This window comes from Caballeronia sp. dw_276 (genome assembly GCF_018449635.1).
Lineage (GTDB): Bacteria > Pseudomonadota > Gammaproteobacteria > Burkholderiales > Burkholderiaceae > Caballeronia.
This window is the reverse complement of record NZ_JAAVUV010000009.1, coordinates 1-57,671: the sequence shown is the minus strand read 5'-3', so window position 1 is coordinate 57,671 and position 57,671 is coordinate 1. Positions and strand designations below refer to the sequence as shown.

45 protein-coding genes and 1 pseudogene (1 of these 46 running past the window's edge) are annotated in these 57,671 nt (G+C 56.3%); 27 read left to right on the top strand and 19 right to left on the bottom strand.

From position 1 onward, the window contains the following. Positions 1-1,305, top strand: partial view of a chaperonin GroEL gene (groL, locus tag HB633_RS19530; RefSeq protein ID WP_213779839.1) — the 3' portion only. Its footprint begins 339 nt before the window's first position; 1,305 of the gene's 1,644 nt are visible here — the last part of the coding sequence; its start codon lies off the left edge, out of view; its stop codon occupies positions 1,303-1,305. 121 nt (positions 1,306-1,426) lie between these two features. Here groL and HB633_RS19525 read toward each other — a convergent pair whose 3' ends face one another. The 4 genes from HB633_RS19525 to HB633_RS19510 form a co-directional block, all read right to left on the bottom strand. Beyond that, positions 1,427-1,786 (bottom strand): hypothetical protein, encoded by a 360-nt coding sequence (locus HB633_RS19525; protein WP_255581034.1) that lies wholly within the window; start codon positions 1,784-1,786, stop codon positions 1,427-1,429. 55 nt (positions 1,787-1,841) lie between these two features. Then, entirely contained in the window at positions 1,842-2,663 is an 822-nt protein-coding gene (locus HB633_RS19520; protein WP_213779837.1) for a DUF72 domain-containing protein, read from the bottom strand. 25 nt (positions 2,664-2,688) lie between these two features. Then, positions 2,689-3,558: a hydroxymethylpyrimidine/phosphomethylpyrimidine kinase gene (locus tag HB633_RS19515; protein ID WP_213779836.1), complete on the bottom strand. Its 870-nt coding sequence runs from the start codon at positions 3,556-3,558 to the stop codon at positions 2,689-2,691. A gap of 133 nt (positions 3,559-3,691) precedes the next feature. Continuing rightward, positions 3,692-3,844 (bottom strand): hypothetical protein, encoded by a 153-nt coding sequence (locus HB633_RS19510; RefSeq protein WP_213779835.1) that lies wholly within the window; start codon positions 3,842-3,844, stop codon positions 3,692-3,694. 71 nt (positions 3,845-3,915) lie between these two features. Here HB633_RS19510 and HB633_RS19505 point away from each other — a divergent pair, with 71 nt between their 5' ends. Further along, on the top strand, positions 3,916-4,086 hold the full coding sequence (locus HB633_RS19505; RefSeq protein WP_025527884.1) for a rubredoxin: 171 nt from the start codon (positions 3,916-3,918) through the stop codon (positions 4,084-4,086). 358 nt (positions 4,087-4,444) lie between these two features. Next, on the top strand, positions 4,445-5,803 hold the full coding sequence (locus HB633_RS19500; protein ID WP_213779834.1) for a hypothetical protein: 1,359 nt from the start codon (positions 4,445-4,447) through the stop codon (positions 5,801-5,803). Between the two features lie 3 nt (positions 5,804-5,806). Here the strand turns inward: HB633_RS19500 and HB633_RS19495 are convergent, their stop codons facing one another. Further along, entirely contained in the window at positions 5,807-7,291 is a 1,485-nt protein-coding gene (locus HB633_RS19495; RefSeq protein WP_213779833.1) for a deoxyribodipyrimidine photo-lyase, read from the bottom strand. Between the two features lie 29 nt (positions 7,292-7,320). Between HB633_RS19495 and HB633_RS19490 the strand changes: the two genes are divergently transcribed. Genes HB633_RS19490 through HB633_RS19465 form a run of 6 tightly spaced genes read left to right on the top strand, consistent with a single transcriptional unit; the run spans position 7,321 to position 12,078 of the window. Then, positions 7,321-7,899, top strand: a complete 579-nt coding sequence (locus tag HB633_RS19490) for a YqgE/AlgH family protein (RefSeq protein ID WP_062167622.1) — start codon at positions 7,321-7,323, stop codon at positions 7,897-7,899. After that, positions 7,896-8,360: a Holliday junction resolvase RuvX gene (gene ruvX, locus HB633_RS19485; protein ID WP_213779832.1), complete on the top strand. Its 465-nt coding sequence runs from the start codon at positions 7,896-7,898 to the stop codon at positions 8,358-8,360. The genes HB633_RS19490 and ruvX overlap by 4 nt, the downstream gene beginning before the upstream one ends. Next, positions 8,357-8,872 (top strand): bifunctional pyr operon transcriptional regulator/uracil phosphoribosyltransferase PyrR, encoded by a 516-nt coding sequence (gene pyrR / locus HB633_RS19480; protein ID WP_213779831.1) that lies wholly within the window; start codon positions 8,357-8,359, stop codon positions 8,870-8,872. The genes ruvX and pyrR overlap by 4 nt, the downstream gene beginning before the upstream one ends. A gap of 54 nt (positions 8,873-8,926) precedes the next feature. Next, positions 8,927-9,958, top strand: coding sequence for an aspartate carbamoyltransferase catalytic subunit (locus HB633_RS19475; protein WP_213779830.1), 1,032 nt, complete (start codon positions 8,927-8,929; stop codon positions 9,956-9,958). 4 nt (positions 9,959-9,962) lie between these two features. Continuing rightward, on the top strand, positions 9,963-11,246 hold the full coding sequence (locus tag HB633_RS19470) for a dihydroorotase (protein WP_213779829.1): 1,284 nt from the start codon (positions 9,963-9,965) through the stop codon (positions 11,244-11,246). Between the two features lie 13 nt (positions 11,247-11,259). Then, on the top strand, positions 11,260-12,078 hold the full coding sequence (locus tag HB633_RS19465; protein WP_213779828.1) for a lysophospholipid acyltransferase family protein: 819 nt from the start codon (positions 11,260-11,262) through the stop codon (positions 12,076-12,078). 7 nt (positions 12,079-12,085) lie between these two features. Here HB633_RS19465 and HB633_RS19460 read toward each other — a convergent pair whose 3' ends face one another. Next, a complete protein-coding gene (locus HB633_RS19460) occupies positions 12,086-12,940 on the bottom strand; it encodes a symmetrical bis(5'-nucleosyl)-tetraphosphatase (RefSeq protein WP_213779827.1) in 855 nt (284 codons plus the stop codon). Between the two features lie 367 nt (positions 12,941-13,307). Here HB633_RS19460 and rfbB point away from each other — a divergent pair, with 367 nt between their 5' ends. The 4 genes from rfbB to rfbD are packed head-to-tail and all read left to right on the top strand — an operon-like array spanning position 13,308 to position 16,757. Beyond that, entirely contained in the window at positions 13,308-14,396 is a 1,089-nt protein-coding gene (gene rfbB, locus HB633_RS19455) for a dTDP-glucose 4,6-dehydratase (protein ID WP_213780016.1), read from the top strand. Then, positions 14,386-15,279 carry a glucose-1-phosphate thymidylyltransferase RfbA gene (gene rfbA, locus HB633_RS19450; RefSeq protein WP_213779826.1) on the top strand — a complete coding sequence of 298 codons (894 nt, stop codon included), beginning with the start codon at positions 14,386-14,388 and terminating at the stop codon, positions 15,277-15,279. The genes rfbB and rfbA overlap by 11 nt, the downstream gene beginning before the upstream one ends. Beyond that, positions 15,264-15,815: a dTDP-4-dehydrorhamnose 3,5-epimerase gene (gene rfbC, locus HB633_RS19445; protein WP_213779825.1), complete on the top strand. Its 552-nt coding sequence runs from the start codon at positions 15,264-15,266 to the stop codon at positions 15,813-15,815. The genes rfbA and rfbC overlap by 16 nt, the downstream gene beginning before the upstream one ends. 12 nt (positions 15,816-15,827) lie before the next feature. Next, positions 15,828-16,757, top strand: coding sequence for a dTDP-4-dehydrorhamnose reductase (rfbD, locus tag HB633_RS19440; RefSeq protein WP_213779824.1), 930 nt, complete (start codon positions 15,828-15,830; stop codon positions 16,755-16,757). 14 nt (positions 16,758-16,771) lie between these two features. Here the strand turns inward: rfbD and cysC are convergent, their stop codons facing one another. Next, positions 16,772-17,467: an adenylyl-sulfate kinase gene (gene cysC / locus HB633_RS19435; RefSeq protein WP_213779823.1), complete on the bottom strand. Its 696-nt coding sequence runs from the start codon at positions 17,465-17,467 to the stop codon at positions 16,772-16,774. Positions 17,468-18,088: 621 nt separating this feature from the next. Between cysC and gmd the strand changes: the two genes are divergently transcribed. The 3 genes from gmd to HB633_RS19420 all read left to right on the top strand — a co-directional run bounded on the left by gmd (position 18,089) and on the right by HB633_RS19420 (position 22,424). After that, entirely contained in the window at positions 18,089-19,126 is a 1,038-nt protein-coding gene (gmd, locus tag HB633_RS19430) for a GDP-mannose 4,6-dehydratase (RefSeq protein WP_213779822.1), read from the top strand. Positions 19,127-19,244: 118 nt separating this feature from the next. After that, positions 19,245-19,862, top strand: a complete 618-nt coding sequence (locus HB633_RS19425) for a hypothetical protein (RefSeq protein WP_213779821.1) — start codon at positions 19,245-19,247, stop codon at positions 19,860-19,862. 15 nt (positions 19,863-19,877) lie between these two features. Then, a complete protein-coding gene (locus HB633_RS19420) occupies positions 19,878-22,424 on the top strand; it encodes a glycosyltransferase family 1 protein (RefSeq protein WP_213779820.1) in 2,547 nt (848 codons plus the stop codon). Here HB633_RS19420 and HB633_RS19415 read toward each other — a convergent pair. Together HB633_RS19415 and HB633_RS19410 are read right to left on the bottom strand one after the other, a co-directional pair. Further along, on the bottom strand, positions 22,405-23,814 hold the full coding sequence (locus HB633_RS19415) for an MBOAT family O-acyltransferase (RefSeq protein WP_213779819.1): 1,410 nt from the start codon (positions 23,812-23,814) through the stop codon (positions 22,405-22,407). The genes HB633_RS19420 and HB633_RS19415 overlap by 20 nt on opposite strands. Positions 23,815-23,860: 46 nt before the next feature. Then, positions 23,861-25,087: a hypothetical protein gene (locus tag HB633_RS19410; protein WP_213779818.1), complete on the bottom strand. Its 1,227-nt coding sequence runs from the start codon at positions 25,085-25,087 to the stop codon at positions 23,861-23,863. Between the two features lie 357 nt (positions 25,088-25,444). Between HB633_RS19410 and HB633_RS19405 the strand changes: the two genes are divergently transcribed. The 6 genes from HB633_RS19405 (at position 25,445) to HB633_RS19380 (ending at position 35,414) form a co-directional block, all read left to right on the top strand. Then, on the top strand, positions 25,445-25,852 hold the full coding sequence (locus HB633_RS19405; protein ID WP_213779817.1) for a hypothetical protein: 408 nt from the start codon (positions 25,445-25,447) through the stop codon (positions 25,850-25,852). Between the two features lie 12 nt (positions 25,853-25,864). Continuing rightward, positions 25,865-27,742: a glycosyltransferase gene (locus tag HB633_RS19400; protein WP_255581017.1), complete on the top strand. Its 1,878-nt coding sequence runs from the start codon at positions 25,865-25,867 to the stop codon at positions 27,740-27,742. A gap of 88 nt (positions 27,743-27,830) precedes the next feature. Then, complete coding sequence (locus HB633_RS19395) at positions 27,831-28,631, top strand: ABC transporter permease (RefSeq protein WP_255581016.1); 801 nt, start codon at positions 27,831-27,833, stop codon at positions 28,629-28,631. A gap of 12 nt (positions 28,632-28,643) precedes the next feature. Beyond that, positions 28,644-29,432, top strand: coding sequence for an ABC transporter ATP-binding protein (locus HB633_RS19390; RefSeq protein ID WP_213779815.1), 789 nt, complete (start codon positions 28,644-28,646; stop codon positions 29,430-29,432). Between the two features lie 330 nt (positions 29,433-29,762). Further along, complete coding sequence (locus HB633_RS19385; protein WP_213779814.1) at positions 29,763-31,349, top strand: hypothetical protein; 1,587 nt, start codon at positions 29,763-29,765, stop codon at positions 31,347-31,349. 735 nt (positions 31,350-32,084) lie between these two features. Continuing rightward, positions 32,085-35,414 carry a glycosyltransferase gene (locus HB633_RS19380; protein ID WP_213779813.1) on the top strand — a complete coding sequence of 1,110 codons (3,330 nt, stop codon included), beginning with the start codon at positions 32,085-32,087 and terminating at the stop codon, positions 35,412-35,414. Between the two features lie 50 nt (positions 35,415-35,464). Here the strand turns inward: HB633_RS19380 and HB633_RS19375 are convergent, their stop codons facing one another. From HB633_RS19375 to HB633_RS19340, 8 genes are all read right to left on the bottom strand, one after another. Further along, on the bottom strand, positions 35,465-36,211 hold the full coding sequence (locus tag HB633_RS19375) for a hypothetical protein (RefSeq protein WP_213779812.1): 747 nt from the start codon (positions 36,209-36,211) through the stop codon (positions 35,465-35,467). 287 nt (positions 36,212-36,498) lie between these two features. Next, on the bottom strand, positions 36,499-37,524 hold the full coding sequence (locus tag HB633_RS19370; protein ID WP_213779811.1) for an acyltransferase: 1,026 nt from the start codon (positions 37,522-37,524) through the stop codon (positions 36,499-36,501). Positions 37,525-37,603: 79 nt separating this feature from the next. Next, a complete protein-coding gene (locus HB633_RS19365; protein ID WP_213779810.1) occupies positions 37,604-38,497 on the bottom strand; it encodes a hypothetical protein in 894 nt (297 codons plus the stop codon). Between the two features lie 380 nt (positions 38,498-38,877). Continuing rightward, entirely contained in the window at positions 38,878-39,291 is a 414-nt protein-coding gene (locus HB633_RS19360) for a GtrA family protein (protein WP_213779809.1), read from the bottom strand. Then, on the bottom strand, positions 39,288-40,265 hold the full coding sequence (locus HB633_RS19355; RefSeq protein ID WP_213779808.1) for a glycosyltransferase family 2 protein: 978 nt from the start codon (positions 40,263-40,265) through the stop codon (positions 39,288-39,290). The genes HB633_RS19360 and HB633_RS19355 overlap by 4 nt, the downstream gene beginning before the upstream one ends. A 99-nt stretch (positions 40,266-40,364) precedes the next feature. Continuing rightward, the gene (locus tag HB633_RS19350) at positions 40,365-42,026 is read right to left on the bottom strand and encodes a hypothetical protein (RefSeq protein ID WP_213779807.1); all 1,662 of its coding nucleotides are present in this window, start codon (positions 42,024-42,026) and stop codon (positions 40,365-40,367) included. Between the two features lie 105 nt (positions 42,027-42,131). Next, a complete protein-coding gene (locus HB633_RS19345; protein ID WP_213779806.1) occupies positions 42,132-43,244 on the bottom strand; it encodes a glycosyltransferase family 4 protein in 1,113 nt (370 codons plus the stop codon). Positions 43,245-43,357: 113 nt separating this feature from the next. Next, positions 43,358-44,809 carry a mannose-1-phosphate guanylyltransferase/mannose-6-phosphate isomerase gene (locus tag HB633_RS19340; RefSeq protein ID WP_213779805.1) on the bottom strand — a complete coding sequence of 484 codons (1,452 nt, stop codon included), beginning with the start codon at positions 44,807-44,809 and terminating at the stop codon, positions 43,358-43,360. A gap of 531 nt (positions 44,810-45,340) precedes the next feature. Here HB633_RS19340 and HB633_RS19335 point away from each other — a divergent pair. The 5 genes from HB633_RS19335 (at position 45,341) to HB633_RS19315 (ending at position 51,887) form a co-directional block, all read left to right on the top strand. Further along, positions 45,341-46,525, top strand: coding sequence for a glycosyltransferase family 1 protein (locus HB633_RS19335; protein ID WP_213779804.1), 1,185 nt, complete (start codon positions 45,341-45,343; stop codon positions 46,523-46,525). Then, entirely contained in the window at positions 46,522-47,466 is a 945-nt protein-coding gene (locus HB633_RS19330) for an SDR family oxidoreductase (protein WP_213779803.1), read from the top strand. The genes HB633_RS19335 and HB633_RS19330 overlap by 4 nt, the downstream gene beginning before the upstream one ends. Next, the gene (locus HB633_RS19325) at positions 47,463-48,467 is read left to right on the top strand and encodes a glycosyltransferase family 4 protein (protein WP_213779802.1); all 1,005 of its coding nucleotides are present in this window, start codon (positions 47,463-47,465) and stop codon (positions 48,465-48,467) included. The genes HB633_RS19330 and HB633_RS19325 overlap by 4 nt, the downstream gene beginning before the upstream one ends. A 16-nt stretch (positions 48,468-48,483) precedes the next feature. Next, on the top strand, positions 48,484-50,325 hold the full coding sequence (locus tag HB633_RS19320) for a nucleoside-diphosphate sugar epimerase/dehydratase (protein WP_255581015.1): 1,842 nt from the start codon (positions 48,484-48,486) through the stop codon (positions 50,323-50,325). Positions 50,326-51,707: 1,382 nt separating this feature from the next. Next, positions 51,708-51,887 carry a hypothetical protein gene (locus tag HB633_RS19315; RefSeq protein ID WP_213779800.1) on the top strand — a complete coding sequence of 60 codons (180 nt, stop codon included), beginning with the start codon at positions 51,708-51,710 and terminating at the stop codon, positions 51,885-51,887. Between the two features lie 4,383 nt (positions 51,888-56,270). On the opposite strand, the gene HB633_RS19310 is transcribed toward HB633_RS19315, so the two are convergent. Next, positions 56,271-56,735 (bottom strand): hypothetical protein, encoded by a 465-nt coding sequence (locus HB633_RS19310; RefSeq protein ID WP_213779799.1) that lies wholly within the window; start codon positions 56,733-56,735, stop codon positions 56,271-56,273. A gap of 46 nt (positions 56,736-56,781) precedes the next feature. After that, positions 56,782-57,233 (bottom strand): annotated as a pseudogene (locus HB633_RS19305) (zinc-finger-containing protein). Positions 57,234-57,671: the final 438 nt, after the last annotated feature.

The following is a 57,671-nucleotide window of genomic DNA, read 5'->3' as shown; positions in this document are numbered from 1 at the left end:
ATGGACCTGAAGCGCGGTATCGACAAGGCAGTTACGGCTGCTATCGAAGAACTGCGCAAGATCAGCAAGCCTTGCACGACGAATAAGGAAATTGCACAAGTTGGCGCGATTTCGGCTAACAGCGATTCGTCGATTGGTGACCGCATTGCAGAAGCAATGGACAAGGTCGGCAAGGAAGGCGTGATCACGGTTGAAGACGGCAAGTCGCTGGAAGACGAGCTGGATGTGGTTGAAGGTATGCAATTCGATCGCGGCTACCTGTCGCCGTATTTCATCAACACGCCGGAAAAGCAAGTCGCCGTGCTCGAAAACCCGTTCGTGCTGTTGCACGACAAGAAGGTTTCGAACATCCGTGATCTGCTCCCGATCCTGGAACAAGTTGCGAAAGCTGGCCGTCCGCTGCTGATCATCGCTGAAGATGTCGAAGGCGAAGCACTGGCAACGCTGGTTGTGAACAACATCCGCGGCATCCTGAAGACCGTTGCTGTCAAGGCTCCAGGCTTTGGCGATCGTCGTAAGGCCATGCTGGAAGACATCGCGATCCTGACCGGTGGTCAAGTCATCGCTGAAGAAACCGGCCTGACGCTGGAAAAGGCTACGCTGGCTGAGCTGGGTTCGGCCAAGCGCATCGAAGTGGCGAAGGAAAACACCACGATCATCGACGGCGCTGGCGAAGCTGTGAACATCGAAGCGCGCGTGAAGCAAGTTCGCACGCAGATCGAAGAAGCAACGTCTGATTACGACCGTGAAAAGCTGCAAGAACGCGTGGCCAAGCTGGCTGGCGGCGTTGCAGTGATCAAGGTTGGCGCTGCGACCGAAGTCGAAATGAAGGAAAAGAAGGCACGTGTTGAAGACGCACTGCACGCAACGCGCGCAGCTGTGGAAGAAGGCATCGTGGCCGGCGGCGGCGTTGCGCTGATCCGCGCTCGTCTGGCACTGAAGGACCTGAAGGGCTTGAACGCCGATCAGGACGCAGGCATCAAGATCGTGCTGCGCGCGATGGAAGAGCCGCTTCGCCAGATCGTCACGAACGGCGGCGAAGAAGCCAGCGTCGTGGTGGCGGCAGTTGCAGCCGGTACGGGCAACTTCGGCTACAACGCAGCAACGGGCGAGTACGTCGACCTGGTGGAAGCCGGTGTTGTGGACCCGACCAAGGTGACGCGTACGGCACTGCAAAACGCGGCATCGGTGGCAGGTCTGCTGCTGACGACCGACTGCGCTGTGTCGGAACTGCCGAAGGAAGACGGCCCGATGGGCGGCGGCGGAATGCCGGGCGGCATGGGCGGCATGGGCATGGACATGTAATTTCGGCTTCTGCCGGAATTGCGTGACAACGCGGGCTTCTTCGGAAGTCTGCTGTTGTGCCAAAGAAAAAACCCGCATCGGGCAACCGATGCGGGTTTTTTTATCGCTTTGGATCTAAGCGTTATTTGTTGTTCTGCTCGCGCATCTGTTCAGCGGCGGCTTTGTAGTCGTAGGTCGGATAGAACTCGGTTCTATAACCGCCCCACGCGGTGGATTCAATCGCGCGATTCACTTCACGCAATTTATCGGCGGGAACGCGTAGCGTCACCACCTGGCCGATACCCATCATCACGTACCACGAAACCACCTGAACGCCTGGCGGCGGAAACGCCTTGAAGTAGCCTTGCTCCTTCAATTGCTGGTTGATCTGCGGCAGCGTCTTCGACTCGTCGTGCTTGAGGAAAATGGTGAGCAGGAAGGTTCCATCGCCTACCGGCGCAGCCGTATTTGTTGGGTTTGGCGCGGGCGCGTTTTGCGCCATTGCCGACGACAAACCGCCAGCCAGGATCAAAGCAGCGCTCAGCCGCTTCACATACTCACGCATCGACTTTCTCCTTTACGGCCACGCCTTTTTTAGGTCGGGCATTCAATGCCCGGCGGCTTTTCACGCGTAACGCGTTGAATTGCGCGGCGCCGGCGGCGGTGTTGTCAAAGATGCACCAGACGTCGCGCGCTTTCTTCGCCCGATCGTGCAGCGTGAGGGCGAGGCCGTCGAGAAACGGATATTCGTACGATGAACGATACACATCCGGCGAACCATGCAGCCGGAAGTACGCAAGCGACGTATCCGCCCGATGCTTGATGGCGCAATCGTCGGGTTGGGGATCGGCATCGACGTAAGCGACGCTTTTCGACTTCAGCAGCGTGGCAGCGCCCTTCGCGAACCAGCTTTCGTGCCGTGCTTCGAGCGCAACGGGAATTCTGGTGCGCTCGCGCATCGATGCAAAAAACGCTTCGGCTTCGTTTTCATCGAACGCGAGACTGGGCGGCAACTGGACGAGCCAGCAACCGAGTGTGTCGCCAAGCTGTGTTGCGGATTCAAGGAAAGCATCGAGCAGCGGTTCGCATGCAACGAGGCGCGCGTCGTGCGTGATCGCCTTCGGGATCTTCACCGAAAAGCGAAACGTGGCGGGCACGCTGTCGCGCCATCTCGCATACGTCTCCGGACGATGCGGCCGATAAAAACTCGAGTTGATTTCAACGCACGTCAGCACCTGCGAATAGCGGGCGAGATGCGTGCCGTCGCCGGGAAAGTGCTCTCCGACGGCATCGGTCAGCCCCCATCCGGCGCAACCTATGCGAACCGCGCCGGGAGGGCGATGTTTGAGCGACGGGAGCGAAGTTTTGCGCAGCGGCATTGTCTAGTTTCGCTCCAGTTCAGTGTCAGTGGCGTGCTTCGCCGGGTGCGACGGGTGGCGTGTCGACCACCACGGGCGGCGTCTCTTCGTCATCGTTCGAACGGGCCCAAAAGAATCGATCCGGCATATAGGCGCCCATGCCGGGCCTGAAGGCGGCTCGCGTCGCCTGGAATACGTACTCTTGCGCTTCGCGCGCTGCTTCCGCCGGTTCCTGCCCGTTCGCCAGTAACGCGGCGATCGCGGAGCCGAGCGTATCGGTGATGCCCATCATGCGGTGTTCAGTGCGATCCCACGTGTCTTGGCGGATCTGGCCTTCCTCGCTATACAGCGTGTTCACGTGCCTATGCGTGCCCGTTTCAGTCGCCAAGATGTACTCGCAGCCCTGAGAGAGCAGATGCGAAATCGCGGCGTCGAGCGTGGGCGCTTCGGCGTCACCGTCAGGCTGCGCGAGTTGCAACAGAGTGGCGTGGTCGGCGACAAGCATAGTGGTTTGCGGCACTAGCAAATCGGCCATCGATTCTCGCAATTCGTCCGCAGCCAGCACATGTTCGTCATCGAGCGTGAAGTCGGGCGCAAGGATCAGCGGCACGTCGTCGTAGTCCGCGACGACTTCCGCGATCGCAGCCACGACCTCCGCGCGCGTCGCTGCGCCGATCTTGAACGCCGCAACGGGCATATCCTCCAGCAACATGCGGGCCTGAGTGCCGACGGTTTCAGGGTCGAGCCCGGTGACTTCGTCGCAGGTCGCGGAATCGCGCACCGTATAGCCGGTCAGCACGGTCAGGCCGTGGCAGCCCATGCTGGCGAGGGTCAGCAAGTCCGCCTGCAGGCCGGAGCCGCCGGTCGGGTCGGACAGGCCGAAAGTAAGAACAATAGGAGGGGTATCGCTGGGCATCGAATGGTTTTTTCTGGTCTTTCGGCTGGAAAAAGCTGGTCTGGGCAGCCGGACAATGGTTTAGTGCAAACGGCACGATTATGCGGCCTAAAGATGAATCGCCACATGATCCGGCGACTTTTTCCCGCGAATCTCAAGTTGAATCGGCCTGAACATCGAGCGAACGGAAACGCTGCGCAAGGCGTGATACTTGCTCTACTAATATTGCGCGCCATTGAGACCACTGGCGCGCAATATTGATTTCGATCATGGCGGAAACCAGGCTGATCAGCCAGCGCTGCTGCATTGCTAGGCATCGCGGCGCCAAACCGGTACCATCATGCACTCATTTAACCGATTCCCCGACGCGACATAAGCATGGAATACAGAAGCTGGATGTGCCTGATTTGTGGCTGGATTTATGACGAAGAAGCGGGTTTGCCCGAGGAAGGCATTGCGCCGGGCACTCGCTGGGAAGACGTTCCAATCAACTGGACCTGTCCCGAATGCGGCGCCCGCAAGGAAGACTTCGAGATGGTTCAGATCTGAGCATAGGCTCGGACGAGACGCAGCAAAGCAGATAAAACCGCGCGCCGCATGGATGGGATGCCTTCATGCGGCGCGTCTTGTTTACGGTATTGAAGGCGGGAAAAGCGCATTAGAAGGAAATGCGGTACGACGTGGCGCGTCGAGGCGGCAGACAACGCGACCACGGGCGAAGGCTCCGGGCCAGTTCATTGGCGAGACGCCTGAAACGCCAAACCGCAGAAGTGTTCGGCCAGGCAAAACGATTCGGCAAACGTAGGTCCGGGTTTATATCGCAAGACGTAGGCAACACGCGGCCCGGGTTCGACCCAGATCCATCCGATGCACGGCTTGGCGCCGTGCGTTGGCTCGTGAGCGTTCCATGACTACTCTGTCCGGCTTGACCAACACGTTCCAGGCATTGCCCAATCCACGCGGCGGCGCGGTGCGGATTGCAGAAATGGCGCTGACCGACGCGCAGCATGCTTTCTTGCGCGAGGGCGATACGCTCGGCGTCTTGCGGCGCGCTATCGGCGCATTGCACGCGGCTGGCTGGCTGCCCGCGCAACGTTTCGCCGAGACGCTCGTGCTGGTGTCGCCGCTGGCGGGGTTATCGGAGAAAACGCGCAACCAGTTTGCCGAGGCCTTGCGCGACTTCGGCTTTGCCGTCGAGCGCCGGAACCTGCGCGAACTTGCGTGCTCCACGCTGCTTTTCGAGCATTACCGCGGCTTGCATGCGCTGATGGCCGCGCACACGCGCGCCGCCCCCGTTTCCTTCGATGACCTCGCGCTCGCCGGCCGCGCCATTCCGCCTGCCACGCTGCGCTCGGTTTCCCCGGAACGTCTCGGGCGGGTCCGTGCGCATTACGAGCGCGCGCTGCTTGTCCTGCTGCGCTCGAAGGTGGACGAGGAGCGCGGGCAGGCCGAAACCATGTCGATTCTCGACGCCTGTCTGGCGGACCTCGCCGGCCCCGATCCCTACGATTTCTGGCGCCTCGCCGGCGCGGTGGTCCAGGCGCTGCGCCTGCAGCCCGATGCCGATAACGCCGCCGACGCCCGTCGTCTGTACGCGCGCTTCAACCTGATCCTGGCCGATCAGGCGCACGGCCTCACTTACGCGCCGAAGTCCCTCGTGCGCGCGGCACTCGCACTGTTGTGGCGCGATTACGCGTTATATGGCGCGTCGGCGGAAGATTCTCTTCAGGTCGATGTCCTGCGCGACTACGGCCTGACCGTCCACTGGCATGTCGCGGGCACGCAAGCCTCCGAAGAAGCCTGGGAGAAGAACGCGGAGCAGGCGCGCGACGGGTCCACGCGCGATCTCGGCGTGCTGCGCGTGAACGCAGCGGCTTACGAGGATTTCCTGACGAGCGCGGAGCCCGCCATTAGTGCGTTGATCGAGCAGGGGGCGGCGGCGCGGGAGGCGAGTCGTATCGATGTCCAGGCGGCAATCAAGGCGGCTGACGCGGCGTATCGATTGGGCTCGGCAGCATGCACGCTGGGCCTGGGCCACGTTGCGCTGCTTGCCGATACCTTGGGTCTCGCGTGGCGGCGTATTGCCTACGAGGCGCAAATGATTCCCGACAGTCCATCGCTCGATGCCACCATTCCCGAGCGCGCCGCTCAGGCGCTCGGCGCGATGCTGCATCAGGCGGCGGCGGGAATCGCGCCGTCGGAGGGCGGCGCTTCGGTGGCGGCGCTGACCGCGATGATCGAACGTGGTCTGGCCGCGGTTCGCTGAGTTTTATTCTTCGTCGGCTGGATCAGGCCCGGACGCGCTTTTCACGACCGCATAACGCGCCAGCGTGGTTTTACGGGCGGTATCGTGATCGACGACGGGCAGCGGGTATTCCGCGCCCAAAGCGATTTTCGCCGCCTTCAGCGCGTCCGGTTTGGCTTTCCACGGCGCGTGGATGTCCTTGTCCGAAAGGCCGGCCAGTTCCGGCACGTAATGGCGGATGAACTTGCCTTTGGCGTCGAATTTTTCTGACTGCGTGATCGGATTGAAAATGCGGAAGTAGGGCTGGGCGTCGCAGCCGCTGGAAGACGCCCACTGCCACCCGCCATTATTCGATGACAACTCGAAGTCGTTCAGCAGCGACTCGAAGTACCGTTCCCCGCGACGCCAGTCCAGCCCGAGATCCTTCGTCAGAAAACTCGCGACCACCATCCGCAGCCGGTTGTGCATGTAGCCCGAGGAGTTGATCTGGCGCATGGCGGCATCGACAAGCGGATAACCCGTGCGGCCTTCGCACCACGCGGCGAAATTGCTGTCGGCCACGTCGCCCGTTTCCCATTCGATGCGGTCATACACCGGCTTGAACGCCTTGTGATCGCCGGGCACGCCGACCTGCGGAAAATGGTGCAGGACGGAAAAATAAAAGTCGCGCCAGATGAGCTCGGATAGCCACGTTTCCGCACCCCGATTGCCGTGACGTTGGGCGTCGTGCGCGGTCCGTGCCAAAGCGCGGATCGAAATAGTGCCGTGTCTCAGATGCACGCTCAAATAGCTCGGACCCTTGATCGACGGAAAATCCCGCGTCCGGTCGTAATCGATCATGCGGTCGCGGAAGTCATCGAAGAGCTGGTACGCGCCGCTCGTGCCGGCGGGCAAAGCCGGCGCGTGCTCCTTGCCGAATCCGAGCGATTCCAGCGACGGAATCCCGTGCTTCACGCCGTTCGGCGGCTTCGCCAAAGCGGAGAGGTTGTCCTCCGACGCATACGGTTTCAGCGCATCCGGCGTAAGCGATGCCAGCCAGTTGCGCTTGTACGGCGTGAAAACCGTGTACGGCTTGCCGGCGCCCGTCAGCACGTCGTCCTGATGGAAAATGGTCTGGTCCTTGAACGTGAAAAACGCAACGTCGGCGCTCGCCAGCTTTTTCTCGATACCCTCGTCGCGCGCTTTCGCGGACGGCTCATAATCGCGATTGGCGAAGACCGCGTCCACGCCGCATTCGCGCACGAGTTCGGGAATTTCATGCGATGGCATGCCGTGACGCACGATCAGTCCGCCGCCGGCTTCGCGCAGGGTTTGGTCGAGTTCGATCACGCTCGCGTGAATAAACGGCACGCGCCGATCGTTTTTCGGCAGAGGCGACAGAATTTCGCGGTCGAAAACGAAGGCGCACAGCACCCGGCGACAGCGTGTTAGTGCGTGATAGAGTGCAGCATGGTCTGCCACGCGCAGGTCTCGTCGAAACCAGACTAGCCCCAGTTCAAAGTCGGCCATCAAGTATCGCCTTTGTTAAAATCCGAATTATGTCCAAGACACCCGATCGCATCAATTTGACGAATCAGTTCCTGATCGCCATGCCAAGCATGGCCGATCCCACGTTCTCGGGGACTGTAGTCTACCTTTGCGATCACAGCGAGCGCGGTGCGCTCGGCCTGGTGATCAACCGGCCGACCGACATCGACCTCCAATCGCTTTTCAATCGTATCGACCTGAAGCTCGAGATCGAGCCGCTCGTGCATTTGCCCGTGTATTTCGGCGGGCCGGTGCAGACGGAACGCGGTTTCGTGCTGCACGATCCCGCTGACGGCGATGTCTATACATCGTCCATGAGCGTTCCCGGCGGCCTTGCCATGACCACGTCGAAGGACGTGCTCGAAGCGGTCGCAAGCGGCAAGGGTCCTGAGCGCTTTCTGCTCACCCTCGGCCACGCCGGCTGGGGCGCGGGGCAACTGGAAGAAGAAATCGCAAAGAACGGCTGGCTGACGGTGGAAGCCGATCCGCGCATCGTTTTCGACGTACCCGCCGAGGACAAGTTGCAAGCGGCGCTGTCGTTGCTGGGCGTGTCGCTCTCCATGTTGTCGGGCGAAGCGGGCCACGCATGACGGGTGATGACCGTATCGAAACTCGTATGGAAGCCACGCTGCTCGCTTTCGATTACGGCGAAAAGCGCATCGGCGTCGCGGTTGGCAATACGTTGACGCGGCACGCACGGGCGTTGACGGTGCTTGAAAACCGCAGCCGTGAGTATCGGTTTGAAGCGGTTGGTCAGTTGATTGCAGAATGGAATCCGCGCACGGTGATTGTCGGCTTGCCGATGCATCCCGACGGCACGCCGCACGAAATGACGCAGCTCGCCACGCGTTTTGGCAATCAGCTGAACGGCCGTTTCAGCGTACCGGTGAGCTGGGTGGACGAGCGGTATTCTTCGGTGGAAGCGAAGGCCGAACTGAAACGCAACGGCGTGAAGATGAACGCGAAGGGCCGCTATGACGACATCGACGCCGAAGCCGCCCGCGTCATCCTGCAACAGTATCTGGACCAACTTTCCGACGATCAATCATGAGCTCCATTGACGCCGAGGCGTTGTACCGCGAGTTGCTCGGGCAGATTCGCGCGGCTTATGGCGAGTCGCTCTCGCAAACCAATGGTCCTGTCCTTGCCGGCATTTATAGCGGCGGCGTGTGGCTCGCCACGCGGCTCGCGAAAGACCTGGACGTGGCGCAGTTTGGCGTAGTGAACGTCGCGCTGCATCGGGATGATTACGCCAAGAAGGGCCTGCATAGTCAGGCAAGCCCGACATCGCTTCCATTCGAAATCGATAACGCGAAAATCCTGCTGATCGACGACGTACTGTCTTCCGGACGCACCGTTCGCGCAGCCGTGAACGAACTCTACGATTTCGGCCGTCCGGCGCGGATTGAACTTGCCGTGCTCGCCGATCGTGGCGGCCGCGAATTGCCCGTGGCGGCGCGTTTTACGGGTGGTGTTGTGGATGTGTCGGCGGATGCCAATCTCGTGCTCACGCAGCGCGACGACGGCACGCTTTCATTCAGCATCGAAGCACGCACGGGATAAAGCACGCGCGGTACGCATTCTTCTTGTTACGCATCAAGCACCACCAGGATCCACATGAATATGGCCACTCAGGGTTCTGCCGAAAGCAGCGCGCCGGAAAGGAAGCCGGCGGTGACGCGCCCCGGCTTTCTCAGAGGCAATCCGCAGCTCACCAAAAACGGCGAACTCAAGCATCTGCTCACCATTGAAGGTCTGCCGCGCGCGATCGTCACGCATATTCTCGATACCGCCGAACAGTTCGTCAGCGTGACCGATCGCGAGATCAAGAAAGTGCCGTTGCTGCGCGGCAAGTCGGTCTTCAACCTGTTCTTCGAAAACTCCACGCGCACGCGGACCACGTTCGAGATCGCCGCCAAACGGCTTTCGGCGGACGTGTTGAACCTGAATATCAATGCATCGTCCACGAGCAAGGGCGAATCGCTGCTCGACACCATCAACAACCTTTCCGCGATGCACGCCGACATGTTCGTCGTGCGTCATGCGTCGAGCGGCGCGCCGTATCTGATCGCCGAGCATTGCGCGCCGCACGTGCACGTGATCAATGCCGGCGACGGGCGTCATGCGCATCCGACGCAAGGCCTGCTCGACATGTACACGATCCGCCATTACAAGAAGGATTTCCGGAATCTGCGTGTGGCGATCGTCGGCGACATTCTGCATTCGCGGGTCGCGCGTTCGGACATTCACGCGCTGACCACGCTCGGCGTGCCGGAAGTGCGCGCGATCGGGCCGCGTACCTTGCTGCCGAGCAACCTCAACGAGATGGGCGTGCACGTGTATCACAACCTCGACGAAGGCCTGAAGGACGTCGATGTGATCATCATGCTGCGGCTGCAGAACGAACGCATGAGCGGCGCATTGCTGCCCTCGGCGCAAGAGTATTTCAAGTCTTGGGGCCTCACGCCCGAGCGACTGGCGCTCGCCGCGCCCGACGCCATCGTGATGCATCCGGGTCCGATGAATCGCGGCGTCGAAATCGATTCGCAAGTGGCCGATGGTCCGCAATCGGTGATTCTCAATCAGGTCACCTTCGGGATCGCCGTGCGCATGGCGGTAATGGGCATCGTTGCCGGGAAGAATGATTAACCCAATGAAAATACATATTCAGGGCGGCACGCTCATCGACCCCGTGGCGGGCACTGAAACCCTTGCCGATGTGTTTATCGATGAGGGAAAGATCGTGGGCATCAGCGATGCGCCAGCCGGTTTTCAGGCGGCGCGTACCTTCGATGCAAAAGGCCTCGCGGTATCGCCGGGTTTTGTCGATCTGAGCGCGCGGCTTCGTGAACCCGGTTTCGAACACAAGGCCACGCTCGAATCCGAGATGGCGGCGGCCGCTGCTGGCGGCGTGACGAGCCTCGTGTGTCCGCCGGACACCGATCCCGTTCTCGATGAACCCGGTCTCGTTGAGATGCTGCGCTTTCGCGCAGACAAGTTGCATCAGGCGCATGTATATCCGCTGGGCGCGTTGACCGTCGGACTGAAGGGCGAAGCGATCACCGAGATGGTCGAGTTGACCGAGTCGGGATGCGTTGGTTTCTCACAAGCCGATACGCCGATAGTGAACACCCGCACGCTCCTGCGCGCGCTGCAATACGCGACCACTTATGGTTATGCCGTTTGGTTGCGTCCGCAGGACAGCTACATGGCGAGCGGCGGCGTGGCGGCGAGCGGCGCGGTGGCGTCGCGGCTCGGTTTGTCGGGCGTGCCGGTGTCGGCGGAAACCATCGCGTTGCATACCATTTTCGAGCTGGTTCGCGTCTCGGGCGCGCGCGTGCATGTGTCGCATTTGTCGTCGGCGTCGGGCGTCGCGCTCATGCGCCAGGCGAAGGCCGAAGGCCTCCCCGTTACCTGCGATGTCACCATCAACCACGTTCATCTGACGGACATGGACATCGGCTATTTCAACTCGCAGTTTCGTCTCGATCCGCCGTTGCGCTCGCAGCGCGACCGCGATGCGATTCGCGCGGGTCTGGCCGATGGCACCATCGATGCAATCTGTTCCGATCACACCCCGCTCGATGACGACGAAAAACTGCTGCCTTTCGCCGAAGCCACGCCGGGCGCGACAGGTCTGGAATTGCTGCTGTCGCTGACGGTGAAGTGGGCGCGTGAGGTGAACATGCCGTTATCGAAGGCGCTGACGCGCATCACGAATGCACCGGCGGGCGTGCTCAAGCTGAACGCGGGGCGCGTTGCAGTGGGCGATACAGCCGATCTCTGTCTCTTCGATCCCGCCGCCGAATGGCTCGTGGAACCGGCGACGCTGAGAAGCCAGGGACACAACTCGCCGTTCATTGGTTATGAGTTGCCGGCGCGGGTGAGGGCGACAATTGTCGCGGGGCACATCGCGTATGAAGCACTTCGCAGTTGAGGATTGAGAGACCATGCTCGCGTTCCGCAAGCTTCGAATTTTTGCGCATCTGCTTCGCGGGATGTTCACCGTGGCGACGCGTTTTCCCACCGCGACGCCGCAAACGCGGATGGAACTGAACCGCGCGTGGTCGCTTGAAATGTTGCGCCGATGCGGGATGAAACTCGTCGTTCACAACGATCAGGCGCGGCTCGATAGCGGCGCGCTGGTGGTTGGCAATCACGTGTCGTGGATCGATATTTACGTGGTCAATGCGTGGCGGCCGACGCCGTTTGTATCGAAGGCTGAAGTGCGGCAATGGCCGATTGTGGGATGGCTTGCGCAGCAACTCGACACGATCTTTCTCCAGCGCGAGAAACGCAGCGATGCAAAACGCATCATGCATGAGCTGTCCGAGCGGTTAAAGCGCGGCGAACTGATGTGCGTGTTCCCGGAAGGGACGACATCGGCGGGGAAGGACTTGCTGCCGTTTCACTCGAATCTGTTTCAGGCGGCGGTATCGGCGGGTTGTCCTGTGCAGCCGATCTGCCTGATGTACGAAGACGGCAATGGGAGGCAGTCGGAGGCGCCGGCTTATATCGATGACCTCACGCTGAGTTTTACGCTTAATGCGATGCTGCGCACGACCCCGCTGACCGCGCATCTCTACGTCTGCGATGCGATTGCGGCCGGGGCGGACCGGAGGGTGCTCGCGAAAGACGCGCAGGGCGCGATCGAGACAGCGTTGCGGAGGATGCAGGCGGGGCTGAGCGCGGTGACGGTTGAAGAAGCAGTTGAAGAAGCGGTGGACGCCGAGTCCGCCGACCTTGAAGGGCTTACGCCTGGGCGTTAGCCGGCGCCTATTCCATCGCCACGCGGCAGTTCGGGCAATCCACCTGCGTGACTGTGCGCTCGGCTGGATCGCTCGCCAATTTCACCGCGGTCAGTTCTTCTCCCCAGACGCATCCTGAGTCGAGTCCAATGACGTTTTCGCGGATGACTAACCCGAGCGCTGCCCAGTGGCCAAACACTACGGTCACATCCGATGTCCCCCGTGACGGCACATCGAACCACGGAATGAATCCTGGTGGCGCCGAAGCCACGCCGCCGCTCGACGAAAAGTCCATTTCGCCATCGGCGGAACAAAAACGCAGGCGCGTCAGCGCGTTGCACACAACGCGCAAACGATCGCTGCCTTTGAGCTTTGGTTTCCATCGGTTTGGTTCATTGCCATAGAGACTTGCGAGCGTCTCTTTCCAGTTGGGTGCGCGCAGCGCACGTTGGAGTTCATCGGCGAGTTCAAGTGTGGTTGCCACATCCCATTGCGGCAAAACGCCTGCATGTACCATCAGCATGCCGTGATCGAAATGCGCGATTGGGCGGTGCCGTATCCAGTCGAGGAGATCGGCCGCGTCCGGGGCGGTGAGGATTTCATCAATGGTGTCGCCCTTTTTCGACTTACGAATACCTGCCGATACGGATAGCAAATGCAGGTCGTGGTTGCCAAGGACCGCGACCGCGCGGTCGCCGAGCGCAATCAGGTCGCGCAGCGTGGCGAGCGACTCCGGGCCGCGATTGATGATGTCGCCGGCGAACCAGAGCGGCGTGTCAGCGCTCGGCGCGGCTTTTGCCAGCAGACGCTGGAAAGCTTCTCGGCAGCCTTGGATGTCGCCGAAGGCAAGAGGCACGGGGTATCGTGAAGAGGAAAGCAGCATAAGCGAGGCTAAAAGTGGGGCAAACGGCTACAGAATCTGGGAATGGGCAAAACCGGCTTTGATCGCTGTTCGACTGATCCGCCTTGCCGCCGGGTGTCAAGCGCGATTACCGTGATCCTGAGGACAACAGTTTAACTGCCAAATTTGTTTTGCTGTATTACGTCTTCCAGGAACATGAACTCGCGGCGGCAACCGGGATCGGGCAGCGAGAAGGCCAAGGCCGGCGCTCCAATCAGCCGGCAGGCGCCGAACCTGTGATATTTTCGCGGACTCAAAAACGTGCGCCGCAATGCTGGCCGGACGCAAAACATGGTGTTCCGGTCGAATTACGGTACAGTTGACTTTTACTGTTCTAGCTACCATACCTATGATTTTAGTGACCGGCGGCGCGGGTTTCATTGGCGCCAATTTTGTCCTCGATTGGCTCGCGGGCTCACAGGAAAGCCTTCTCAACGTCGATAAGCTGACGTACGCGGGTAACTTGGGCACACTTGCCAGCCAACGGGATAATCCAAATCACCTATTCGTGCGTGCGGATATCTGCGATCGCGCAGCAATGGATGCGCTGCTCGCCAAGCATAAGCCGCGCGCAATACTGCATTTTGCCGCAGAGAGCCACGTCGACCGTTCGATTCACGGCCCGGCTGATTTCGTGCAGACCAACGTAGTGGGCACTTTTACGCTGCTCGAGGCAACACGCGCCTATTGGAACAGTCTGCCGGCTCAGGAAAAAGTGGATTTCCGCTTTCTGCATGTATCCACCGACGAGGTGTTCGGATCCCTCTCTGCGACTGATCCGCAATTTTCGGAAACGACGCCCTACGCGCCGAATAGCCCGTATTCCGCGACGAAAGCCGGCTCCGATCATCTCGTGCGGGCTTATCACCATACTTACGGCTTGCCGGTACTCACCACCAATTGCTCGAACAATTATGGTCCTTACCAGTTTCCCGAAAAGCTCATTCCGTTGATGATCGCCAACGGTTTGGCCGGAAAGCCGCTACCCGTGTATGGCGACGGAAAGAACGTGCGCGATTGGCTGTACGTCGTTGACCATTGCGTTGCTATTCGTGAGGTTCTGGCTCGCGGAACGCCCGGCGAAACCTACAACGTGGGTGGCTGGAACGAGAAAAAAAATCTCGATGTCGTGCACACGCTTTGCGACCTGTTGGATGAATTGAGCCCCAAGAAAAGCGGTTCGTATCGTGATCAGATAACGTATGTCGCGGACCGCCCCGGCCATGACCGCCGATATGCCATCGATGCAAGCAAGCTCGAGCGAGAGTTGGGCTGGAAGCCGGCAGAGACCTTTGAGACAGGACTGAGAAAGACTGTGCAGTGGTATCTTGACAATCAAGCCTGGTGCGAGGAAGTCGCATCTGGTGAGTACCTCAAGTGGGTCGAAACCAATTACGCACAACGTACTGACAAACAGGAAGATGTTCATGGCGCGTAAAGGCATAATTCTCGCCGGCGGCTCGGGCACACGGCTTTATCCGATTACCCACGTCGTCTCGAAGCAGTTGCTGCCCGTGTACGACAAGCCGATGATCTACTATCCGCTGTCCACGCTGATGATCGCCGGCATTCGAGACGTGTTGATCATTTCGACCCCGCAGGACACCCCGCGTTTCGAAGCCATGCTTGGCGACGGCAGCCAGTGGGGCATGAATATCCGCTACCAGGTTCAACCGACTCCTGATGGGCTAGCGCAAGCATTTGTGATTGGCAAGGACTTCATTGGGAATGATCCTTCCGCGCTGATACTCGGCGACAATATTTTCTACGGCCATGATCTCGCGACGCAGTTAGAGCGCGCCGACGCCCGGACTGACTGCGCGACCGTATTTGCCTATCACGTGCAGGATCCGGATCGGTACGGCGTTGTGGAGTTCGACAAGGAATTTCGCGCGATATCGATAGAAGAAAAGCCTGCTAAACCGCGCTCAAGCTACGCCGTCACGGGCCTATATTTCTACGACAACAAGGTCTGCGACTTCGTTACCGAAATCAAACCGTCGGCGCGCGGCGAACTCGAAATTACCGACGTTAATTCGCGTTATCTGAAAGAAGGAAAACTCAACGTCGAGATCATGGGTCGGGGCTATGCGTGGCTTGACACCGGTACGCACGATTCGTTGATCGAAGCGGCTACGTTTATTGCAACGTTGCAAAAGCGGCAGGGACTCGTGGTTGCGTGCCCCGAGGAAATTGCGTACAGGCGTGCGTGGATCGACCCCGAGCAACTCTTGAAGCTGGCCGCACCCCTCGCGAAAAACGCGTACGGGCAATATCTCCTCAACCTCCCTGACGACCAAGTCGCATGGCAATCCAGATAAAAGACACCTCCTTGCCCGAGATCAAACTGATCGAGCCGAAAGTTTTCGGCGACGCGCGGGGCTATTTCTACGAAAGCTTCAACGCCCGGGAATTTGCTGAGCAAACGGGTGTGGATGTCACCTTCGTGCAGGACAATCATTCCCGGTCCTCTAAAGGCGTGCTGCGCGGTCTGCATTATCAGATCGAGCACGCCCAGGGCAAGCTTGTGCGGGTGGTAGAGGGTGAAGTGTTCGACGTTGCCGTTGACCTTCGCAAGAATTCGCCGAACTTTGGTGCATGGACAGGCGCGTTGCTGTCGGAATCGAATCATCGCCAGATGTGGGTTCCACCGGGCTTTGCGCACGGCTTCGTCGTGTTATCCGACATGGCCCAGTTCCTTTACAAAACGACCGACTATTGGTACCCCGAGCATGAACGGAGTTTGCTCTGGAATGATCCGGCGTTGGGAATCGACTGGCCGATTGACTTCGAACCGTTGCTGGCCGCCAAGGATGCCGCGGGCAAGCTGCTGTCCGATGCCGATCACTTTGCGTAAGGACGCGTTTCTATGACTAAGCGCAATGAAACGAAGCCGACCGAAATCAAGCAGACGGAAGCGACAATCCTGCTGACCGGCTCCACGGGGCAGGTCGGGTTCGAGCTGGCGAGGAGTCTTCAAGGACTGGGCAAGGTGGTGGCGCTTGATCGCGCCGGGCTCGATCTTGGCGATCTTGACCAAATCCGGCGCGTGGTGAGAGAAGTCAGACCTGCTCTCATCGTCAATCCGGCCGCCTACACGGCGGTGGACAGGGCCGAAAGCGACATTGACGTCTGCATGCGCCTGAATGCGGAGGCGCCAGGCGTTTTTGCCGAAGAAGCAAAACGCCTTGGCGCGAGACTGGTCCACTATTCGACCGATTATGTTTTCGACGGCAGCAAGGGTGCACCATACACGGAAGAGGATGCAGTCAATCCCCAAAACATCTACGGCAAGAGCAAGCTGGCAGGGGAGGAAGCAATTGCATTGTCAGGTTGCGACTACCTGGTATTCCGCACGAGCTGGGTGTATGGAGCGCGGGGCAAGAACTTTCTGTTGACCATGCTCCGGCTTGGCGCCGAACGAGACGAACTCAGCATAGTCGCGGATCAATTCGGCGCTCCAACGTGGGCGGTCACGATTGCCGCGTTGTCGGCCAATGTGCTCGCTCAGGCGACTATTGGCAAACGTGACTGGTGGGCAGAAAACTCGGGAACGTATCACCTGACTGCATCGGGCGCGACGTCGTGGCACGGGTTTGCCGAGGCTATCTTCGCTAACTCGACCCTCGATTTAAAGCCTCGTGTCAACCCCATCCCGGGGGCCTCTTATTCGGCGCCGGCGACCCGCCCGTCTAATTCCAGAATGTCCAACGAGAAACTCTTTGAAACTTTCGGGCTGCGGGCACCGCCTTGGGACGATGCATTGAAGCTGTGTATGAATGGGCTTAAGCGCATTTGATCGTCAAAGTTTGATCAACTATCGGCTGAACGTGCCTTTCCTGCCAACAAGGTTAGACGTTCGGCAATGACCTCGGGTGAGTGCACGCATCGGCTCAGTATGAAGTTGGTAAGTAAACGAGTACTTTCTTTTGCAGTTTGCTTGCCTGTCTCCAAGCGTAGTGCCGGGTACAGCGGTTCTTCATACTGCGACGAAACGCCGGTGAACTCCTTAATTTCACCGCGTCTCGCCCGGGCATAATGACCTTTCGGATCGCGGTCTTCGCATAGCGACGGCGGACAACAACAAAATATCTCGAAAAAGTCCCCCGTTTTGAAGAGTTTCTTGATCTGCTCGCGTGTTTGCCGGATAGGGGAAACGAGCGCCACAAGTACGACTATGCCGCAATCCATAAAGAGCTTGGCGGTTTCGGCTGCGCGTCGCACGTTCTCATTGCGGTCATCTTCGGAAAAGCCCAAATCGGAACATAAGCCTAGACGGAGATTGTCGCCGTCCAGCAAGACGGTTCGAAGGCCAAGTGCATAAAGCTGTCGCTCGGTTGCATCGGCCAAGGTTGATTTGCCGGAACCCGGCCTGCCTGTTATCCAGACAACGACCCCCCGGTGTTCCTGCGCAGCCTCGCGCTTCGCTCGGGTGACCGAGGTGGGCTGCCGTACGACATCCTGCACGGCCTCGGGAACGCTTAATCCGGACGTTTGAGAACGGTTCATGACTGATCCTCCAACAGCAGTCCAATACGGTAATGCGTGGGGAAATTGGTAGAGCGTTTGGATCCCTCAGCAAACGTAATCTTAGTCAGCGCAGCGGATTTTGATTGGCATATTTGTAAAGTTTAATAACAGTAACATTCAGTGGCATCTCAATTGCAATCTTGTAAAACCGAAATTTCCACACAGTATTAGTAACAGTTACGTAATTTAATTTCTGTCGATGTTCAATCGGTAATAATGGGTGCGGAGTAGTAACCCAAAAAAATTCAAGGGAGGGTCTGCCGCGACGCGACACAAGTCACGTGCGCGGGCTTCGGAGCCACCCTCATCGGGCGCTCAGACGCTGTGGCGCCACGGCCGAGCGTTGCAGTTTTTTACGATTTTTTGTGAACCTACAATCCGCTGCAAGCGGGCCGCCTCGACATGCCCGCCGACATTCAGCGGGCGTACATGGTCGCAAGCCGTCGCAGGACCTCGGCAAGATCAGACAGTGGTTTTAGAGAGAGGCTTTGGCGGGTGGTAGCTAAGTGGTCTCGGTTACAATCGAGCAATAGTGAAGCATTTTCTTCGTTGATTGCGCGGGTAAAACGTCGTTGCGCAACACAGGGTTAACTTAAGGAGATGGAATTGACGAGCGCAGTAGTTACAGGCATTACCGGACAAGACGGGGCATATCTCACGCAACTTCTCCTTGAGAAGGGCTATCAAGTCCATGGCACGTATCGTCGCACGAGTTCGGTTAATTTCTGGCGCATGGAAGAGCTGGGCGTCCTGAACCACCCGAACCTGAATCTCGTGGAACACGATCTGACCGACCTCGGTGCGTCAATCCGTTTGTTCGAAAAGGCGCAGCCGCGCGAGGTTTATAACCTGGCTGCGCAGAGTTTCGTGGGCGTGTCCTTTGATCAGCCCGCTACGACGGCGGAGATCACAGGCGTCGGCGCGTTGAATCAACTCGAAGCCATTCGTATTGTCGACAAGTCGATCCGTTTCTATCAGGCGTCCACGTCGGAAATGTTTGGCAAGGTGCAGGCTATTCCACAAAAGGAAGACACGCCGTTTTATCCGCGCAGCCCGTATGGTGTAGCGAAGCTTTATGCGCACTGGATCACCATCAATTATCGGGAATCATTCGATATTTTTGGTTCGAGCGGCATCTTGTTCAATCACGAGTCGCCATTGCGCGGCCGTGAGTTCGTCACGCGCAAGATCACCGACTCTGTCGCAAAGATTGCACTCGGCAAGCTGGATGTGCTTGAGTTGGGCAACATCGACGCCAAGCGCGATTGGGGCTTTGCGAAGGAATATGTGGAAGGGATGCATCTGATGCTGCAGGCAGACGAACCCGACACCTTCGTGCTGGCGACGAACCGCACCGAGACGGTCCGTGATTTCGTCACCATGGCGTTCAAGGCGGTCGGCGTCGAACTGAGCTGGCGCGGTCAGGCGGAGAAGGAAGAGGGCGTGGATTCGAATGGAAAGGTCCTTGTCAGGGTGAATCCCAAGTTCTATCGTCCAGCGGAGGTTGAGTTGTTGATCGGCAATCCTGAGAAAGCGAAGGAAAAGCTGGGCTGGGCGCCAAAAACAACGCTTGAGCAGCTGTGCAAAATGATGGTCGAGGAAGACCTGCGCCGCAACAAGGCAGGCTTCTCGTTCTAAGGCACTGTCACGTGGTCCCGCCGGACCACGTACCACGACTGATTCAAACTGGAGCCGGACTTGGTATTGTCCGGCTCTGAAAGTTTTATGCGGGTGCACACCCGAACGCGTTAAAAATATGAACGACGAACCAATCAAGCCGGCGCAAGCGACGGACATTGCTCCGTTAGCCGTGTCCGGTACGAACCGAAGGGGCGCAGGTCCGGCTGCCGAGGATCGCATAAAGGTGCTCGAAGCAATCATTGCGGATTTGCGCGCGCGCGAGGCATTGGCCGCGCAGCAATTGCTTCGTTTGCGTGAACTGGAAACGCAATTGCGCCTCGCGCAGAAGCGGGCGGAAGCCGCTGAGGAACGGGCGAGTGTGCACGAGGCGAATATCGCGCTCATGCAACGCAGTACAAGCTGGCGCGTTACATCGCCCGTTCGCGTGGGCGGTCAGGCGCTGCTCAGGATGAAGGGTTCAAAGAACATCGCAAGGAACACTGCGCGGCAATTCGTGCTGCATGGTGCCGCATATGTCCGCAGCCGTCCCGCGCTCAGAGAGCGCATCGCGCTGCTTCTTGCACAATTCCCCGGCTTGCGTGCGCGAATGATTCGTCTCGCGGGCTACAACGCAGTACAAGGTTATGTGCCCGGTGCAGCCTTGCCTGCAGTTGAAACTGTTGATCGTCTGACCGCGCGCGGGCGCAAAGTGCATGCAGACATACTGGCAGCACGGACTTCTTCCGCAAAATAATTTCCCGGTGTTTCGATGCGCATTGTCTTAGATTTGCAAGGTTGTCAGTCCGTCAGTCGCTTCAGGGGCATTGGTCGATACAGTATTGCGCTGGCGAAGGCAATTGCGCGCAACGCCGGGGAGCATGAGGTCTGGATCGTTCTCAGCGACCTCTTTCCAGGAACGATCGAATCGATCCGGGCAGCTTTTGACGGCTTGCTGCCGCTTGATCGCATCGTCGTGTTCTCCCTGCCGCCTCTGACCCCGTACCAACCCATGGATGACTGGAGGGTGCGCGCAGCTGAGCTCATTCGCGAGCACGCGATTGCCGAGCTCGAACCGGATCTCGTGCACATCAGCAGTTTGTTCGAGGGCTACGTGGATACGACCATGACCTCAGTCAAGATGTTCGACAAAACCACGCTTGTGGCCGTCACTCTCTACGACCTCATTCCGTATCTGGACCCGGCAAGACATCTGGCCGACGAAGCGCGCCGCAAGCATTACTACGAGAAGATTGAAGCGCTCAAGCGCGCGGACATGCTGCTGGCGATTTCCGACTTCTGCTCGGTGGAAGCGCAGCGCGAACTGGGCATATCCCCCGAACACATGACGAGTATTTCATCGGCGGCTGGCGATAATTTCAAGCGCCGCGTCATGACTGAAACCGAGGCGGGCGTTGTGAAAGAGCGCTTTGGACTCTCTCGCTCGTTCGTGATGACAACGGGTATTGCCGAGCCGCGAAAGAACCTCGACGGCCTGATCACCGCTTATGCCAGGTTGCCTGAAGCGCTGCGCCGGGGTCACCAGTTGTTCATTGTCTGCCAGCCGACAGCGCTTGACCGCATTCGCTTTACCGAGCTTGCACAGGCGCAAGGCCTGAGCGCCGATGAACTCGTGCTCGCCGACTACGTATCGGACAACGACTTAATCGCACTCTACAGTCTGTGTCAGCTGTTCGTTTTTCCTTCGTTGCATGAGGGTTTTGGTCTGCCGGCGCTCGAGGCCATGGCGTGCGGTGCCGCCGTCATCGGCTCTGCAACGACCAGCGTGCCTGAGGTCATCGGCCGTGAGGACGCGTTGTTCGATCCGCTCGACCTGACGCAGATGGCGGACATGATGCATCGCGCGCTGTCCGACCCGGCCTATTGGCAGAGCCTTTGCGACAACGCCTTGGATCGGGTCAAGCTCTTCTCCTGGGATGCCACAGCAAGGAAGGCAATTGCCGGGTTTGAACGCGCTCATGCCGATTCGTCTACGCAAGGATCGGTGCGCAGCCCGGACGACCCCTACCGGGCGTTGATCTGTGCACTGACGAAACTTGGGGAAACCGTTCAGACAGATACGGTAGCGTGCGCTCATGCCATCAGCCTCAACTTGCGTTCGCAGCGCGTGCCACAACTTCTGGTGGACGTCTCCATTTTGAGTGCATTCGACGCCAAGTCGGGGATTCAGCGCGTCACCCGCTCGATCATGTTGTGCTTGCTTAAATCACCTCCCCCGGGCTGGTCGGTGAGGCCAGTGCGACTTGATCGGGAGCACATGTCGTATAGGTACGCAAACGCTTTTTGGCGCATGCTCGAGCCGTCGGTGGACGTTGAAGTCGACGACGACTGGGTCGACACACAGGCAGGCGATACCTTTCTCGGCCTGGACCTTATCGCCGACGTCGCTGTCCCTGCCGAAGCCTGGTTCCAGATGCAGCGCGATCGCGGCGTCCGGATCCACTTTGTTGTGTATGACCTCTTGCCTGTAGTTCGGCCAGAGTGGTTCCACGACGGGATTGCGCAATGCTTTCCCACATGGATTGAAACGATAGCCAGGATCTCGGACGGGCTCATTTCAATCTCGCGCGCCGTCGCGGATGACGTGGAAGCTTGGCTCAACGCATCACGTCCCGATCGCCTGCGCGACATCCAGCTTGGATATTTTCACCTGGGCGCGGATATCGAAAACAGCAAGCCTTCATTTGGCCTCCCTGCTGACGCTCACGAGGTGCTCGAGGTGTTGAAGGCGCGTCCTACCTTCGTGATGGTTGGCACGGTAGAGCCGCGCAAAGGGCATTTGCAGGCGTTCGCCGCCTTCGAGGCGCTGTGGGACGCGGACGTCGACGTGAACCTCGTAATTGTGGGCAAGGCCGGCTGGGGAATCGGCGATCTGCCGGAGAAGCTCGCACGGCATGCCGAGCAAAACAAGCGGTTTGTCTGGCTCGAAGGGATCAGCGACGAGTACCTCGACAAGGTCTACGGCGCCTCTTCCTGTTTGCTCGCTGCGTCGTTGGGTGAGGGGTTTGGCCTGCCTCTGATCGAAGCGGCGCAGAAAGGGCTTCCCATTCTGGCGCGTGACATTCCCGTGTTTCGGGAGGTGGCAGGCGACCATGCCATGTATTTCGAGGGCGATACCACGGCTTGCCTGGCCGCGGCAGTCAAGCAGTGGATCGCATTGGACCGCAAGCATGCAGCGCCACCGTCGGCTTCATTGCCGTGGCTGACGTGGATGGAGAGCACGCAGCAACTCCGCGCGGCTCTTTTCGACAAAACGCCATACAAGGTATGGCACGCGTCTAAAACTGAAAATAGATGAACGGATTGAACCCGTGCTCGACAGCGGATATGCATGCCAGTACATAGAGTACGAAGCAATAGATGCTGATCAAGCGCGGATGTCTAAAGCCGAATGATTTGAAGCGTCGAAACGCGCGGTCACCGACGAGGCATACCAGTGCTGCAAGCGCCAGCAACGCCATGATTTTAGGGTCGGCAAGCGAACGGTTGGTATCGACCCACAACGGCGCGGCTTTCGACCATGCGAACATTGCGGACCAGTGCGTCCACGCTTCCATCATGCTTGGGGCGCGAAACGGCACCCAAAGCAGTGTGGCCAGGACGAAGACTGGCAAGCTCCCCAGGCGCAATCGCCTCAGATTCAGAAGTCGTGCACGTTCCAGCGCGATCAGCACACCGTGGCCGATTCCCCAGACGAGGAAGGTATAAGCCGCGCCGTGCCACAACGCACAGAGAACAAAAACAAGAAAGAGATTCCGATAAGTGGCGAATGCGGTTCCGCGATTTCCCCCGGCTGGAATGTACACGTAGTCACGAAACCAGCGTGAAAGCGTCATATGCCAGCGCTGCCAGAACTCGGTGACGCTGGAGGCTGCGTAAGGGCGGTTGAAATTGCGCGGAAAACGAAAGCCCATCATTCGTGCCATGCCGATCGCCATATCGGTGTAGCCGGAGAAATCGAAATAGATCTGGAACGAATAGCAGATCGCGGCGAGCCATGCAGAGTAGGTCGTGACGGGAATCCCGGGCTGATAAACCGAGTCCACGACGGCGCCGAGCGGATCAGCAAGCAGAGTTTTCTTCGACAAGCCGATGACAAATATCACCAGCCCCCAAAAGATGTCCCTCTTGACCAGTTGGCGCTTGTTGTCGGGAAGCTGGCTGCGGATTTCAGCGAACCGGACTACCGGGCCCGCAATGAGATGCGGAAACAGAAAGATGTATATCCCGAATTTCTGCAGGCTTTTTTCGGGTGAGATCTGACGCTGATAGACATCGATAAGATACGAAATGAAGTGAAATGTATAAAACGAAATACCAAGCGGCAGGATCGTGCCAAACGCGATGTGGTGGGGAGCGGGCGTAATGCCGGTGATGTCAGAAAATACGTGGGTGAAAAACAGCAGATATTTAAAGAAGATCAGCGGACACAGATCGGCGATGATCGCCAGCGCCAGTAGCAGTCTGGAGCCGCCCCGGTGGTTCACCCGGGCAATCAACACGGCCATGAGCCAGTTGAACAGCAACATGCCAAGCACGACAACCGTCAGGGCGCCTACCCCAAGCACGTAGAACCACATGCTTCCCAGCAAGATAAACGCATTGCGCCAGTTGCGGGGCAGGACGGCGTAGATCAGTGAAAAGCAGGGAAAGAAAATGAAGAGAAAAACCGGAGAAGAAAAAACCATCAGTCACAGCCCTTTTGTTTCCATGCGGCGGAATGTTTTTTCCGGCTTATTGTTGAATCGATTGCCACAAGGACGTAGACAAGTCGAGCACTTGCACGATCGCCACTTTGCAACGTCCTGCCATCATCGATGGAATGTCTTTTAACGGCCGCATCCTGTCCAGCTTCGTGAGCTTCTGGAAATAGTCGGGCAAGCCGGCGGCCAGCATTCCGTCACTGAAGCTATTGCCATACAAGCAGGCGGCCGGTAGCAGCTTTGGGTCCGTAAGCGTATCCGTTTCAAACTCGATTCCCGTTGTTTTCGGATCGAATTGAGTAAATGAATGCCGGTCGCGCCAAGTCTTTTTGAGGTCCTGCTCCGGTATTTCCCTTTCATCGATTAACGCGGCAAACCGTGCATCGGAACCCAGGAAAGGCGTCTGCTCCGTGACGACCGGATGCTGCCAACGGGTGGCGGATCCGGTCAGATCGGCAAGCATGTCCGTGCTCGCCTTCGCAACTTCGAGGGCAGAGGTATTCGTCCAGTGAAAATCCTGCTTATAGAAGATTTGATATTTCGGCTGGATCGACTTAATGATTTGATAAACGTCAACAAAGTGAAGTTCGGGAGATGCCTTCATGCGGTCGTACAAACGCATGAAGTTGCTGTTTGCGGGCAAACGCGGCGCAAAAAACGGTAGTTGGTCCTGTATGAAGTACTCTTTCATCATTGGCGTCACAAACACAGTTGTGATGCCAATGGCCTTTAAGTCATCGGATAATTTCACCACCCCGCGATAAACAGCATCGATTTTTTCGGAGGTATCGAGTGCTGCTTCAGTGGAAGGAAGCTCTACATCGATCAAATGACGCCCGTAGATCTGGTCGCCTTTTCCAAAGTACACCCGCGTTGACGAATGAAAGAGCCGGTAATCCAGCTGGTTTTTCACGCGAATCATCACATTGCGCAGGCCGAGATTATCGGAGAACCACTTTTCAAATAGCGTATAGTTTTTATCGACGTCGAACCAGGATCCTTTCCATTGTGACGGAAAGGATGCAAGGGGGCGTAATTCTTGAACCGGTTGATCGGTCTTCTGGATCCACTCATCTGCGGTTCTTAGTGGCAAGCCAATTAAGGGCGCCCGATAAAGGTGTCCAGCTAGTCGTACAAGAAAAGCCGGGCAAGTTGTATCAGCGGATAAAACAAGAGGAACCAGGCTGAAGAAAACGAAAACAAGGGGAAAGATTGTCTTCGTTATCAGAGCTTGCTTGTTCCAGAGTTTTGCTGACATGAGTATAAATTACACTTTCTCTTTAACGTCCGGGATCGGTAGGCCACGCACAATTTGCCAATGCAGGCAGATCGTGATGCAACAAGACAATCCCCTGTGAATGGTTCTTTCAAAAAGGAGTGAGTATAAACGGCACGGTTATCTGAGTCATCTAACTACGTTTCGATCGGCTCGCCACAGTGCTGCAGGCGTCATGGGTCCGGGGGGACGACAGATCAACAAGCGGTGAACGAGGACGCATAAGCCCCGCAAAATACGTGCGATACAATGTGACCATGCTTGGCGGCGGTTTCAGTTACTGCCTTGCAGTTGTCTTTATCGATGCGGCAAACCGCGCGAATCAATGAGGGTTAAAGGTTGCACGATATCCCTGAAAACACGGAATTCGCCTTGCGCCGCGAAATCGAACGTCTCAAGGATGCGCTTGACCAGGCAGTCCGCGCTGCCGAGGAACGGGAAGCCGAAAGGATTGCTCAGGAAACTTCAAATCGTGAACTGGCATGGGCTCATGAAATCGACCGCCGACGCCACGATGTGCAGTCCGCGCGTGCCGAAGTCAAACTCGCCGAGCAATTGGCCATTGCCAACCATATGAATGCCGAGAAGGACCGTGCGATCGCGCGTTTGAGCCAAGAGGTGGGTCAGGCCAACAGGGAACTCGCCGAGGCGCGTGCTGCCTACGAAGTCGTCATGAACTCATATTCAATGGCAATCACGAGGCCAATGCGGGCGTTGGTCAAGGCACTTCGCCGGATCAGGCACTAGGAAACAAACGACATGAGTACAGACTCGATTTCGTCGCGTGCCGACATTTGGTATGACGCAACGCGCCCGGAAGTGTCAATCGTCATATTGAACTGGAACAAGGCGCAGCTCACCATCAACTGCGTGAAGAGCCTAATGGAGCACACGCACGGAGCGCGCTACGAGATCATCGTGGTGGATAACGGCAGCCGTGCGGAAGAGTACGCATTGCTTTGTGCATTCGAGGGTCCGCACAGAGTTTTGCGGCTTGCCGTTAACCGGTTTTTCGGTGAAGGCAACAATCTTGGCTCAGAAATGGCGAAAGGGGAATTCGTCGTTTTCATGAACAACGATGTGACCGTCAACCCGGATTGGCTTGGCCCGCTTATCGAAATATTTCGTGTTGAACCGCTTTGCGGCGCGGCGGGTCCGAAGTTTGTTTATCCGCACGGGGTCTTGCAAGAAGCGGGCGCGTTGCTCGATGAACAAGGCGACGCGGTTCAGATAGGCAAATTTCAGGATCCATCCGATCCCCGCTTCAATCGCATGCGCGTGGTCGACTATGTCTCCGCTGCCTGCGTCGCCATGCGTAAAAAGGTTTTCGACCGCGTTCTCGGGTTCGACTTCATTTATGAGCCCGCTTATTATGAAGACGTCGACCTGTGTCTCAAGGTTGGAGCGCTTGGGCTTAAGACGTTTTACGTCCCTCAGTCTTGCATTGTCCATCATGAGAATGCGACGACAGGGGACCCGTCGAATGGACTCGATCTGAGTGGTCTGGTCGCGCTGAATCGAGCCAAGCTGGTTGACCGGTGGGCCCACTTTCTGAGGACAGGGCGGCACCTGGAGGCTACGCCGTCGGCCACAGCGCCGAACCTCACAGCCGCTGAGGATACCCGTCTGTCCGCAGCTATTTACACGGCGCGTCGTATCGACAATGGCGAAGCTAGCCGTTTCTTGTTTTCGATTGTTTTTGCACTTCATGCCTTGGGTTACCGTATTTCCATCGTGACGCCGGAAAGGATTTCTCCCCTGCGTATCAACCAGGTCGGCGAGGCGTTGGGCTTTCCGATCCCGCCGTTGCAACTGCTTCCGGCGGCGCAAATGCACTCGCCGGTCGAGGTGCTGGTGACGCTCGACGGCGCGAGCGAACAAACTGAAGTAATCCGTAGGCTCGCCAGAAAATGTTATCGGTTTGTTGATTCAGTCGCCGATATGTCATTCGTAGACAACAGTGAGCGTTTGATCGTGAGCGCAAGTCGGGCGCTCGCAATGTTTGTCGACGAGATTGACATCGAGGCCGGCGCAGCACGCGTCCACGTCATCAAACCCGCTGTGATTCCCGGACGTTTTACGGTCGAGCGGTCGCGAATGACGATAATTTCAGCGGGCCCGTTCACTGATGACGCTGCCTCGAGTCATCATTCGTTCATGATCGAAGCCTTTCGAAGTCTCGTGAAGCGCGGGTATCACGCCGAACTGCACTTCGTTGGATCGATGCCGCCTGACTCTGCAAGCAGACGCTACTTCGCCGAGTGCCGGGCGCTGGCTGCTGATTTGCCTGTTCATTTTCATCTTGACTCGCCCCAGGCGATCCGCAGGGCGGTCCTTGAGGGGGCATCGATCTATTGGCACGCCGGAGAGGATTCGCGATTCGGCCTGAATGTGATCGAAGCCATGTCGAGCGGCGCGATCCCGATCGTCAGGCGAGATACCTTGAATTCCCCAGACGTGGCAGCCGGTGTCAACGGGTTCAGTTTTAGCACGGAAGCTGAGCTATGCGGCTTGTCCGAGCAGCTTTTTAATGCGTCCGATGATGCCATCGCGCAGCTTCGAACCGAGGCGCGCGCCGAAGCGGATCGACACTCGATGCAAGCGTTCACCCAGGCGTGGCAAGCGCTGCTCGCCTAGCGCGTCATACGTTTGCCGAACGGCGGGATGTTCCAGGTTGGGGCGGCGCGATCGTTTATAATGATAGTTTTACCAAAAGAACCATCTAATGCATAACGTTGCATCACGGTCAGCTACAGCTGATATTGTGGCGTCGCTCAAGCGCTATTCGTTGGCTGGCATGCTAGGCTGGCAGGATGTGCGCCAGCGCTATCGCCGCTCCGCAGTCGGTCCGTTCTGGCTGACCATCAGCATGGGCGTGATGATCGGTTCAATTGGAGTCGTCTTCGGTCATATCTTTAAGTCACCTATGAGTGAATTCCTGCCGTTTTTGGCCGCGGGAATGATTCTATGGAGTTTGATTTCCTCGGTGATAAGCGAAGGCTGTACCGGCTTTATATCCGCAGAAGGCATCATCAAGCAACTGCCGATCCCTTTGAACGTTCACATACTTCGACTGCTGTGGCGCAATTTAATAATATTTGCCCATAACCTCGTGATATTTCCCCTTGTGCTTCTTGCGGTCGGCAGGCCCTTGAATCTCATTGCGCTTATCAGTATTCCGGGCCTTGCGCTGATAACAATCAATCTGATGTGGTTAGCACTGATCCTGGCGGTGATATGTGCCCGCTATAGGGATCTTCCGCAGATCGTCGCAAGCCTGCTTCAAGTTTTGTACTTTCTCACGCCAATCATGTGGCTGCCGCACAGCCTTGCGCCGGATATGCAGGCTTATTTACTGGACCTGAACCCGCTCTTTCACTTATTCGAGATATTCAGGGCACCGCTGCTTGGTCAATTGCCCACGGCGGCGAACTGGGAGGTCTCGATCGGGCTCGCGTTTGTTGGCTGGGCAGTGGCCTTATTCGTATTCGGTCGATACAAATCTCGCATTGCATACTGGGTTTGAGAATTAAGACTTATGGCGCATATTGAATTTCGTGACGTTAGCATCGACTTTCCGATCTACAACGCAAGTGGAAGATCGCTGAAGAAGCGCCTCATGCAGGTGGCCACTGGTGGACAACTTGGTGCAGACCAGCAGGGCCGCGTTGTCGTTCGCGCGCTCGAAAACCTGAACTTTTCGATCAACGATGGCGATCGCGTCGCGTTGATCGGCCACAACGGTGCGGGAAAAAGTACATTACTCAGATTGCTTAGTGGCGTCTATCAGCCTTCATCCGGGATTGCATCTATCAATGGCCAAGTAGGTTCGTTGATCGATATATCGCTTGGAATCGACCCCGAAGCGTCAGGTCGCTCAAACATCTTTTTTCGGGGCGCCTTGTTAGGGATGACCAAAGCGCAGATGAAAGACCAACTGGATGAAATCATCGAGTTTTCCGAACTCGGCGATTTTATTGACATGCCGGTCAGAACGTATTCGACGGGTATGCATCTTCGTCTCGCGTTTGCTGTCTCCACGGTGGTTCGGCCGAATATCCTCTTAATGGACGAGTGGCTTTCCGTAGGCGATGAGGGTTTCAAGATAAAAGCTGAAGCGAGACTGACTGAGCTTGTTCAGGCGACCAATATTCTGGTGATCGCGACTCACTCTCATCATATGATCAAGGCGACCTGTAACCGTGTTATTTGGCTAGAGCACGGGAAGATTCGTATGGAAGGCGCAGCAGATGAGGTTTGCGACCAATACTTTACAAGCTCGATCCCAGGTCAGAATGTTGCTCCAGCGTCTGTTGGACTGCGATAGGGAGTGTATTCACGTGGCGGTAGTTGAGGCGGAGGGTTTGCTGTGACCGCCGGCCAATGCAAGACGAATTCGAGCAAAAGTCCGGACCAACTGCGCTGCCATTTTGCCGTGGTAGCTGGCGACCCGGGGGACTAAGGTATCCGGGTTTATCTGTGTGAATAATACTGTTTCTAAAAATATTGGTTCTCCCAAGCGCGGGCGCCGGCCCGGTCGATCGATAATTGTTCCTCATCCGGCGAGAGCGGCTTGACGGTCTGCATGCTTTGGCGGAGGCTTGGCAAGCCATGACTGCGTACGCGCAGAATTGTAGGGACACGATCGAGGGCATAAGTGAGAGAGATACATCATAGTGATTTTGAACAAAGCTATGCGTCTGTTACAGACCTTAGCGAAGCATCGATTGCAGACATAGCTCGCACGCATCAGATTCCATGCCTGGCAGGCGCACTCGCCAGCATTAAAGAACTATCGGCTTACGTTGATGGTTTTGTGGTACGTCGCTATCTCTACGAAACGCTTCAATTTGGTTCATTCAACCTCAAATCACCATTGGATGGTCGTCTCGTCGCATCGAAGAGTTCCATATTTCTAGCCAACAAGAATACGTTCATATTTTTTGAAGACTTTGTGGTTGGAGTGGGTCACGTCGGGATGGGATTCCCGATCATGGCGCTAATTATTCCCCAAAAAGCACTTTTCTTTAAAATCGTCGATGACTTTTGGGGAATCAAGGAAGAGCAGTTCCCGGCGGTTGCGAGGATTTTGAGAAGCTTCGCTGAGGACAAGGGGGATGATTCACGTGAATTGCAGCTACTCTCAGGCGACCCGAATTTTGCGCACCACGCGTGGAATCAGCTTTCAGCGCTGGAGGCAATTGTAGATTGTGATTTGGCGAAATTTCCTGCGCAATTGATCAGCACTCATGAGCCCTTGGGCTCAACACAATCTCTGTTTCCGGAACTTGCTTGGTGGAACAATTATCAAGTGCCGGATTGGAAGTTGGAAGTGGTTAACAAGAAGAATCAAATGGCCTTGCCGTTGGGTGGGTCGCTTATTCAGAAAAAGCTAGTCAATAGGCTCCTCCGATTTGTAGAAAGTAACCCTAAATCGGCGAATACGCAGCGCATTGTTTTTCGGGCGAAAAATGCAATGGGTCCGATTTTATGGATGAGTCTTCGGACGCGAAATAGAACTGCTTCGAATCTTAATGAAGTCATTATCGCTATTGGAAAGCGTTTTCTTTCAGATTATCCCGGCGGCTTTATTATCTTGGACGGCCATTCTATTGGATGCGATGCTGAGACAAACCCGGGGATTGATAGAGCGGCGCAGTTAGAAGTTGTCAATTCCGATATGAGGGCGGCTGAAGAGATTGCCCTTGCTTTCGCTGAGACGGGTGAGCGACCGTCGCCGATAGAACTGGCTATTGGGCTCGAGATTTCGGAAACCATATACCTCGCCCAATTCGCGGCCTTTTACTTTTGTCATCACGGTACGGTTCAACACAAGATCGGATGGTTTTCGTCCTGTCCAGGAGTAGTACACAGTAATGTGCGAACTACGGAATCCGCACCTGCCCCTTACGTAAAGGGCCAATCGGAAGTCGCTGACTTGCCCGTCTATGTCCCAGTAAAACTGATTAGCGAAATTGTTTCAACGAGTTCAGAGAGCGACGTAGAAAACGTGCTGAAGCGTGAGAATTACAGGTTCAATGATGTTCCCGCGCTGGTACGGTTCACCTGCGACCTGATTGACATGAAGCTCTTGGGAAAGTGGCAAGTAACAACGTCGTCAGGTGACGAAGACCGGTTCAAAGGGGAGCCGGGCAATCGGGAGACGGACATGGAGGTCCGGAGCTACAAAGAGCCAAGTAAATTCAAGAAGTTGATTGAGCGGCTAAAGGGAATCATCGATTAGACAAGGACGAAAGTCTGGATTCCGTCATTGAGCACCTTACCATCCGTTTATCGTGCCGACTGAATTTCTGGGGTGTTGTGTTCCTTGTCCCTGGAGGACGCCGACGGATCTGGATAGCATGCAGCAGTGAAGCCGGTATGACCGAATCGCACGGTATTGGATAGTGCGGAGGGCCTGAAAGTTTGGGTTTTGGGCTTCTATTTTGGGGGCAAAAGCGAAAGAAACGTACGCTACAATGCGGGCTTGTCGCCTCTTTCAACCCGCTATGAGGGAAATGGTGGTTCGCCGGTCAGAACGATGCGCGGCTCCAATGGCATGGACCAGGAGGCAAAGTTGCGATGGTATCGATCGTCGTATTACAGGATCGCCACAGCGAATTTATCTTGATTCGACGTAAAGACGCACGGTTGATGGTGTCGCTCTCACCGCAACTTCACCAAAACCAAATGATGGATCTCCTAAGGGCTGTGGCGTTCAGTTCGCACGTAGGTGCACTCGGACCTCGGTGAAAATGATGAAATCATTATCGCGGACCACGATCGCCAGATGTTTTGAAAGGTCCCTTAGGGCAAGTGGCAGAGGGTTGGCAACGTTAAATCTGAAAGATTAACGTTGCGATCAAAGGTAGAAAATACCGCGAGGAGCAATGGTTGGCAACCCATGCCTAGTAAATCTAACAGCAAATGGGGTGACATATAGCCGTTATCCGCATTGACCAGATTGAAGGAAATCGAGATGGAATTTACTGGCGAACGATATGTGCCGACTGAGCAGGGCAGAATTCGTTTAGAGCACTATCATCGCTACGCGATGGTTTTGGACATGGTGCCCGGCAAGGATGTACTTGATGTCGCATCGGGAGAAGGTTACGGCTCAGCGTTGATGGCAGGTGTCGCTCGTTCCGTGTGTGGTGTCGACATCGCGATCGAGGCAGTTCAGCACGCCACCAATACGTATGCGCACAAAAGCAACCTTGAATACTTTCAAGGTTCGGCAACTCGGTTGGCGTTTCCTGACGCGTCGTTCGACGTTGTTGTTTCATTTGAAACCATCGAACATCTGAGCGAACAAGCAGAAATGCTTGCCGAAATTCGACGGGTATTGCGCGATGACGGACTGCTAATCATTTCTTCACCGAATCGCCCCATCTATTCGGAAGAGAGCGGCGAACATAACGAGTTTCATGTCAAAGAGCTTGATTTCTATGAGTTCAACGCACTCCTAAAAGCTCAATTCCCGGTTATTCAATATTTTGGCCAGCGGATAATGATGGGCTCTGTCATCCAGCCATTGCAGGGCGGCCAACATGCTTATCAAGCCTGGCATGATGACGGCACGTCGATCAAGCCTCAAACAGGCACCCTGAACTCGCCTGTTTATTTTGTCGCGCTATGTGGCGCAAACAAGGCAACGGTGTTGCCGGCAGTCACTGCCTCAGTTGCGTATCCGGACAAGCTTGATTTGGTCAAGCACTATGTCGGTTTCGCGAAGTGGGCGAAGTCGCTCGATGTCGTCGTAGCCGAACGTTCGCAACAAATAAATACTTTGTCTGACGTGTTAGCCGAGCGGGACCAGCAGATTCAAAGCTTGAGCGATCTTCTCGCCCAACGAGACGACCAGATTGAGCACTTGAATGCGCTATTAACGAAGGACGGTCAGGAGATTTCCAATCTCAACAGATCTGTCGAAGAAAAGGATAAGCGCATACACGGGCTGACTCTCGATCTCAGCCAGCATAAGCGTCAAATCACCGGAATTAGAAAGTTTCTCGCTAATCGGGACGAACAGTTCAACGGCGTCAGACATGCTTTTGAAGAGCGCGATGGTCAGGTTACTCAATTACTCAGTGAAAAAGCCCAGCTTGAGACGGCTCTTCATGCTTTGAGCACCAACCGAGACGCGCTCATACATAGCAGTTCGTGGAAGCTGACCTGGCCGATACGCGAGATCAAACGATGGATTGCGGTTCCCCGCAAGCAAACCAGACGCTATATCGACGCTGGACGCCGGCTTACCGGTCGGCAGGCCAGTTTGCGGCAAGCGCCTGCGAATGTTCCAGAGGTGCAGCAGCCGCAACTGGAAGTTCGGACGGCAGCTATCGGTTCAGGCGGCACCAATGTTGCTGATTTGATGCGAGAGGCCAGCTTTGTCAACTTGCTTTCAGTATCGGAAGAACCGCTTGTCTCAGTAATCATCCCCATCTATGGGAAGATTGATTACACGCTTCGCTGCCTTGTTTCGATAGGAAAGAATCCCCCAACGGCGCCGTATGAAATCGTCGTAGTCGATGATTGCTCGCCGGATAATTCTCTTGAGATCCTGAAGTCTATCAAGACAATCCGCGTGATCACCAATGCCAGGAATCTGGGCTTTGTGCGTTCGTGTAATGAGGGCGCGAAGGCGGCAAAGGGAGAGTATCTTCATTTCCTGAATAACGACACCGAAGTAAGCGAAGACTGGCTCGATTCGATGCTCGACGTGTTCAAGGAAAAAAGCGATTGCGGAATGGTCGGTTCGAAACTTGTTTATCCTGACGGACGACTGCAAGAGGCTGGGGGAATAATCTGGAAAGACGCTTCGGCATGGAATTTCGGCCGTCTGGATGACCCGAACAAGAGCATCTACAACTACCTTAAGCCGGTCGATTATTGCTCGGGCGCCTCTTTGCTGGTCCGCGCCGACTTGTTCGAGAGTGTGGGTCGCTTTGGCGAAAGGTATGTGCCTGCGTATTACGAAGATGTCGACCTTGCATTCAAGATTCGCGAGAGCGGCAAAGTTCTGTATTACCAACCGCGCTCTGTCATCACCCATTTCGAAGGCATTTCGAATGGCATCGATACAGGAGCCGGTATCAAGGCTCATCAGGTTGCGAATCAAGGTAAATTATTTGACCGCTGGCGATCAGTACTTGAACGCGATCACTTTCCTAATGGCGAGCAGGTTTTCAAGGCGCGTGACCGCAGCCAGGCGTTGAAGACAATTTTAGTGGTTGACCATTACATACCCCAGCCGGATCGTGACGCGGGCTCTCGCTGCATGATCTGCTACATGAATCAGTTCCTTGCGTTGGGATACCACGTCGTGTTCTGGCCGCAAAATCTCGCACATGACAAAGATTACGCGCTCCCACTCCAGGCGCTTGGAATTGAAGTGATTTACGGAGGCGAGTATGTGCGTGGCTTTGATAGCTGGATCCAGGAAAATGGTCGATACATCGACGTAGCATTTCTGAGCCGGCCTCATATCAGTGCGGAGTTTATTCCTGGCCTGAACGCTTACTCACATGCAAAGCTTCTTTACTTTGGTGTCGATCTCCACTTTGCGCGCGCCCTCAAAGAGTTTGAAGTTACTGGAGATCGGCGATTGCTCGCCGAGGCAGATTACATTCGCGAAGAAGAAATGAAGATCTGGAAGAGCGTCGATGTTGTTTATTATCCGTCTTACACGGAGACTGAGACGGTGCTCTCAATGATGCCGGATATTCGCGCCCGGACCTTGCCCGCGTACTACTATGCGCCGTTGGCGGAAACGCCCCCGTTACCTGGCACGCGAAAAGATCTGCTATTTGTCGCCGGCTTCGGACATCCACCCAACGTGGATGCTGCGGTGTGGCTTGTCACGGAGATTTTGCCGCTGATCCGCCAACGGTTCCCGACTATTCATTTGACGTTAGTTGGATCTAATCCGACAGCGAAAGTGCTCGAGCTTGCTTCTGACACGATTGACGTAACGGGCTATGTCACAGACGCGCAACTTAAGCGGTACTACGACGAAACGCGCGTTGCCGTTGTACCGTTGCGTTTTGGTGCGGGCGTAAAGAACAAAGTGGTCGAGGCAATGCACAACGGTGCTGCATTAGTGACCACTTCAATTGGCGCACAGGGATTGCCTTTAGTCGAAGGGTCGATACCCGTCATTGACGATGCACGGCTTTTCGCAGAGGAAGTTTGCCGCCTGCTGCAAGACGATCAATACGCAACACAGGTCTCAGCGGCGGGGCGTGCTTATGTGCGCGAGCACTACTCCTTTGAGGCAATGCGCGACGTTCTAATTGCCGACTTGTGAGTGCAAGGACTGAATCTGCGAGGCTGAATGGTTGTTCATCCTCGCGAGGTTCAGTTCTGAACAGGGCCGTAATGCTCAGATTCTCGAGCATTAAATAACGCCCTCAAACGATCAAGTTGATCTCTAACCGCGGCGTCGGATTCGCCTCCGGAAAGTTTGGCAAACGCTTCGTGAACTGCAAATGCCAATTCTTCGATTGGATCGCTGGCGTTGCGAGGAACTTCGCCTTTTTGATTTTTGAGGTCGCTCTCTAGAAATATATCGACCTCATGTTCACTTTTTCCGGAAAGCTGAAAAGGCACATTCAGGCGATCACTGACAAAGGCCACGGTCTGGCGCCAGTCCTTCAAGAGCGCGTTGTAGGAAACAAACGCGCGGGGACGAAACCGCGTCTGGAATTCCGCATCCAGATGGTTGCGAATGTAGTAGAGAAGACCCTGCTCGATTGATGAGCCGTCGCGTGCCTTGAGGGATGCGGCCACCTCGAGCGGGCTGCGATCAATGAAGCAGAATAAGGGCCTCGAATCCAATTTCTTGAAGACCTCATTCCACAGCGGAAGCATCCTGCACATCCTCGGCTCTTTCAGCACCGACAGCGGCGCCTTGTCATAGTTTGCAATGAACAACGAAACAAGTTCGTCCCGCGATCGCACTGCATCGGGGGACGAAAACCACGACGGCGGAAATTCCCGCCAGTCGCTCCAGCTGCTTCCAACGGTTGCGAGGATTTTATCGTGACAGGCCGCAATATCTTCGGGCTCGAAATACCCTTTTTTGTTGGCCCAGTTAGCAGCCATCAAGGTCTTCGGTAGCGTGCATCCCACGATTCCGAGCGTCCCAGCCAACGCAGACGTCCCGCTTCGGGCTCCTAGGACCGTGACAATTTGGCGATTCAATATCATTTTTAAGTTCCCGGAACACGAACCAGTAGTTTAGCAACGTGCTCGTGCTATCGAACCGCATGTGGCCTGGACCGCTTCTACCGATGTGGTTTTGAATCAGTTTGAGGTCAGTTGCTTAGGCTTCGTGTTTTGTATAGCCGGGGCATGTCGTTGTGCCGTGACCAACTTATGGCCCATTCGTATCATCGGTTCTCTATCCATCGGTATAAACAATCTGATGCCACCAGCGCCACGATGAAACAGACCGGAAGAAATAGAGGGCCAAAGTGGATTTGGGGCAGTAACCCTTGGACGGCCTGCGCTGCCAGCAACTCGATCAGATACATCGAGTAAGAGCGGCGACCGACGAAAACAAACGGGCGTGAGCCGATCACTGTCTGAGCAATGGTTTCTGAGACAAGGGCAGGGATCAACAGGGCGATCAAAAGCCCGTACGCGACAATGAGCTGGGCAAGTCCGATTTTTTCAGCGATCCAGATCGACTTCCAGTGCACTATGCATAGGACGGTGACGAGGCTGAATACAGCCGTGTTTGTCGCGAGTACGCGCACGAGATCGTAGGTCTTCCGATAATTCAAAATCACAGCAGCCGCGCAGCCAAACAGCATCACCTGATACTGAAACGGCTGAATCCAATCGACGTGGAACCCTTTGAACCACGACAGCGCCAAAACGGAGATGCACGCAATTACCAGAATGAATCTTGTTCTCGCAACCATGCCCGCAGCAGCCAGTATTGCCGGCCACAAGAAATAAAACTTCCATTCAATACCGAGCGTCCAAGTCATTTTCAACGGGGCGAACGGGGCGAACTCATTTAAGAAGGTAAGGTAATAGGGCGATGCCGCTTTCATGTTCGCCCATGAGTCATCTGCTGCGAGATAACTCTGGCCCATTACCATCACGTACACGAGCAAAAACATCGGCAATATTCGAAACGCGCGGCGAATATAAAATGCGCGTAGCGCAATCGATCCGGATAAATCCCGCTCACGTAACAGTAAGGTTGTAATTAGGTACCCCGAAAGTACAAAGAACATTTGCACGCCCAGCCAGCCGGATAGGTGCCCCCAGGTTTCGCCACCGAAATGAAGCGAAAATACGAGAAAAATGGCCACCGCGCGTAGCCCGTCAAGCGCGGAAAATTGTCTTGTTGCACGGTATTGGTCAAACGTTACCGGCGGCTGCTTACCCATGACCCACTGCATGGACCTTCCACAAATTAGTTAATTGAAAAAGCAACTCGACCAACAATGTGTTCGAGTTGTTCTTGGTCGGTCCCAACAATTAATTGATATCGAGAAAAAGAGTAAGGTCTTCTGGGTGCTGCATCAGCGAGTGGGACGAAATCACTGGGACGTCATCCCACAGCTTACGAATTGTGTGCTTTTCGAGATCCATGGCGCGCAAATCGTCGACCACGCCGCTATAGCGCTCGCTAAGGACAGTAGATTCCGGATTCAGGTTCGATACCACGACAAGTCCGGTTGGCGCGCAGTCCAGCAGCAGAATCTTTAAATCTGGACGGTGGGCCTGCAGCAGGGGCACCACTTTCCATACGTCGCCCGTCCATGCACCGGCCCAGTGGCCTTCCGCTTCATCGCCGGCCTCATGGGTACGCATTGCCATACGCGCGTTGAATGGAAAACAGTCGTGCATGAAGATAAGCGAACGACGGTGGCACAAACGCTCGGTATTCATAAAATCCCGGAGCAAATATTCACTCCGATGCATGCCATCAAGAAAGCATATATCCGGGCCGGATTTGAAAATTCCGCGCAGATCGTTTTGCTTAAAAAAATCGTCAGAGGGTGTCTGATAAAAATGCGTTTCTGCGCGGGTGCCGATCACGTCCTGATCCAGCATGAAGTGCGGATCTACGCATACAGCCGGGCAACTGAAAGCTTTCACTGATCTGCCCAGATGTGTTCCGACCTCAAAGTAGGCTTTCGGGCGAAGCTGCGCATCAACAAATTTAAAGAAGTCGGTGTATAAAACGCCATCGGCCAAAAGCGACGTGCGGTCTTGCATCAAGTGTCTGGTCGGTGCGCGTTGCGAAGCGAGTGAAGGGGGGGCCTGCGGGACGCTTTCGTCCTGGGTAGTAGCTGGAGGCGCCGGACGCGGCGCGATTTGTGCGGCACGGCGAACGGCATTTCTTAAGACGGCTGGCATATCTGTCATAGCATTCAGTCCTTAGCTAATGAACATTCTGTACCAAGAGCCGCGGTATTACGCGGAGGGTCGTAGGTGTAACCGCTACATATCAATCAGCGAAATAATGTGCTAATCATTTCATAGAATCCTTCTAACGCAGGATTCTCAACGCGCATATTACTAGATTATTTTGAGGTCATAATTCCTTTGAATAGGCTGCACATCTTCACCCCTTTGAAATTTCCGTGAATGGTGCCGATACAGGGGGAGGGGGATATTTATCAGGCGCTGCTGGACGGAACAAAGCTGAAGGTATTTTCGATCGGAATTCTTTATTCAGTTGTCCGATAAAAATCGCTCGTTCGCTGAGGGACGCATGTGCAAGGCCGCATCCCGGTGATGGCAATCTAGGTTTGTCGCTTACGGAAAACCCACAAGTGCGAGCCAAAAAAGTTAAAAAGCATTCCCCCAGCAGACCCAAACGCGAGCGGTATCACCGGGTACGCTTTGAGACTCGGAAAATAAAAGAGGGAGACCGAGAAGATGCCCAGGTTGATCAGTGCGCCTACGCCCTGAACCGAGAGGTAACTGAGGTACTCGTTTGTTTTGGTCGTCGTCCTTGGGCCGTTGGCCTTGAACACCCATTGGCGATTCAGCATCCACGTGACGAACACGGCTACTGTGAACGAGATAAGCCGAGACACATAGACGTTCACGCCCATCTTGGAAGACAACAACGTCAAGATCCCGGCGTCAACCGCGAAGCCGATCCCCCCCACGACGCCGAAGCTGAAGATTTTCTTTATCAATGCTCGATTCATCGAGATTCGAGCCGCCGCTCATCGTTCACTGACCTCAACAGAAATCTTTCGGCCGCCATTCGCTCCTGATGCACAACGGTATCGAGTATGAGACCGACGCCAAGAATCATCATGGCGGCCACGCTGACCGCGGACGAAAGGATCGCAAGTGGCACGTGATAAATGTAACGGTACCGGATCCAGTCGTCGAAAACGGGAATGGCAATCAACACACTCAGCGACGCGAAGACGACGGCGAGCGTCCCGAAGAAAAAGAGCGGCCGGTAGTATCGCAGGATCTGCGCGATGGTGAAAAGAACGCGCGCTCCGTCGGGCAGCGTTTGCAGCTTCGATACGCTCCCCGCAGGCCGGTCCTTGTATTCCACCGGCACTTCAACAATGCGAAACCGCTGATGCAACGCATGCAGTGTCATGTCGGTCTCGATCTGGAATCCCTCGACCAGAATTGGATACGACTTCACGAAGCGGCGGTTGAACACACGATACCCGCTCATGATGTCGGCCAGTTTCGCGCTAAAGAAGCGGTTGACCATTCCCTGGACGAGCGCATTTCCGAAACCATGCAGGGGCCGGTCGTTTTCTTGAGCGTAGTGGCCGCCCGAGTGTCTGTCGCCCACGGTCATATCGGCTTTACCTGCGAGAACTGGCTGGATCAAGTCGTGCACCCGGTCGGCCGGGTAGGTCATGTCCGCGTCGGAGAGGACGTAGATATCGGCATCGATTTCCATGAATGCGCGTCGCAGCGCATTACCTTTGCCTTGCCGTTTCTCCGTCAGCACCGCTCCGGGACATCCAAGCTCTCGAAGCGTTGACGTAGCAATGGTGTTGGTCGCATCCCTGGAGTTGTTGTCGATTACGTAGAGTGCCGCGCTGGGCAGTTCCTTATGGAACGCGATCATTGTGTCGGCGAGCGTTGCTTCTTCGTTATAAGCCGGAAGCACTATCGCAATCTTGGGTGCGTTGACTGGTTTCATATTTCTGTCTTCTGTGGCGTAGGGATCAGGGGTTAATCGCAACGCGTTTTTGTGGAAGATGCCTACGGACGAGAGCAAACGCCACCCAATTTGCGACGGTCAGCATACCGGGGCGCCCATTGGGCAGCCAACGTCACGTTTCAGTTTCGGCCTGCCGAGCGACAGGTGATAGTCGCCGACAAATACTTTGAGCTCGGTGGTTGAGACCTTGATCGCCGGCGCAGGCCTAAATACAATCTCGCTCCCGCTGGCCGGATGGATCAGCAAAAGGCGAACGCCCCACGGGGCGGGCACCAGACGAAAATCGCGCGTCAGGGAAAGTGTCCGCCCATCAATGGTGAGCCGATGCGGCCCGAAATAGATCTCTGTGAATCCTCCCGATACGCCTTGAAGGTCGATGAAATCGATCTCCTTTGCGGAAGAGGCCGCTACATGTATTTTTATGTCCTGCACGGCAGTGTCCGTGCTGACTTCGCTCGATGCGAGCGACTCGTGTGCCGAGAAACGCAGTGAGCAAATCGCGAGGCCGACTATGCAGATAGTGGCAAGCCGAATCGCCACCGTACGCGCCGGCGAACTTTTTAGCGGAAGCTCTTCGTTAGTGGCGGCCAGCACCCATCGAACGAGCAACCACGCAAACAACATCAAGTAAGGAAACATCCATTTGAAGTAGTGAATGTTCTTGAACCGCCAGACGCCGTTTGGCAGCAGGTCTCCATAGGGTGCGTAGAGACAAAAATGGAAAACAATCGCAAGTGCGAGGATGCGTAACAGCGCATCACCTCGCACGAGGAACACCAGTAATCCGAGGATCGAAAGAAGTATCCAGGGATACTTCGACACGATCGACGAACCCGGCTCCAGAAAGTAAGTGTTCGCGTCGAAGAGGAGCGAGAAGGCTTTGTGCGCCAATTCGCCGACGATGTACCCGCTGCTCGTTGCTGTGGACTTGATATAGCCGCCAAGCGGGCTTCCAAAGACATGCGCGTTGTATATGGCGAACAACGCGACGCCGACGGCCAGGCCGCATCCCAGCGCGACACAGGTCAATAAGGCTCGCTGCAAACGGCGTCCGTCCGGCAATTGCCGGTCGCGCCTGAATTGCAAAATCAGATAGCTGGGAAAGAAGATTGCAGCGAGGCCCGCATCTACAGGCCTGAGAATGACCAGCAGCCCGAAGATCGCGGAAAAGCAAAATGCACTGAGGAAAGTCTTGAACGCATCTTGCGGTTGCGTTTGAGCGATACCGCAATGGAGTCGCATCAGCATCAGTACCACTGCTGAATAAATTGTGATCGTTCCCGCTGTGGACCAAGGTATCGCGAAGTTTTCCATGATCGGCGGGTTGAAGTAAATCGCTACCGCCACTACCGCAAAGGTCTCTATCCGCGAGATATATCGGGATGCAAACTTGAGGAATGTATAAATGAATACGACAAACGCCGCTCCGTCGAAGAAGAAAAACGGATGAACCGGAATCCAATGATAAAACGCAGCACCAATCAACGGATAAAGTGGAGGGTAGTAGTGACGAGCCGGCGCCAGGTCGCGCGCGAGCCACGACTTGGCGGACAGCAGATACTGTGACTGATCGAACCAGCCCCACCATCCTTCCGGATAGCTGAGATTATTTCCCGGCAAAGCGGGATTTACCAAGTACGCGTACGTGTAGACGATCGCTGCCGACCACAGAAAAACCCATGTAGGAACCGGCGTTCGTCTCAGGGCCGCGAACAGTTTTTGTATTGAATTTAATTGCATATCTGATCGTTGTGTTCGCGTCGCCGCTGGATCTGCCCGCGGAGTTGGCATTGTTTAGCTTTGTACATGACGTGACTACTTTTGCTGGCTTTGCTGGCAGTACTTTCAGTCGTGCACTGCCACAAGCTGCCTGTACAAATCCACATAGGCGTCCGCCATTTTATCGGCGGTAAAAAGCGTCTTGAAGCGTGCCTTGGCGTTCACGGCAAACCGCTGCGTCAGGGCTTCATCCCCCCACAACCTCCCCATCGCCTCCCTCAACGCCCCCGGATCACTCGCCGGCACCACTAGCCCCGTCTCCCCATCCACATTCACATACGACGTCCCGGTTCCGATCTCGGTCGAGATCATCGCTTTCCCAAACATCGCAGCTTCCAGCAACGAGATCCCGAACGCCTCGGACCTCAAATGCGACGGAAACGTCAGCGCATGACATAGCGTGAGGAGGGCGATCTTGTCGTCGTCGCCTACCGGCCCGACAAAATCCACGTTGTTCAGCTTCAACCGTTCAGCTTGCGCCCGCAGGTCCCGCTCCACGGGCCCTGCACCAACGATCACCGCCCGAAACTCCGTACCCTGCAGCGCATCGAGCAGCACGTGCAGACCCTTGTAATACCGCAGATTCCCGACAAACAGGAAAAACTTCGGCCGCGCGCGCTCGCGCCAATACTGCAACTTTTCGGCCGTAGGCTTCGCGTACGAACTCTCATCCAGCCCGATCGGAATCACCTCGACCTTGTCCCGATACCGCTGCAACACCTCGCTCGTCGCCAGGTAATTCGGCGACGTCGTCACGATCCTGTCCACGCTCGCGAGAAACCTGTCACGCAGCGGCTTGTAAAACTGCAGCAACACCTTCTGCCGCACGATATCCGAGTGATACGTCACGATCGACGGCTTGTGCACACGCGAAGCGAAGTGCACGACGTCGGCGAACGGCCACGGGAAATGATAGTGAATCAGGTCGGCGTGCTCGGCCAGTTCGCGAAAGCGCCGGAACGCCGCAAGCGAGAACGCCGACGACGCAATCTCCACATCGAGCTTCGCCCGATGGTGCATGTGATCGCCGAAGTCGACCGTGCTCGTGTCCTTCGATACGGTCAGCACCTCGCTCGTCACGCCGCGTTTCGCGGCGCCCGAACAGATCTGGCCGATGAGTTCCTCGACGCCACCCATCGAATCGGGCTTGTACGTCTTATAAAAGTGTAAAACGCGCATAAATCCCGCTAAGGGGCCGGCGTACTAAATCATGCCGGCAATAAGGCAAAGCAAAGCGCCGCCGCGGACTCTTCGTCCCTCGGCGGCGTTCGCCTAACGACGCTAGAAGCAAATCAGGCCGGCACGCGCCCATAAACGTCCTCGAAGCGAACGATGTCATCCTCTCCGAGATACTCGCCGCATTGCACTTCGATCAGCACCAGATCCATCACGCCTGGATTGATCAGCCGATGCTTGTGACCTGCCGGAATATAAGTCGACTCATTCGGCTGCAGCGAAATGATCTGCTCGCCATTGACAATGTCGGCGCAACCGCTGACCACGATCCAGTGCTCGCTGCGGTGATGATGCATCTGCAGCGAAAGCTGGGCATTCGGCTTCACCACAATTCGCTTCATCTTGAAGCGATCGCCTTCTTCCAGCACGGTGTACGTGCCCCACGGGCGATGCACCGTCCGGTGCAGTCTGTATGCATCGTGATTGACCTTCTTGAGCTTGGTGACGATCTGCTTCACGTCCTGCGCCCGTTCGCGTGTTGCGATCAACAGGGCATCGGCGGTATCGACCACGATCAGATCCTGCACGCCAACCGCGCCGATCATCCGGCCGTTTTCGCTGCGGATAAAACAGTTGTCGACCTCGTACAGCTCGGCGCCGCCGTGAATGCGGTTGCCGCGTGTATCGGGCGCGGTCAGTTCGCTGATCGCAAGCCACGAGCCGATATCGCTCCAACCCATCTCACACGGCACGACGTTCACGTTGTCCGAACGCTCCATGACCGCATAGTCGATGGAAATGTCTGCCGCTCGCCCAAACTGCGCGCCATCGAGCTCGACGGTGTAACCGTCTTTCGAGGTGCTGCGCTTTGCTTCGGTCACTGCGGCAATGGACGGCTCGAGGACCGCTGGCGCATGCTTGGCGAGTTCGGCAAGCATGGTCTCTGCGGTAAAGCAGAACATGCCTGCGTTCCACAAGTGCCGGCCGTCGGCCACGAGTTCTTCGGCCACGCTCAACTGCGGCTTTTCGACAAACCGCACCACTTTGTGGACGGCGTCCGCGCCCGGCAGCGGCGCGCTTTCGAATTCGATATAGCCATAGCCCGTTTCAGGCGTGGTCGGACGGATGCCGAAGGTGACAATCCGGCCTTCTTGCGCTGCCCGGGCCGCGTGCTGCACGGCAACGCCGAACGCGGCTTCGTCTTCCACCAGTTGGTCGGCGGGCATGACGAGCATGATTGCGTCCGCGCCATGCTGCTCGCGCACCACTTCCGCGGCTACGCCAATGGCCGCAGCGGTGTTGCGGGCCGATGGTTCGAGGATGAAGCCCAGCTTGCTCACACTCGACTCGGCTTCGACGCACTCGTCCTTGGTCAGGAAGTAAGTTTCCCGATTGGTAACGATGACCACTTCATCGGCGTTTGCCACATGCGAAGCACGTAAGAATGTCTTCTGCAAAAGACTTTGCCCATCGGCCAGCTTCAATAGCGGCTTTGGGAAGGCCTCGCGGGACACCGGCCACAGGCGGGTACCTGCGCCCCCACAAATAATCACGGGAATGATGTTCATTTACGGCTCGAGTAAGACTGAATTGGGCTCGGAAGCAGCAATTTTAGCGGATTTCGGAATGACGATGCCCCTTTGCGGAACAACTAGTTACCGTTGTTGCAGCACGGGAACCGCGCTTGACTCGTCGATTTGCGCCTGGTTTGTTACTGTGTGGGCAACTTTGGTGAACAGTGGTTTCCTCGTGTGGACGTTCACGGGTACTCAGGAGCGTCAAGCCGCAAAGCGCCCACCGGGCAGCCGGGGCGGATATGCAAAGCCGGGGAAAGGAAAGGCCGCTGTGTTAAATTTCGAGGTTTCGTCCGGGGTGGGCGAAGCGCGTGAAACGCGGCGAGGAAGCTTTCAAGGCCGCACGAAACCTGTCCAAACGGTCAGCGATAGGGCAGCGATGGGCTTTGCATGCTGGTTACGGTTTCAACCGCGGCTGTATTCGCCAGAGAAGTATTCGCAGATAACGGCCGATGGTGCAAAAACTGCCGTCGGGAAACTCGGCTTGCCGTCTATCTGTTCACCAAGATAATTAGACACTCACGCATGAAACTGCTCTTCGATCTCAACTCACTTCGTCCCCCGCGAAGCGGCGTCGGCTATTACACACAGCATCTGCTGGAAGGACTGACTGTCGAGCCTGACGTACAAGGGCTGGCGGGATGGGTAGGCACCCAACTATTCGAAGGCGAACGGCTGCAGGAACTGATCAACCAGCGTGTTCCGTTGAGCAAGGGCGTCCAGTTCAGCGAGGGTATCAAGGCAAAAGTGATGCAAAAGGCGCGCAGTCTGCCGGGCCTGTACCGCAGCCGGACTATCGTGCGCGCCATCATGTCGCGGGAATTACGCGACGACTTTGCGCGCCGCGGCTATATCTATCACGAGACGAATTTCGTGGCGTCGCGCTACAAAGGCCCGACCGTGCTGACCATTCACGACCTTTCGCATCGGCGGCATCCGGAGTTTCATCCGCGCGTGGCGGTGGAATATCTGGATCGGGAGATCCCTAAATCGTTGCGGCAGGCGCAGGTCGTGATCGCAGATAGCGATTACACGAAGAAGGATATCGTCGAGATCTATGGCGTTCCCGAATCGAAGGTGGTCACCGTTCATCTGGGCGTGGAACCGGCGTTCCAGCCCTATCCGGAAGAATCGTGCGCCGATGCGCTCGCGCAACTCGGCCTGAAATCTCGCGGCTTCGTGTTGTCGGTGTGCACGTTGCAGCCGCGGAAGAATCTGCTGCGGCTTGTCGAAGCATTTGCGCGCTTGCCGGCCGAGATGCGCAGCGCGTTTCCGCTCGTGTTGATCGGCGCCGACGGATGGCATAACGCAGCACTGATGCGGGTGATCGAGCCGCTCGCGCGCGATAACCAGGTCGTGATGCCGGGCTATGTGCCGCGTGAAAACCTGCTGAAACTGTATGCATCAGCGACGTTGTTCGCTTATCCGTCGTTGTTCGAGGGATTCGGCTTGCCTGTCGCCGAAGCCATGGCGAGCGGCGTGGCAGTGTTGACATCAAACAACACGTCGTTGCCGGAGGTATCGGCGGGCGCGACGTGGGAAGTGGACCCGTATTCTATCGATGACATCGCCGCCGGCATGGAGCGCCTGCTCGGCGATCCGGCGCTGCGCGACGAACTGGTCGCCAAGGGTTTGCGTCGCGCGGCCGAGCTGACGTGGGACGCGACCGTCGCGCAAACTTGCGCGGTGTATCGCGAATTGTCGGCATGAGGATCATCGTGAGCGGCGCGAACGGCTTCGTAGGGCGCGCCACATGCGCAGCGCTCTGCGATGCTGGCCACGACGTGACCGCGCTCGTGCGCCGTCCGGATGCTAGCGATCCCCGCGTCAACGAACGATTGATTGCCGACGATAACTTCTCAAGCCTCGCCCCGTTGCTGGCAGCCGATGCCTTCGTCCACCTCGCCGCCCGCGTTCACGTGATGAACGACATCGCCGGCGATCCGATGCAGGAATATCGCGCGGTCAACGTGGAAGGCTCGCAAAACGCTGCGCGCGCGGCATTGAACACGGGCGTGAAGCGGTTCGTGTTCGTGAGCAGCATCAAGGCGCTGGGGGAGGGCGAACCCGGCCGGCCATGGCGCGAGGACGATGCACCGGCGCCTGTCGATCCATACGGCATCACGAAGTTGGAGGCCGAACGTGTTCTCGCGGAGTTTGGCCGCGAGCACGGCATGGAGGTGGTTACGCTGCGTCCGCCGCTGGTCTATGGCCCGGGAGTCCGGGCCAACTTCGAACAATTGATGAAGGCGGTCGAGCGCGGTATTCCGTTGCCGCTGGGCGCGGTCGATGCGCATCGAAGCATGGTCTACGTTGGGAATCTCGCCGATGCCATTCGCTTTGTCGCGACGCGTCCTGAGCCTACGGAAGGCGTGTATCACGTCACGGACGGCGAAGATTTAACGGTTCCGGAGATGATTCGGGCCCTTGCTCGCGCCTTCGGAAAACCGGCGCGTTTGCTGCCGGTGCCGCCCTTGTGGCTGCACGCGTTGGGAAAGTTGACGGGCCGTTCGGCGCAGATTGATCGGCTAGCGAGCCCGCTACGCATGGACAGCAATCGGCTTCGGACCGGACTCGGCTGGACGCCGCCGGCTTCAGTGGCTGATGGCATCGAGAGAACCGTGCGCGCTTATCAGGAGGCGCATCGATGAGCGCGCTTTCGCTTTTGTGCATTGCAGCAGCCATCGCGTGCGCGGTGAGCGCGGGCGTGCTGCTGTTGTTATTACGCACGGGTTGGGCTTGGGATATTGCTGTCGATATCCCGAATCATCGCTCTTTGCATGTTCGGCCCGTGCCGCGGGTAGGCGGATGGGGCGTTGTATCGGCCTTGATCCTCACCATTGTGGTCTGCGCACCGTCGTTCGGCTGGGTCGCGCTTGGCGCGCTGGTACTTGCCGTTGTGTCGCAGATCGATGACCGGCGCGGCTTGCCGGCCCGGATTCGCTTTGCCGCACACTTGCTCGTGGTCGCGGCGGCTATTGCTTGGAGCGCCGTCGATATCCCCTGGTGGCTCGCGCTGCTCGCCGTCATCGCGCTGGTCTGGGTGGTGAATCTATACAATTTCATGGACGGTTCTGACGGCCTTGCGGGCGGCATGGCGGTATCGGGTTTCGGTTTCTATGCGGTTGCAGCGCTCGCGGCCCAGCCATCGCTGGCGGTGGCCGCTGCGGCCATTGCAGGGGCGGGAATTGGATTCTTGATTTTTAATCATCACCCGGCGAAGATATTTCTGGGCGATGCAGGTTCCATACCCCTCGGTTTCCTGGCCGGCGCGCTGGGCTTTTGGGGCTGGCAACACGGCGTATGGCCAATCTGGTTTCCGGCGCTAGCGTTCGCGCCGTTTGTCGCCGACGCCACCGTGACGCTCTGCCGCCGTCTCGCGCGGGGCGAAAAGGTATGGCTCGCGCATCGCGAGCATTACTATCAACGGCTGGTGCAGATGACCGGGAGCCATATCCGGGTCGCCTTGGCGTATTACTTGCTCATGCTGGGTAGCGGAGGGGCTGCACTGGTAGCACTTCATATGCCGCCCGCACTGCAATGGGTGCTGCTCGGTGCCTGGTACGTGGTCCTGGCGCTGGTTGGCTGGCAGATCGACCGCCAATGGCGGAAATTCACCCTCACTCAAGATAATCATAACGATGCGAATTAAGCCTACATGGCTCTCGATGGCAGCATTTGGATTCGACATCGTCGCGGTGGTCGTCGCGTGGCTGGTTGCATACGCGCTGCGCTTCAATGGCTCAGTCCCCGACGATTTCTGGCACGGCGGCATCAACGCGCTCGTGTGGGTCGTCGTAATCTATGCCGTGATGTTCCGCATCTTCGGGTTGTATCGTGGCATGTGGGTGTTTGCAAGCTTGCCCGACCTCATGCGGATTTCGAAAGCCGTTGCGAGCGGCGCGCTGATCGTCATGATCGGTGCGGCCATGTTGCAGCCGCTGCCTATTATTCCACGCTCGGTTCTCATCGTTTCGCCGTTGCTGCTGTTCATGGCGACGGGCGGCTCGCGCGCGCTGTATCGTGCGATCAAGGAGTTTTATCTGTATGGCGGGCTGATCGGCAAGGGCAAGCCGGTGATCGTGCTCGGCGCCGGCACCGCTGGTGCGAACCTCGTGCGCGAACTCGCGCGTTCCAGCGAATGGCGTCTGGTCGGTCTTCTCGACGATGACCCCGCCAAGCGCGGCCGCGAAATCCTTGGCCACAAGGTTTTGGGATCGATCAGCGAGTTGCCGCTCTGGGCTGAACAGCTCAAAGCCGATACTGCCATCATCGCGATCCCTTCGGCGTCAGTCGATGCACAGCGGCGCGTCGCGACCATGTGCGTGCGCGCGGGCGTCAAGGCGATGGTCCTGCCCGCACTCACCGTGCTCACGCAGGGCCAGGCGTTCCTTTCGCGCGTTCGTCAGATCGACCTCGAAGACTTGCTCGGCCGCGAACCGGTGAAGATCGACATGCCGCACGTCGAAGCGCTGCTTCATGGTCGTGTGGTGATGGTGACGGGGGCGGGCGGGTCTATCGGTTCCGAATTGTGCAGGCAGATCCTGCGTTTCTCACCGGCGCAACTTGTGGCTTACGACTTAAGCGAATACGCGATGTATTTGCTCATCGAAGAATTGCATGAGCGGTTCCCAGATTTATCGGTGATTCCGGTGATTGGCGACGCCAAGGATTCCTTGTTGCTCGACCAGACCATGTCGCGGTTCGCACCGCATATTGTGTTTCATGCGGCCGCGTACAAGCATGTTCCATTGATGGAAGAGCAGAACGCTTGGGCAGCGGTGCGTAACAATGTGCTCGGTACGTTGCGCGTGGCGCGCGCGGCGATTCGCCATCAGGTCAGCCATTTCGTGCTGATTTCCACCGATAAGGCCGTCAACCCAACCAATGTCATGGGCGCGAGCAAGCGGCTTGCGGAGATGGCGTGTCAGGCGCTGCAGCAGACCGCACCCCGTACGCAGTTCGAGACGGTCAGATTTGGGAATGTTTTAGGCAGCGCGGGCAGCGTAATTCCGAAGTTCCAGCAGCAGATCGCAAAGGGCGGCCCAGTCACAGTGACGCATCCGGAGATCACACGCTTCTTCATGACGATTCCTGAGGCTGCGCAACTGGTGTTGCAGGCGTCGAGCATGGGACGCGGGGGTGAGATCTTCATTCTGGATATGGGCCAACCAGTGCGGATCGTAGACCTTGCGCGCGACTTGATCCGCTTGTATGGCTTCACGGAAGAGCAGATTCGAATCGTTTTCACGGGTTTGCGCCCAGGCGAGAAGCTCTACGAAGAATTGCTCGCCGACGACGAGACTACCACCCGTACACCGCATCCAAAATTAAGAATCGCGCAAGCGCGCGGGGTCGCGGATCATTTTCTCGATGAACTGCTGCCGTGGCTTATGCAGCATCGCGTGTTGGCGGACGAAGAAGTGCGTCGTGACCTGCGGCGTTGGGTGCCTGAATATCAAACGTCTATGCAGCCAGTCTTGCAATCTATTCAGTCTGCGAATCGGTAATCCACCTCCGCATGCGATTTCGATAAGGTCCAGGCTCGGCAGGCTTAGCCGCTAGGGAGAGTCTGTTCAGATCCTACTCACCTCTGTTTTACCGTAAGGCGCCCCAGCACGTTACTTAGGACGTTTTCCACAAAGTCCGCATCGTCGGGGACATGCAACCTTCTTTTCGACACAGCCCCGTCCATCGGCTCTCGCGTTAGTAAAGCCCTTCATCAAAAAGTCAACGGAGTTCGATTATGGACCTGAGGATATAGTAGACACTATGTAGTCCCGATTGATAGGTCGTTACTCAACGCTAAAGCGCTGGAGATTTTTTTCGTAGAGGTTTCAAAGGAAGCTACCGTAAAAGGCACTCGACAGCATCTTAGCTCCGGGATTTGGCTGATTTCCGAAAAGTGCCAGGGCTACGACCTAGTCTCTCGCAACGTTGGTATGCGCAGCCTCTGAATACTTGACTTCATATTGGACGCGACATCATTAGTCGGCTCTCCATATGGTGAGCGAAAACAACCGGATGGAAAACCTATGTCGCCCTTCGAGTACGTACGTGCCGCATATCGCCTTCGCCGTAAGCTCGCGCTTGAACTACTTATGTTATTGGCGCTCGCTGTAATTGTCACTTATCACGTAATGACCGGTTCAGTCTTGGACTGCGTCTTGCGTTGAGTCCAGAGGCCATCCCAGCCGGTGAAGACGGGTGACCCTCGATCATCAACACTGCCCTGCAGTGGTCGACGAAACGCACATCTACGCATTCAAATTTTCGAAAATGTTCAGGAATAGTTTGGAAGTACCCTGTCGTCCACTCAGAATGTCCCCGTCAGAGCATCACGGCTATATGTATTAATACGTCTCCTTTCTAATGCTGCTAACGCAGCGCTCGCTGCGAGGGCCCGCTAGTGATAGAACTCTGTGCCCACTTCATCTTTTTGCGTCGCACGTGATGTTGCTGAGATAACAGACGTCAAGTAGTGTATTGCATCTTCGCTAACCTAAACGAAATTCACACGGAATCAGGTTGTGTCAGAAATTTCGTTAGGCAAAACAACGGAGGAAGGTGTCGTTGAACGTCATAAGGCGGTGCCCATCTTCGTGCTGAATTGCCGTCTCCCGTTCCGTAAAAAATTTCCTACGGTTAGGATAATTCTTATCTCACAGAGCTATTTGAGCTGCGCGGGAACTTCGTCGATATTTAAGAATTTAGTTATCCTATTTATTTGATATTTCGATTTGTTAAATACGTATGAATTTGTCGAGGTTCGCGACCACGCGTCGGCTAGCCGGGATTCAAAAAAGATGCCTCTATACCGTACTTGTTCCAGCCTTGACTTTCGCCGTGGCCTGCCACGATGAAGAAATCGGGTCTGCTATTGGAGCACCCGATGTCAACCATCGATTGGAGCAACACTATGACATTACTAACAAGTCTTCGCGAGCTTGACTGGACTCGCGGCATTCGATTCTGGATTCTTGTTGCAGCGATTTTAGCCACGTCAGAAACCGCATTTTTATTCCGGCGTGCGGCGCTCATGCATCGTAAGGGCGGGGGCGACAATGTATAGTAGATTTATAGGACTACATTGGATCGTTCGCCGCGTGATTCTCGCCGTGGTGTTCTATGTGATTTTCGCGGTCGATATCGGTTGTTTCCCTAAAAGCGATTTCACAGTTTCGCTTATGCTAGTTTCTTTGGGCGGTCTGTATCTCGCGATCGGCCTAGGTCGACCAACACTCATCTTCATTCGCCTATTGCTCAAGGTCATGATCATCTTGCATTATTGGGTGAATCGATAATCTAGAAAGAGAAGGATGATGTTCAGCCAGCGCCTGCTTTTCTTGTAGTGGGGCGTTGGCCAAATCGTGGGGATGATAGCTAAACTATCGAAAAACCGTTGACCGGTAAGCAAATTACCCCGTTCTTGGCGTCAGGCATGAAATCCATGGTGTCGCTGCATCACGACCGCGCCGAAAGCGTCTGTCTACAAAGCGGCGTGCGCAATCCTCGGGAAATACGGTAGTGATATTTCTGCCGTCTCAGGTGCTGGGTTTGCGTACAGCGACGCGACGCCGAGAACGAATATATTTTGTTTTGGATTTGGGCGCGGGACATTAAAAAAAGCCGCGCCCGTACAGGGCGCGGCGCGTTCTAATTCACCTATTGGCGGTAACAAAAACGGGCGCTACTCTTCTTGACGCGCTCGTCGCCGATGGTCCTGCTCGATCCTGCGACCGTTGTGAGAAGTCCATCCGAAAAATAAAGCTATTAAAGCTGCTGCACCTATCATCCCAATAGAAAAGGTCATCGTTAATCCCTCTTGCAGTAAAAACCTGCGATGCCAAGAAGAGCGGCGCAAATCAAGAAACTAGCGACATCCTCACCTGCGGCGAGATTCCAATTCGTAACAGAAGCTGCGCTCCAGCAGGCCCCCGCCAACGAGGCGACGCTTAGCAGATGAGCCAGATGCCCGTTTGAGTGCCGCTGGGGTCGATTAGGCGCGAAGATTGATCGAAATCCTTCGACATGAATCCGATCTTTCTCGCGCGCGAGGATATTTTTTCCGTCACTGCCTGGGACCACTGAGAAATCGTGCCCGCTCAAACTAATCGAAATAAAGGGTGCGGCTTCGGTTTTCGCCATTTCTAGAAAGATTATTGTCAAGCGGGAGCTGAAATGCACCTCGCGGGTCGTTGGGTCCAGCGAAACGCGGTCTTTAATGATAGTGCCGCATGAATATCGGATCGTCACTGGAACAAGCTTCATTACGTTAAACCTCTTCGGAAATGCGAGCATTCTCCCCGACGGGAGTTCTCCCGCGGGGTTAGCGCTACAAATTACATAGCGCGGAAAAAAACTGAAGGGCTGGCCAATTACAAGAGATAAATCTTCGTAGCGACGATTGCAAATCGTCGCGACGAGCGCACTTCCGCTGTGCCTAATCGCTGGCAGCTTCAGGCGATACCATCTAAAAGATTGCTCAAAATACGAGTGACGAGACGTAAAAGCTTCGCCGGAGTTCGATGCGCGTCAGCGCGGGGATTCATAGAGTATAGAGTTCCGACGACGTGTCTTAGTTTGCAAAGCTCGCAAAAAGCACATGCCTTTCTCGTCGAATCATCGATTTTGACACTTCCGCGTACCGAAGGCGGACGATCTGCGCGGTCCTACTAGCCCAATTTTCAGCCCCCTTCTACCTCATGATTACCCACATCTTGGTGTGCGAAGGCTTGAGTCGATGGTTGTAAACAAGCGGAAGCGATTTTGGCTTGTGTGCGTTCTGTTTGTTATCCGCCGATGTGGCTGTGGCCGCGTAGTTGGCTTCATGTGGCGTGCTTTTTTTAAACTAATTACGTTCCGGCGCGGCAGACGCGCTTAATCCGGCTAGTTCGAAGCTGCCCCCCCACACGGCATATAACCCATAAAAAAACGGCGTCGCCGTAAGGCATTGTTTTTATAGCGAAATCGCTCGTTAACGGAAGGTGCTAGTCGGAGAAAGTTTGTCTGGTAATAGCACCCACCGCTTGATAACCGCCCGCTGACGGTAGTTGACACCAACCTTTAGATAAAACGCCACACGTCTAGTAGCCCGCACATACGATCGACCCTCCCGAGACGGCCTGTACCGTTCCCTTTTATGCGCATTGCTCAAAGCAGTGTGGGCGTGCAGTCAAACCAAGCTTTTCCCAATCCCAACTTGGGAGGCCATACTCCATCGCGGCATGCGCACTTGCACTGCAAGCGGTTGTAGATTACCGCGGCCGGCTCGTTGGTAAGCCAGTCATTAACCGACGCTCTTATCTTCGCTGCGTTTGTAGCCGAGGGGAACGCGCTCGACGTTGAGCGAAATATGGTGTGCCGCCGAGCGTGCCCACAAGGAGGCATTCGAAAAAGGTCGGGCCATGAGCCTAGACAAAGCCAATGAAATCTGGTGCCCACTGGGTTGGTACCTTCGTGCCTTGACCCGCACGTACTTACCGCTGTTGACGCGCCGTCTATTCTTGATCCGCTATCTCGAACGTCTGACGACAGGGGAACTTAAAATGCGTGCCGCCGTTTGCGGAATGCCCGCGCCGTAATCTAGGGTGATATCCTCACGCCGCGCACAGGCTCCGCAAAGAGTTGCCCCTTGGAAAAATTCACAAAACTAGCCTTAAGGCTCATCCTAAGTTCTCCACGCAATGACGAGCGCTGTAATGGCCCAGATGCAAAGTGAACCGTCTGCACCACTTTGGAACACATCATGATGTGGTCAGTTTTTCAGTGAAAAAATTAATAAGTATCTGAATATTATATAGATTGACGGGATTTCTAGCCTGGTGCGGTCTGGACACGACACGCTCAAAACGCCGCACCACCCATACCGGTTACGGTCATCATTGCCAACGCCCGCAAATCGCATTGCGGGCTAGGCGGTCGTGAGGTTGCCGATAAAGCCACCTCGGAATTGCTCATTTGGTCATCTGAAGGATCGCGCGCGCTAACATCTTCCATACCTTGTACGGCATGAACGGCCTCGTACGCTTCGTTGGTTTGCCCACCGGATGCAGCAAGTGCGGTTCTCTCTATATCTTCCTAGCGCGTACGCGAGCACCGAACACTAAAGCAAGCCCCAAAATAGATCTCAGCCGATCGGGCGTGAAGCTCTCCGCACGAGACAGTCGTCGCCCGGTATTCGTATCCGTTGTGTCGGGCACAAACACGCCCGGTGTGCAATTTACAACTCTGTGCGCATGCTGCCCAAGCTGGGCGAATCTTACGCCTCCCGTTCCCTCGCCAATCGATGGTCTTCCTTTCCTGAGACCCCTTATACGGCGTATAAGGGGTAATTGAGAAAAGTATAGAAAAACATATCCCTTTCTCAGCTAAACCTTACGAAATACTGTCAAATATCAAATCATCTCTGTCCAGCCCAGTCGTTAATGTCGTTAGGCGACGGTGCCTCGGTGACTGTCGGCTTCGGCTGTTCTCTTCCGAATCTGCGCGGCCCAACCGCAATAGGCGCGTTTCGCCGTGATGCACGAACTAACGAATCGCGACGACTGCTCGCCTGACGATTCCAACCGGCATCAAGTTGGTGAATAGTGCCGGGGTTTCTTTTCGATATGCCGCGCCGTTTTCTGTAATTATTAATCCTTCTCAGAGACTCGAAGCCCGAGATGCTGTCGCTCGGCGCTTTCGTAACGACTCGTTGGTTTAATCGTCGATGCGGCTGCCATTCGCGTTGGTCGGCATTATCAAGCGATTGCACAGAACGTTTCTTAATGCTTCGCGAGAAATACGATCCACGCAGCGCAAGAGTGACGCACTTGGGCGAGCCGTGGTCTTTGCGGTATTCGTAGGCGCCAGTGCAATTGCGAACCGCCATCGCGGATGCCGCCGCAGTCGTCACAATGATTTTGGGGCAACAAGTATGCCGCACGGCAACACGCGTTCAAAACGCTAGCGTTTCAGACCCCTGAGCAGTGATCAGGGGGAATCGGAACTGAAAATGTCTGAGTGGTGGACGAGCACGCTTACGGCCGAAACGCAGGCGTAGTTTCATGCAGAGTCCTGCCGACATTTTATTCGCTGAGACCGACGCGCTTGATCGTGACGGATTGCGCTACGCCTGTCGCCCAGGTTCAGATCTTTGAACGGGGCGACTTACCGGAGATCACCCCCCTGCGCGGTGGCAGTGGAAAGGTTTTCACCGAGCCTATTGGAATGCGGGCTGAGCGAAGGAATCACCTCGGCGTTTCTGGGTTGCCTGACATATACGGCGGGCCGGTTCCTGTGCAGGTGCCGTAGTTCGCGGGTTCTCCGGGCGTCGACTACGCGGCTACCACGGGCGATGAAAGCGTCGGTCGGACAAACGGTGGAGGTAATTTGCTGAACCCGGCAAACGCTGGCCTTATCTGGCAAAGACAAACCCCGGCCTCGTGTCAGGTTTTGTCGTTTACAGGAACGTTCAGGCGCGTTTCTTTTGCGGCAGCGGCTCGGGTTCGCCGGCTTTCAGTCGCTCGAGGCGCTCGCTCGCCCCGGCGAGCACGCCAAGTGGGGCGCCGTCGAGTTGCGCGTCGTGCATCGCCAAGACAGTCGCGACGCGGGCGCAGCCATCGGCATCGATCTGCCAGATGGCTTCGTCCCGACCTTTCACGAACGCTGCGTTCAGTGCGGCTTCAGCGTCGAGCCACGTTTGGCGGGAGATTTGACCGTATCCCGCCTCGGCGACGAATGAGGTCAGAATCAGAACTTCGGTCAGTGACTGCACGCCACTTAGCCAACCGTGCCCGTCGATCAGCGCCTGCAACGCGCAGTGGGTGTGCAGCGAGAGAAGATCCGCCTCCCGTTTAGGAATTGGAATGAGAGAAAGTTTCACGAGGTGCGCGCGGGTAGCTTGCGGGCTGCGGTTAAAGGGAAGGGTACGGGACATTGATTAGGAAAAGGGTTACGTTCTCCGGTTAACGAACGGTGGACGCTCATTCTGAAGGGGCGTGATCCAAACGCGAACGCCCGAACTGCTCGATGACGCCGACCGCTGCACGACATTGGTCCGGGTCGAGTTGGTGGATCGTGCACGCTTTCTCGTCAATCTGCAGGGCATTCGCGAGCCACCGGTAGCCTTTTGCGCGCGCCTCGAAGGTTGATATTGCGTCGCGCCGCGCTTTTGTCACGGCCATTGGTTCGAGCGCCGCATGCAGCTTTTCCTTCCACTCGCGAGGCTCGGCATTCGCAAGTCGCAAGCGGCACGTTCCGGGTACTGCGCGAGTAAGCTCCGATCCACGCTTGACAGACCTCACAGAGCCACCGCGTGCCGCAGTCTTCGCGATACTGTTAGCTCTGGCTTCCGAAGCTAGCCAATACTGCGGGCGCACCACAGTATTGGCAAATGAGGTTGAGGTATCGGCTTGACCGGACGAGCGACGCGCATGGTGATCTGAGTTTCAGGAGACCCTGATCGGCACTCAGGGTCTCGCTGCAGGTTGGTTTTTATAAGTGTTTGAATATGAATAAGAGGATTCAAAAAACACCCCGGATAACAATTAAAAAAATCTGGAAAATGGTTTTCGGGCATTCTGGGCGTCCGCCATCTGTTTTGACGGGTCGGGTGCTGCAAAGAGATATGTTTTATAGCGTCTTTGTGAGAAAGACCCTGAACGGCGATCAGGGTGTCGCTCCTTTCAAACCACGCAAGGTGCAAATGGGCGCTCGATTCTCCCAGCAGCCGCATACAAGTCTCTGAAACGCTAAAGCCAGCTTTGACGCGCTATCGACATTTGCCTCGAAGTATCCGGGTTGTTAGCGGCGGTGCAAATCCGACACTAAACGGCGGCGTCAGGTTGAGTAAAGCGACAACGCCCAGAGGCGC

Coding starts and splice junctions, on each gene's coding strand:
- HB633_RS19325 (WP_213779802.1), top strand. CDS start 47,463: ATGAGCGCGCTTTCGCTTTTGTGCATTGCAGCAGCCATCGCGTGCGCG.
- HB633_RS19495 (WP_213779833.1), bottom strand. CDS start 7,291: ATGGCCGACTTTGAACTGGGGCTAGTCTGGTTTCGACGAGACCTGCGC.
- ruvX (WP_213779832.1), top strand. CDS start 7,896: ATGACGGGTGATGACCGTATCGAAACTCGTATGGAAGCCACGCTGCTC.
- HB633_RS19410 (WP_213779818.1), bottom strand. CDS start 25,087: ATGTCAGCAAAACTCTGGAACAAGCAAGCTCTGATAACGAAGACAATC.
- HB633_RS19500 (WP_213779834.1), top strand. CDS start 4,445: ATGACTACTCTGTCCGGCTTGACCAACACGTTCCAGGCATTGCCCAAT.
- HB633_RS19490 (WP_062167622.1), top strand. CDS start 7,321: ATGTCCAAGACACCCGATCGCATCAATTTGACGAATCAGTTCCTGATC.
- HB633_RS19465 (WP_213779828.1), top strand. CDS start 11,260: ATGCTCGCGTTCCGCAAGCTTCGAATTTTTGCGCATCTGCTTCGCGGG.
- HB633_RS19320 (WP_255581015.1), top strand. CDS start 48,484: ATGGCAGCATTTGGATTCGACATCGTCGCGGTGGTCGTCGCGTGGCTG.
- HB633_RS19330 (WP_213779803.1), top strand. CDS start 46,522: ATGAGGATCATCGTGAGCGGCGCGAACGGCTTCGTAGGGCGCGCCACA.
- HB633_RS19310 (WP_213779799.1), bottom strand. CDS start 56,735: ATGTCCCGTACCCTTCCCTTTAACCGCAGCCCGCAAGCTACCCGCGCG.
- HB633_RS19510 (WP_213779835.1), bottom strand. CDS start 3,844: ATGCAGCAGCGCTGGCTGATCAGCCTGGTTTCCGCCATGATCGAAATC.
- HB633_RS19420 (WP_213779820.1), top strand. CDS start 19,878: ATGCGCATTGTCTTAGATTTGCAAGGTTGTCAGTCCGTCAGTCGCTTC.
- rfbA (WP_213779826.1), top strand. CDS start 14,386: ATGGCGCGTAAAGGCATAATTCTCGCCGGCGGCTCGGGCACACGGCTT.
- HB633_RS19425 (WP_213779821.1), top strand. CDS start 19,245: ATGAACGACGAACCAATCAAGCCGGCGCAAGCGACGGACATTGCTCCG.
- HB633_RS19505 (WP_025527884.1), top strand. CDS start 3,916: ATGGAATACAGAAGCTGGATGTGCCTGATTTGTGGCTGGATTTATGAC.
- HB633_RS19365 (WP_213779810.1), bottom strand. CDS start 38,497: ATGACAGATATGCCAGCCGTCTTAAGAAATGCCGTTCGCCGTGCCGCA.
- HB633_RS19355 (WP_213779808.1), bottom strand. CDS start 40,265: ATGAAACCAGTCAACGCACCCAAGATTGCGATAGTGCTTCCGGCTTAT.
- gmd (WP_213779822.1), top strand. CDS start 18,089: ATGGAATTGACGAGCGCAGTAGTTACAGGCATTACCGGACAAGACGGG.
- HB633_RS19360 (WP_213779809.1), bottom strand. CDS start 39,291: ATGAATCGAGCATTGATAAAGAAAATCTTCAGCTTCGGCGTCGTGGGG.
- HB633_RS19340 (WP_213779805.1), bottom strand. CDS start 44,809: ATGAACATCATTCCCGTGATTATTTGTGGGGGCGCAGGTACCCGCCTG.
- rfbB (WP_213780016.1), top strand. CDS start 13,308: ATGATTTTAGTGACCGGCGGCGCGGGTTTCATTGGCGCCAATTTTGTC.
- HB633_RS19475 (WP_213779830.1), top strand. CDS start 8,927: ATGAATATGGCCACTCAGGGTTCTGCCGAAAGCAGCGCGCCGGAAAGG.
- HB633_RS19335 (WP_213779804.1), top strand. CDS start 45,341: ATGAAACTGCTCTTCGATCTCAACTCACTTCGTCCCCCGCGAAGCGGC.
- HB633_RS19370 (WP_213779811.1), bottom strand. CDS start 37,524: ATGCAGTGGGTCATGGGTAAGCAGCCGCCGGTAACGTTTGACCAATAC.
- HB633_RS19515 (WP_213779836.1), bottom strand. CDS start 3,558: ATGCCCAGCGATACCCCTCCTATTGTTCTTACTTTCGGCCTGTCCGAC.
- cysC (WP_213779823.1), bottom strand. CDS start 17,467: ATGAACCGTTCTCAAACGTCCGGATTAAGCGTTCCCGAGGCCGTGCAG.
- HB633_RS19525 (WP_255581034.1), bottom strand. CDS start 1,786: ATGGCGCAAAACGCGCCCGCGCCAAACCCAACAAATACGGCTGCGCCG.
- HB633_RS19350 (WP_213779807.1), bottom strand. CDS start 42,026: ATGCAATTAAATTCAATACAAAAACTGTTCGCGGCCCTGAGACGAACG.
- HB633_RS19520 (WP_213779837.1), bottom strand. CDS start 2,663: ATGCCGCTGCGCAAAACTTCGCTCCCGTCGCTCAAACATCGCCCTCCC.
- HB633_RS19460 (WP_213779827.1), bottom strand. CDS start 12,940: ATGCTGCTTTCCTCTTCACGATACCCCGTGCCTCTTGCCTTCGGCGAC.
- HB633_RS19315 (WP_213779800.1), top strand. CDS start 51,708: ATGTCAACCATCGATTGGAGCAACACTATGACATTACTAACAAGTCTT.
- pyrR (WP_213779831.1), top strand. CDS start 8,357: ATGAGCTCCATTGACGCCGAGGCGTTGTACCGCGAGTTGCTCGGGCAG.
- rfbC (WP_213779825.1), top strand. CDS start 15,264: ATGGCAATCCAGATAAAAGACACCTCCTTGCCCGAGATCAAACTGATC.
- HB633_RS19380 (WP_213779813.1), top strand. CDS start 32,085: ATGGAATTTACTGGCGAACGATATGTGCCGACTGAGCAGGGCAGAATT.
- HB633_RS19375 (WP_213779812.1), bottom strand. CDS start 36,211: ATGGCTGCTAACTGGGCCAACAAAAAAGGGTATTTCGAGCCCGAAGAT.
- HB633_RS19390 (WP_213779815.1), top strand. CDS start 28,644: ATGGCGCATATTGAATTTCGTGACGTTAGCATCGACTTTCCGATCTAC.
- HB633_RS19395 (WP_255581016.1), top strand. CDS start 27,831: ATGCATAACGTTGCATCACGGTCAGCTACAGCTGATATTGTGGCGTCG.
- HB633_RS19470 (WP_213779829.1), top strand. CDS start 9,963: ATGAAAATACATATTCAGGGCGGCACGCTCATCGACCCCGTGGCGGGC.
- HB633_RS19400 (WP_255581017.1), top strand. CDS start 25,865: ATGAGTACAGACTCGATTTCGTCGCGTGCCGACATTTGGTATGACGCA.
- HB633_RS19415 (WP_213779819.1), bottom strand. CDS start 23,814: ATGGTTTTTTCTTCTCCGGTTTTTCTCTTCATTTTCTTTCCCTGCTTT.
- HB633_RS19345 (WP_213779806.1), bottom strand. CDS start 43,244: ATGCGCGTTTTACACTTTTATAAGACGTACAAGCCCGATTCGATGGGT.
- rfbD (WP_213779824.1), top strand. CDS start 15,828: ATGACTAAGCGCAATGAAACGAAGCCGACCGAAATCAAGCAGACGGAA.